At 71.5% G+C, this 54,870-nt stretch carries 55 protein-coding genes and 1 pseudogene (2 of these 56 running past the window's edge); 29 read left to right on the top strand and 27 right to left on the bottom strand.

All coding sequences use genetic code 11. The annotated features are described in order from the left end of the window. Positions 1–539 carry the 5' portion of a hypothetical protein gene (locus CFT82_RS11520; protein ID WP_143469499.1) on the bottom strand. The gene continues 766 nt to the left of window position 1, outside the view, so only the first 539 of its 1,305 coding nucleotides appear in the window; its start codon is at positions 537–539; its stop codon lies beyond the left edge, outside the window. Between the two features lie 236 nt (positions 540–775). Then, positions 776–2,416, bottom strand: a complete 1,641-nt coding sequence (locus tag CFT82_RS06125) for an SDR family NAD(P)-dependent oxidoreductase (RefSeq protein WP_407656023.1) — start codon at positions 2,414–2,416, stop codon at positions 776–778. A 31-nt stretch (positions 2,417–2,447) separates the two neighbouring features. Here CFT82_RS06125 and CFT82_RS06120 point away from each other — a divergent pair, with 31 nt between their 5' ends. From CFT82_RS06120 to CFT82_RS06110, 3 genes are read left to right on the top strand one after another with little or no spacing between them, the layout of a single operon-like run. Next, the gene (locus tag CFT82_RS06120) at positions 2,448–3,407 is read left to right on the top strand and encodes an alpha/beta hydrolase (protein WP_088818097.1); all 960 of its coding nucleotides are present in this window, start codon (positions 2,448–2,450) and stop codon (positions 3,405–3,407) included. Continuing rightward, on the top strand, positions 3,400–4,227 hold the full coding sequence (locus CFT82_RS06115) for a type I 3-dehydroquinate dehydratase (protein WP_088818096.1): 828 nt from the start codon (positions 3,400–3,402) through the stop codon (positions 4,225–4,227). Before CFT82_RS06120 ends, CFT82_RS06115 begins: the two co-directional genes overlap by 8 nt. Positions 4,228–4,264: 37 nt before the next feature. Then, on the top strand, positions 4,265–5,590 hold the full coding sequence (locus CFT82_RS06110; protein WP_088818095.1) for an alpha/beta hydrolase fold domain-containing protein: 1,326 nt from the start codon (positions 4,265–4,267) through the stop codon (positions 5,588–5,590). Positions 5,591–5,613: 23 nt separating this feature from the next. On the opposite strand, the gene CFT82_RS06105 is transcribed toward CFT82_RS06110, so the two are convergent. Further along, positions 5,614–6,195: a hypothetical protein gene (locus CFT82_RS06105; RefSeq protein WP_088818094.1), complete on the bottom strand. Its 582-nt coding sequence runs from the start codon at positions 6,193–6,195 to the stop codon at positions 5,614–5,616. 120 nt (positions 6,196–6,315) lie between these two features. Between CFT82_RS06105 and CFT82_RS06100 the strand changes: the two genes are divergently transcribed. Together CFT82_RS06100 and CFT82_RS11725 are read left to right on the top strand one after the other, a co-directional pair. Next, the gene (locus tag CFT82_RS06100) at positions 6,316–8,343 is read left to right on the top strand and encodes a BCCT family transporter (RefSeq protein ID WP_088818093.1); all 2,028 of its coding nucleotides are present in this window, start codon (positions 6,316–6,318) and stop codon (positions 8,341–8,343) included. Then, positions 8,340–8,495, top strand: a complete 156-nt coding sequence (locus tag CFT82_RS11725) for a hypothetical protein (RefSeq protein ID WP_159461873.1) — start codon at positions 8,340–8,342, stop codon at positions 8,493–8,495. Before CFT82_RS06100 ends, CFT82_RS11725 begins: the two co-directional genes overlap by 4 nt. 1 nt (position 8,496) lies before the next feature. Here the strand turns inward: CFT82_RS11725 and CFT82_RS06095 are convergent, their stop codons facing one another. From CFT82_RS06095 to CFT82_RS06065, 7 genes are all read right to left on the bottom strand, one after another. Next, positions 8,497–9,102, bottom strand: coding sequence for a response regulator transcription factor (locus CFT82_RS06095; protein WP_088818092.1), 606 nt, complete (start codon positions 9,100–9,102; stop codon positions 8,497–8,499). Continuing rightward, on the bottom strand, positions 9,099–10,217 hold the full coding sequence (locus CFT82_RS06090; protein ID WP_159461872.1) for a sensor histidine kinase: 1,119 nt from the start codon (positions 10,215–10,217) through the stop codon (positions 9,099–9,101). Before CFT82_RS06090 ends, CFT82_RS06095 begins: the two co-directional genes overlap by 4 nt. Next, positions 10,214–10,981, bottom strand: coding sequence for an ABC transporter permease (locus CFT82_RS06085; protein WP_088818090.1), 768 nt, complete (start codon positions 10,979–10,981; stop codon positions 10,214–10,216). Before CFT82_RS06085 ends, CFT82_RS06090 begins: the two co-directional genes overlap by 4 nt. 15 nt (positions 10,982–10,996) lie before the next feature. After that, positions 10,997–12,016 (bottom strand): ABC transporter ATP-binding protein, encoded by a 1,020-nt coding sequence (locus CFT82_RS06080; RefSeq protein WP_088818089.1) that lies wholly within the window; start codon positions 12,014–12,016, stop codon positions 10,997–10,999. 136 nt (positions 12,017–12,152) lie between these two features. Beyond that, on the bottom strand, positions 12,153–13,130 hold the full coding sequence (locus CFT82_RS06075) for a quinone oxidoreductase family protein (protein WP_088818088.1): 978 nt from the start codon (positions 13,128–13,130) through the stop codon (positions 12,153–12,155). A gap of 103 nt (positions 13,131–13,233) precedes the next feature. Then, positions 13,234–14,619 carry an NAD(P)H-binding protein gene (locus CFT82_RS06070; protein WP_088818087.1) on the bottom strand — a complete coding sequence of 462 codons (1,386 nt, stop codon included), beginning with the start codon at positions 14,617–14,619 and terminating at the stop codon, positions 13,234–13,236. A 39-nt stretch (positions 14,620–14,658) separates the two neighbouring features. After that, positions 14,659–15,393 (bottom strand): CPBP family intramembrane glutamic endopeptidase, encoded by a 735-nt coding sequence (locus tag CFT82_RS06065; RefSeq protein WP_012801616.1) that lies wholly within the window; start codon positions 15,391–15,393, stop codon positions 14,659–14,661. Between the two features lie 229 nt (positions 15,394–15,622). Here CFT82_RS06065 and CFT82_RS06060 point away from each other — a divergent pair, with 229 nt between their 5' ends. The 4 genes from CFT82_RS06060 (at position 15,623) to CFT82_RS06045 (ending at position 21,636) form a co-directional block, all read left to right on the top strand. Beyond that, a complete protein-coding gene (locus CFT82_RS06060; RefSeq protein ID WP_088818086.1) occupies positions 15,623–17,245 on the top strand; it encodes an alkaline phosphatase D family protein in 1,623 nt (540 codons plus the stop codon). 118 nt (positions 17,246–17,363) lie between these two features. After that, positions 17,364–18,914 (top strand): long-chain-fatty-acid--CoA ligase, encoded by a 1,551-nt coding sequence (locus tag CFT82_RS06055; RefSeq protein WP_088818085.1) that lies wholly within the window; start codon positions 17,364–17,366, stop codon positions 18,912–18,914. A 96-nt stretch (positions 18,915–19,010) separates the two neighbouring features. Beyond that, entirely contained in the window at positions 19,011–20,966 is a 1,956-nt protein-coding gene (gene acs / locus CFT82_RS06050) for an acetate--CoA ligase (protein ID WP_088818084.1), read from the top strand. A gap of 67 nt (positions 20,967–21,033) precedes the next feature. Further along, positions 21,034–21,636 carry a hypothetical protein gene (locus CFT82_RS06045; RefSeq protein WP_143469498.1) on the top strand — a complete coding sequence of 201 codons (603 nt, stop codon included), beginning with the start codon at positions 21,034–21,036 and terminating at the stop codon, positions 21,634–21,636. Between the two features lie 25 nt (positions 21,637–21,661). Here CFT82_RS06045 and CFT82_RS06040 read toward each other — a convergent pair whose 3' ends face one another. After that, positions 21,662–23,845, bottom strand: a complete 2,184-nt coding sequence (locus CFT82_RS06040) for an MMPL family transporter (RefSeq protein WP_088818082.1) — start codon at positions 23,843–23,845, stop codon at positions 21,662–21,664. A 67-nt stretch (positions 23,846–23,912) separates the two neighbouring features. Here CFT82_RS06040 and CFT82_RS06035 point away from each other — a divergent pair, with 67 nt between their 5' ends. From CFT82_RS06035 to CFT82_RS06015, 5 genes are all read left to right on the top strand, one after another. Next, positions 23,913–25,736: an AMP-dependent synthetase/ligase gene (locus CFT82_RS06035; RefSeq protein WP_088818363.1), complete on the top strand. Its 1,824-nt coding sequence runs from the start codon at positions 23,913–23,915 to the stop codon at positions 25,734–25,736. Between the two features lie 11 nt (positions 25,737–25,747). Next, positions 25,748–26,917, top strand: coding sequence for an App1 family protein (locus CFT82_RS06030; RefSeq protein ID WP_234994293.1), 1,170 nt, complete (start codon positions 25,748–25,750; stop codon positions 26,915–26,917). Beyond that, positions 26,910–27,854, top strand: a complete 945-nt coding sequence (locus CFT82_RS06025; protein WP_088818081.1) for a DNA-formamidopyrimidine glycosylase family protein — start codon at positions 26,910–26,912, stop codon at positions 27,852–27,854. The genes CFT82_RS06030 and CFT82_RS06025 overlap by 8 nt, the downstream gene beginning before the upstream one ends. A 196-nt stretch (positions 27,855–28,050) precedes the next feature. Next, positions 28,051–28,377 carry a rhodanese-like domain-containing protein gene (locus tag CFT82_RS06020; protein ID WP_088818361.1) on the top strand — a complete coding sequence of 109 codons (327 nt, stop codon included), beginning with the start codon at positions 28,051–28,053 and terminating at the stop codon, positions 28,375–28,377. Between the two features lie 63 nt (positions 28,378–28,440). After that, a complete protein-coding gene (locus CFT82_RS06015; RefSeq protein WP_088818080.1) occupies positions 28,441–29,724 on the top strand; it encodes an ATP-binding protein in 1,284 nt (427 codons plus the stop codon). A 433-nt stretch (positions 29,725–30,157) separates the two neighbouring features. Here CFT82_RS06015 and CFT82_RS06010 read toward each other — a convergent pair whose 3' ends face one another. Then, positions 30,158–31,414 carry an MFS transporter gene (locus CFT82_RS06010; RefSeq protein ID WP_012801628.1) on the bottom strand — a complete coding sequence of 419 codons (1,257 nt, stop codon included), beginning with the start codon at positions 31,412–31,414 and terminating at the stop codon, positions 30,158–30,160. A 102-nt stretch (positions 31,415–31,516) separates the two neighbouring features. On the opposite strand from CFT82_RS06010, the gene CFT82_RS06005 reads away from it, so the two are divergent. Beyond that, on the top strand, positions 31,517–32,371 hold the full coding sequence (locus CFT82_RS06005) for a LysR family transcriptional regulator (protein ID WP_012801629.1): 855 nt from the start codon (positions 31,517–31,519) through the stop codon (positions 32,369–32,371). Positions 32,372–32,618: 247 nt separating this feature from the next. On the opposite strand, the gene CFT82_RS06000 is transcribed toward CFT82_RS06005, so the two are convergent. Beyond that, entirely contained in the window at positions 32,619–33,113 is a 495-nt protein-coding gene (locus CFT82_RS06000) for a helix-turn-helix domain-containing protein (protein ID WP_088818079.1), read from the bottom strand. Positions 33,114–33,214: 101 nt separating this feature from the next. On the opposite strand from CFT82_RS06000, the gene CFT82_RS05995 reads away from it, so the two are divergent. Next, positions 33,215–33,946: a 3-keto-5-aminohexanoate cleavage protein gene (locus tag CFT82_RS05995; protein ID WP_088818078.1), complete on the top strand. Its 732-nt coding sequence runs from the start codon at positions 33,215–33,217 to the stop codon at positions 33,944–33,946. A gap of 65 nt (positions 33,947–34,011) precedes the next feature. Here the strand turns inward: CFT82_RS05995 and CFT82_RS05990 are convergent, their stop codons facing one another. Next, positions 34,012–34,581: a CGNR zinc finger domain-containing protein gene (locus tag CFT82_RS05990; protein ID WP_200815051.1), complete on the bottom strand. Its 570-nt coding sequence runs from the start codon at positions 34,579–34,581 to the stop codon at positions 34,012–34,014. 200 nt (positions 34,582–34,781) lie between these two features. Here CFT82_RS05990 and CFT82_RS05985 point away from each other — a divergent pair, with 200 nt between their 5' ends. Beyond that, complete coding sequence (locus CFT82_RS05985; RefSeq protein ID WP_088818076.1) at positions 34,782–35,138, top strand: VOC family protein; 357 nt, start codon at positions 34,782–34,784, stop codon at positions 35,136–35,138. A 93-nt stretch (positions 35,139–35,231) separates the two neighbouring features. On the opposite strand, the gene CFT82_RS05980 is transcribed toward CFT82_RS05985, so the two are convergent. Next, entirely contained in the window at positions 35,232–35,636 is a 405-nt protein-coding gene (locus tag CFT82_RS05980) for a VOC family protein (RefSeq protein WP_088818360.1), read from the bottom strand. A 4-nt stretch (positions 35,637–35,640) separates the two neighbouring features. Next, complete coding sequence (locus tag CFT82_RS05975) at positions 35,641–36,447, bottom strand: helix-turn-helix domain-containing protein (RefSeq protein WP_088818075.1); 807 nt, start codon at positions 36,445–36,447, stop codon at positions 35,641–35,643. 70 nt (positions 36,448–36,517) lie between these two features. Between CFT82_RS05975 and CFT82_RS05970 the strand changes: the two genes are divergently transcribed. Further along, positions 36,518–36,877, top strand: coding sequence for a nuclear transport factor 2 family protein (locus CFT82_RS05970; RefSeq protein ID WP_088818074.1), 360 nt, complete (start codon positions 36,518–36,520; stop codon positions 36,875–36,877). Positions 36,878–37,024: 147 nt separating this feature from the next. Here the strand turns inward: CFT82_RS05970 and CFT82_RS05965 are convergent, their stop codons facing one another. The 3 genes from CFT82_RS05965 to CFT82_RS05955 all read right to left on the bottom strand — a co-directional run bounded on the left by CFT82_RS05965 (position 37,025) and on the right by CFT82_RS05955 (position 39,455). Beyond that, positions 37,025–38,833 carry an ATP-binding protein gene (locus CFT82_RS05965; protein WP_088818073.1) on the bottom strand — a complete coding sequence of 603 codons (1,809 nt, stop codon included), beginning with the start codon at positions 38,831–38,833 and terminating at the stop codon, positions 37,025–37,027. Between the two features lie 105 nt (positions 38,834–38,938). Then, positions 38,939–39,196 carry a Txe/YoeB family addiction module toxin gene (locus CFT82_RS05960; RefSeq protein ID WP_088818072.1) on the bottom strand — a complete coding sequence of 86 codons (258 nt, stop codon included), beginning with the start codon at positions 39,194–39,196 and terminating at the stop codon, positions 38,939–38,941. Between the two features lies 1 nt (position 39,197). Further along, positions 39,198–39,455 (bottom strand): type II toxin-antitoxin system Phd/YefM family antitoxin, encoded by a 258-nt coding sequence (locus tag CFT82_RS05955; RefSeq protein WP_088818071.1) that lies wholly within the window; start codon positions 39,453–39,455, stop codon positions 39,198–39,200. 64 nt (positions 39,456–39,519) lie between these two features. Between CFT82_RS05955 and CFT82_RS05950 the strand changes: the two genes are divergently transcribed. After that, positions 39,520–39,951, top strand: a complete 432-nt coding sequence (locus tag CFT82_RS05950) for a GNAT family N-acetyltransferase (RefSeq protein ID WP_088818070.1) — start codon at positions 39,520–39,522, stop codon at positions 39,949–39,951. A gap of 187 nt (positions 39,952–40,138) precedes the next feature. Here the strand turns inward: CFT82_RS05950 and CFT82_RS05945 are convergent, their stop codons facing one another. The 4 genes and pseudogenes from CFT82_RS05945 to CFT82_RS12335 form a co-directional block, all read right to left on the bottom strand. After that, the gene (locus CFT82_RS05945; RefSeq protein ID WP_012801632.1) at positions 40,139–40,699 is read right to left on the bottom strand and encodes a GNAT family N-acetyltransferase; all 561 of its coding nucleotides are present in this window, start codon (positions 40,697–40,699) and stop codon (positions 40,139–40,141) included. Positions 40,700–40,709: 10 nt separating this feature from the next. Further along, complete coding sequence (locus tag CFT82_RS05940; protein WP_088818069.1) at positions 40,710–41,687, bottom strand: alpha/beta fold hydrolase; 978 nt, start codon at positions 41,685–41,687, stop codon at positions 40,710–40,712. A 234-nt stretch (positions 41,688–41,921) separates the two neighbouring features. Next, positions 41,922–42,770 (bottom strand): MFS transporter, encoded by an 849-nt coding sequence (locus tag CFT82_RS12045; protein WP_268807416.1) that lies wholly within the window; start codon positions 42,768–42,770, stop codon positions 41,922–41,924. 98 nt (positions 42,771–42,868) lie between these two features. Further along, positions 42,869–42,994: pseudogene (locus tag CFT82_RS12335) on the bottom strand (MFS transporter); the annotation flags it as partial. A 148-nt stretch (positions 42,995–43,142) separates the two neighbouring features. Between CFT82_RS12335 and CFT82_RS05925 the strand changes: the two are divergent. Both CFT82_RS05925 and CFT82_RS11880 read left to right on the top strand, forming a co-directional pair. Beyond that, on the top strand, positions 43,143–43,490 hold the full coding sequence (locus CFT82_RS05925; protein ID WP_012801635.1) for an ArsR/SmtB family transcription factor: 348 nt from the start codon (positions 43,143–43,145) through the stop codon (positions 43,488–43,490). Positions 43,491–43,518: 28 nt separating this feature from the next. Further along, a complete protein-coding gene (locus CFT82_RS11880; RefSeq protein WP_200815050.1) occupies positions 43,519–44,361 on the top strand; it encodes a CPBP family intramembrane glutamic endopeptidase in 843 nt (280 codons plus the stop codon). Between the two features lie 88 nt (positions 44,362–44,449). Here the strand turns inward: CFT82_RS11880 and soxR are convergent, their stop codons facing one another. Beyond that, positions 44,450–44,947, bottom strand: a complete 498-nt coding sequence (gene soxR, locus CFT82_RS05915) for a redox-sensitive transcriptional activator SoxR (RefSeq protein WP_012801637.1) — start codon at positions 44,945–44,947, stop codon at positions 44,450–44,452. 232 nt (positions 44,948–45,179) lie between these two features. Here soxR and CFT82_RS05910 point away from each other — a divergent pair, with 232 nt between their 5' ends. The 3 genes from CFT82_RS05910 to CFT82_RS05900 all read left to right on the top strand — a co-directional run bounded on the left by CFT82_RS05910 (position 45,180) and on the right by CFT82_RS05900 (position 49,185). Next, positions 45,180–46,772 carry an ABC transporter transmembrane domain-containing protein gene (locus CFT82_RS05910; protein WP_088818066.1) on the top strand — a complete coding sequence of 531 codons (1,593 nt, stop codon included), beginning with the start codon at positions 45,180–45,182 and terminating at the stop codon, positions 46,770–46,772. Next, complete coding sequence (locus tag CFT82_RS05905) at positions 46,769–48,514, top strand: ABC transporter ATP-binding protein (protein ID WP_012801639.1); 1,746 nt, start codon at positions 46,769–46,771, stop codon at positions 48,512–48,514. Before CFT82_RS05910 ends, CFT82_RS05905 begins: the two co-directional genes overlap by 4 nt. A gap of 296 nt (positions 48,515–48,810) precedes the next feature. After that, positions 48,811–49,185, top strand: coding sequence for a VOC family protein (locus CFT82_RS05900; protein WP_088818064.1), 375 nt, complete (start codon positions 48,811–48,813; stop codon positions 49,183–49,185). Between the two features lie 22 nt (positions 49,186–49,207). On the opposite strand, the gene CFT82_RS05895 is transcribed toward CFT82_RS05900, so the two are convergent. Next, the gene (locus CFT82_RS05895; RefSeq protein WP_088818063.1) at positions 49,208–49,735 is read right to left on the bottom strand and encodes a TetR/AcrR family transcriptional regulator; all 528 of its coding nucleotides are present in this window, start codon (positions 49,733–49,735) and stop codon (positions 49,208–49,210) included. Between the two features lie 53 nt (positions 49,736–49,788). Here CFT82_RS05895 and CFT82_RS05890 point away from each other — a divergent pair, with 53 nt between their 5' ends. Together CFT82_RS05890 and CFT82_RS05885 are read left to right on the top strand one after the other, a co-directional pair. Continuing rightward, the gene (locus CFT82_RS05890) at positions 49,789–50,616 is read left to right on the top strand and encodes an SDR family NAD(P)-dependent oxidoreductase (RefSeq protein ID WP_088818062.1); all 828 of its coding nucleotides are present in this window, start codon (positions 49,789–49,791) and stop codon (positions 50,614–50,616) included. Positions 50,617–50,769: 153 nt separating this feature from the next. Further along, the gene (locus tag CFT82_RS05885; protein ID WP_088818061.1) at positions 50,770–51,807 is read left to right on the top strand and encodes an IS481 family transposase; all 1,038 of its coding nucleotides are present in this window, start codon (positions 50,770–50,772) and stop codon (positions 51,805–51,807) included. On the opposite strand, the gene CFT82_RS05880 is transcribed toward CFT82_RS05885, so the two are convergent. Continuing rightward, positions 51,741–52,442: an AbiV family abortive infection protein gene (locus tag CFT82_RS05880; RefSeq protein ID WP_088818060.1), complete on the bottom strand. Its 702-nt coding sequence runs from the start codon at positions 52,440–52,442 to the stop codon at positions 51,741–51,743. The two genes, CFT82_RS05885 and CFT82_RS05880, sit on opposite strands and share 67 nt — an antisense overlap. A gap of 103 nt (positions 52,443–52,545) precedes the next feature. Here CFT82_RS05880 and CFT82_RS12330 point away from each other — a divergent pair, with 103 nt between their 5' ends. The 3 genes from CFT82_RS12330 to CFT82_RS12325 all read left to right on the top strand — a co-directional run bounded on the left by CFT82_RS12330 (position 52,546) and on the right by CFT82_RS12325 (position 53,944). After that, a complete protein-coding gene (locus CFT82_RS12330) occupies positions 52,546–52,860 on the top strand; it encodes a MerR family transcriptional regulator (RefSeq protein ID WP_012801640.1) in 315 nt (104 codons plus the stop codon). A 107-nt stretch (positions 52,861–52,967) separates the two neighbouring features. Next, complete coding sequence (locus tag CFT82_RS05870) at positions 52,968–53,588, top strand: GNAT family N-acetyltransferase (protein ID WP_088818059.1); 621 nt, start codon at positions 52,968–52,970, stop codon at positions 53,586–53,588. Beyond that, on the top strand, positions 53,585–53,944 hold the full coding sequence (locus CFT82_RS12325; RefSeq protein WP_041291018.1) for a nuclear transport factor 2 family protein: 360 nt from the start codon (positions 53,585–53,587) through the stop codon (positions 53,942–53,944). Before CFT82_RS05870 ends, CFT82_RS12325 begins: the two co-directional genes overlap by 4 nt. A 228-nt stretch (positions 53,945–54,172) precedes the next feature. Here CFT82_RS12325 and CFT82_RS05860 read toward each other — a convergent pair whose 3' ends face one another. Then, positions 54,173–54,870: the 3' portion of an ArsR/SmtB family transcription factor gene (locus CFT82_RS05860; RefSeq protein ID WP_088818058.1), read on the bottom strand. The gene runs 316 nt beyond the window's last position; 698 of the gene's 1,014 nt are visible here — the last part of the coding sequence; its start codon lies beyond the right edge, outside the window; it ends in the stop codon at positions 54,173–54,175.

Genomic DNA, 54,870 nt, shown 5'->3' with positions numbered 1-54,870 from the left:
GTGCGGGTGACCTCACCGGTCTCCTCGTTCACAGAGGCATTCCCCTCACGAGGGTCACTCATGGGGACGGCGGTGAGTTCTTTCGTGGTCGCGTCCCATCGCATCGAGGTGACATGTGTGGACACGCCACCCTGGGGGTCCATAGCGATGACCGTCACATCGTGCACTCCGCTGGAGGTCGGGGTGGTGGTGATGTCGGCGGAGGAGACGGAGAAGCTTCCGTCCTTCTTCACCGGGATTCCTTCGACGCCCATCGGACGACTGGCCAGGGGTGTACCCGTGAAGGCCTCTGCCTGCCGGATCAGCTCTTCCTGGGTGGGAGAGATGTTCACCGTGACGGTGGCCTCCTGTGGAATCGAACCGTCAGCCGAGATCACGGACCCGGTGACAAAGGTGCCCTCCGCGCTCGTCTGTGCGTTCAAGTCGCTCGCCGTCTGAAGGATTGGTACCCCCGAGAGGGTGAGTGCTGCTGGAACTGCCAACATCCACTTTCTGGTGTTGCGCATGGTCGCTCCCTGCGACAAGTGCGAGGTCCCCATCGGCCCCCGCCGGTAGGAACAGCATCACGTGGGGGGATCCGCGCAACGGCGGTGGAGAACCGTCATCAGACCGTGACCTAGCACGGATGGCCCGTCTTGTGTCGAGGCGCCCGGCCCCGCAACTCGCAGTGGTCAGGTGTCCAAATTGACGCGACACGCGGGGAAAACCGGCAAGTCGCAGTGGTCAGGTGCCCAGTTTGCCAAGGGCGGGGCGGGATGGCGGCCGGCGGGGTCGCTCACCAGGGGTGGGGCTCGAAGTCCTTGAGGAAGACGCCGTACAGGTCCTCACCGGCCTCGCCGCGGACGATCGGGTCGTACACGCGGGCCGCGCCGTCCACCAGGTCCAGCGGGGCGTGCCAGCCCTCGGCGGCGATGCGGAGCTTCTCGGTGTGCGGCCGCTCGTCGGTGATCCACCCGGTGTCCACGGCGGTCATGAGGATGCCGTCGGTTTTGAGCATCTCCTCGGCACTCGTGCGCGTGAGCATGTTCAGCGCGGCCTTGGCCATGTTCGTGTGCGGGTGTCCGGCGCCCTTGTAGCGGCGGGAGAACTGTCCCTCCATCGCCGAGACGTTCACGACGTACGCGCGCCGCGCCCCGCGCCGCACGGCCTCGGCGAGGGTCGGGCGCAGGTTGCTCACGAGCAGGAAGGGCGCCACCGAGTTGCACAGCTGGACCTCGAGCAGCTCCATCGGGTCCACCTCCTGCACCTTCTGCGTCCACGAGTTCTGGGTGGCGATGTCCGGCAGCAGCCCGCCGGCGTCCAGCGCGGTGCCGGTCTGGTGGGCCTCCAGGCTCGCCGAGCCGGCCTGCAGCGCAAGGCGCGTCAGGTCCGCCGCTGTGCGCTGGGCCAGCGGCACGTCGTCCCCGGCCAGGGCCGCGATGCTGGTGGCCCCGCTCTTCTCCCCGTCCGCCTCCGCCCCGGCGTGCGGCACCGCCCCGCCGAGCGAGCCGACGAGGGCCGCCGGGTGCGCCTCGCTGATCCGGTCGAAGCTGAGCATCCGCGGGCGCAGCGCGTCCCCGGTCAGCTCCTCCTGCTCGCCCTCCACGAGGTGCGAGTAGGCCCCCGGCGAGCGCCGCACCGTCTGGCAGGCGTTGTTGATGAGGATGTCCAGCGGCCCCCCGGCGGCCACGTCGCGGGCGAGGGCCACCACCTGGCTCGGGTCGCGCAGGTCGATGCCGACGATGGTCAGCCGGTCGATCCAGTCCGCGTGGTCCGGCTGGGCGGCGAAGCGGCGCGCGGCATCGCGGGGGAAGCGGGTGGTGATGGTGAGCTCGGCACCGTCGCGCAGCAGCATCAGGGCGATGTACATGCCGATCTTCGCCCGGCCACCGGTGAGCAGCGCCCGCTTGCCGCGCAGGTCGGTGTGCTGGTCGCGCCGGGCGTGGCTGTCACCGGCGCAGCGCGGGCAGAGCCAGTGGTAGAAGCTGTCGACGGCGGTGAACTTCTCGTGGCAGATGTAGCAGCCCCGGGGGATGTTCAGCTGCCCGATGACGTGCCCGGGGCCCGCCAGCCCGGTGGGTGTCTCCAGCAGGATGCCGGCCGTCTCGTCGTCGATCCGCTGCGGGCTGCCGGTGGCGGTGCGCTCCAGGAGGCGCTGGTCCGCATCGAGCAGGGGTTGGCGCTCGGCCCGGCGGGCCTCGGCGCGGCGCGCCTTGCGGACGGCCTTGTACATGCGCCCCGTGGCGCGCTTGACCGTCTCGATGTCCGGGTGCCCCTTGGGCAGCTCGTGCAGCGAGCTGAGCACACGCAGGGTGGTCTCCAGCTCGTCGGGGTCGAGGCCGGGGCCCGGGTCGGTGTCCGCGGCCTCCGGGGTGGAGGTCTCGCCGACCGCGTCGGGCGTCGGGTCGCCCTCGGGCTGCTCGTACGGTGCGGTCACGCGCGCAGGATAGGTGCGGCATGGTGGTCCCATGCACATCCGCCCCGCTCCCGCCGCTCTCACCGCGTGCGCCGTGGCGGTGGGCCTCGCCCTGGGTGGCTGCTCCGATCCCGGCCTCCCGGGCGGGGAGTCGTCCACGCATGAGGGGGCGCGTCCCGACCCGGCCGGTGGCTTCGGGGAGTGGATCGCCTACGGGGACGACCCCCGGCAGCGCGTCACCCTCTGGCCCGGCGAGCCCGGCGGGGGACTGCTCGTGGCGGTCCACGGCGGGGGCTGGGTGGCCGGCAGCGCCACCGGGTACGTCACCGAGGGCAACGCGATGCACGACCTGCTGGCCCGCGCGCACGAGGAGGGCTGGTGGGTGGCGGCTGCGGAGTACCGCTACACCGACGAGGCTCCCTGGCCCGCGACCGCCGAGGACGTCCACACCGCCGTGCGCACCGCCGGGCAGGAGGCCCGGGAGGCCGGGGCGGGGGAGACCGTCGTCCTGCTCGGGGAGTCCGCCGGCGGGCACCTGGTGGCCCTCGAGGGCGTCGAGCACCCCGACGAGGTGGACGCGGTGGTCTCCTTCTACGGCATGCACGACCTCACCACCCCCGTGCAGCAGCGGGCCGCGACGGGTTGCGAGCCGATGGAGGTCGGGGCGCCGCAGATCTTCGGCGGGGAGCCGGAGACCGAGGCCGAGCAGGAGCGGGCGCTCGCGGCCTCCCCGGCGCACCGCATCGGCCCCGGGGCGCCGGAGCTGCTCCTTCTGCACGGCACCGCCGACTGCGTCGTGCCCCACGCCCAGTCGGTGCAGCTGCAGGAGGCCGCCGAGCGCCACGACGTGCCGGTCGAGCTGGTCACCCTGGAGGGCCTCGGCCACGGCGGCGACGACTTCTGGCGCGACCCGGCAGTCACCGGGGCGGTGAGCGAGCTCCTCGCCGCCCACGCCGGGGAGCCGGAGGACGCGCCCTCCCCCGGCGGTGCCCCCGGGAGGGCCGATGACTGAGCTCCCCGGGGTCCGCCTCGGCGGTCGGGTCATGGGGCCCGGCCGGCCGGTGCTGGCCGTCCCGCTCCAGGCCGCCGGGCGCGACGAGCTGGTGGCCCGGGGCCGGGCCGCCGTGGAGTCCGGGGTGGTGGACCTCGTGGAGTGGCGGACCGACGCCCTGGTCCCCGAGCTCCTCGCCCCGGCGGTGCTGCGGGAGCTGGCCGACGCGCTCACCGCGACCCTGGCGGGTCTGCCCGTGCTGCTCACGCACCGCAGCGTCGCCCAGGGAGGTCGGGCGCCGGACGAGCCCACGGCGGCCAGGGCGCTCCGGCAGCAGGACGCCGCCACCCAGGAGCAGGTCGTCGCCGCCCTGGCGGGGCACCCCGGCATCGCGCTGGTGGACGTCGAGCTCGACTACCCGCGCCGGTCGGATCTCCTGGCCACCCTCCGGGCGGCCGGCACCCCGGTGCTCCTGAGCCATCACGACTGGACGGGTCAGCCGCCCCGGGCCGAACTCGTGGAGACCATCGGCGAGATGCGTTCCGCAGGCGGCGATGCGGTCAAGATCGCCGTGACTCCCACCACACGCCGTGAGGCGCTGACCCTGCTGGAGCTGCTCGAGGCTGAGACCGCCCAGCCCCTCCCGGAGGACCCCCGCGAGGGGCCCCGGATCCCGCTGGCCGTGCTGGGGATGGGGAGTCAGGGACGCATCACCCGCCTGGTCGGACCCGCCTTCGGGTCCTGCCTGACCTTCGGCCACCTGGGCCGGGCCTCGGCCCCCGGCCAGGTGGAGGCGGCCCAGCTGGCTGCCGTACTGTCCACGACGGTCGAGGCCACCTGACCCGCAGGGGCCCGCGTGCACAGGAGAGTGGTTGGGCATGGTCACGGGACGCCGGTGGATGGTGTGGGCCGCGATGGCAGGCATGGTGACCGGTGTGGCCGCCTGCGGCGAGGGCGCTGCGGACCCGGGTGACACCGGGGCCCAGCAGACCGCCAGCGCCGCGCCCGAGGAGGACTCGCCCGAGCCCTCCACCGAGGGGGCGGGCAGCCCGGAGGACGAGAGCCCCACGAGCGGGGACCCGGACGGTGCCGAGGACACGGGGCGCTCCGAGAGTGCCAGCGCGGAGCAGGGCTCCCCGGAGGCGTCATCCCCGGAGAGCGGTACGGGTGAGGAGGCTCAGCCCAGCACCGAGCCCAGCCAGCCGGTCGAGCCCACTCGTCCCAGCGAGGACCCTGCCCCGGCCACCGGTGGCGAGCCCGCCGGGACGGCCGAGGCGGGGAACCCCATCCCGAGCGTCGCCGAGCCCACCACCCCCGGCGAGGCGGCCCCGAGCGATGCCGCGACGACCACCGACGGGCCGACCACCGAGACCCCCGGGTCCACGCCCGCGGAGACCTCGGGCTCCGCGCCGCCGGAGGACGCCCCGGCCGCGTGGTCGGACTGGCGCCGCTACGGGTCGGCCGAGAAGCAGCGGTACAGCATCCTGCCCGGCGAGCCCGGTCGCGGTGTGGTCGTCGCCATCCACGGTGGCGGCTGGGTGGGCGGCGACGCCGAGATGTTCATGGACCCCAGCTCGCGCAAGAACACCCTCGTCCAGCGCCTCCACGACGAGGGCTGGTGGGTGGCCTCGCTGGAGTACCGGCGCGCCCACAAGGCCCCCTGGCCGGCCACCCCGGACGACGTCCACGCCGGCGTCGCCCACGCCGTGGCCACCGCCCGGGCGCAGGGAGCGGCGGACGGTGTGGTGCTCTTCGGGGACTCCGCCGGAGCCCACCTGGCCGTGCTGGAGGCCGTCACCCATCCCGGCACCGCGGACGCCGTGGTCGGGTACTTCGGCATCTACAACGCCGAGACCGCCCAGGAGCAGCGCGCCCCGATGGACTGCCCGGACGGCAAGGCGGCCGAGGACAACATCCTCATGCACGACGCGACCGACCCCGCCGTGGCCGGGCAGATCCGTGCCGCCTCACCGGTGAACCGCGTGAGCGCTGGCGCCCCGCCCGTGTACCTGCTCCACGGGGACGCGGACTGCACCGCCCCGTACCAGCAGTCCCTGGAGATGCGGGACGCCCTGCGGGCCGCCGGGGCGGAGGCCCGGACCGTCGTGGTGCCCGGCGCCGTGCACAGCCAGCCGGCCTTCTGGACCGACGAGCAGTTCGTCGGCCCCGTCGTGGACTTCATGCGGACCCGCGGCGGTCTCTGAGGGCGCCGCGGGTCCGCGACAGCTCACTGCGCGGCGGACATGCAGGCCTGGTCGAGCTCGCCGAGGGCCTTGGCCAGCTTCTTGTCGTCCCGGCCGCTGACGGACTCCACGGTCTTGGCGAACTTCTCCATCGCCGAGCGCGCCGGCTCCGGGGTGACCTTGATCAGGTCCTGCATCTTCTGTGCGTCGGCCTGCGGGTCGGAGAAGGCCTTCTGGTCCACCGTGGCGCTCATGAGATAGCCGCACGCCTCGGCCGGGTGCAGCTCACCCTCCACCTTCTGGTCGATGCCCTCCAGGTCGGAGAAGGTGCGGACGTCCAGGGCGGCCTCCGGGTCCAGACCCTCCGGGGCGCCCCCGGCGGACCCGGACTCGTCCGTGCCGGCCCCCGGGGCGGACGCGGCCGGGGACTCCTCGGTCGCGGCGCCCTCCTCCTCGGCGGAACCCGCCGCCTCCGAGGAGGCCGACGGGGCAGCCTCGGACTGCCCGCCCTCGGAGTCACCGCCGCCGCACGCGGTCAGGGCCAGGGCCGCCGCCGGGAGGACGGCCAGGCCCCGGATCCGGCGGGCCAGGGAGCGGGTGGTCGGGGTGCTCGTGGTGCTGTTCATGTCCCCTGCCTAGCACGCCGCCCCGGCCGTGGTCACGTGCGGACCCCGGCGGTCCCCGGGCTCGTCGGCGGGCCTGCCCGTACCGTGGTCGGGTCCCCCTGACCCCTCCAGGAGAGGCCCATGCCCCCCACCGAGCACGTTCCGCCCAGCCCCCGGGACCGCTTCCCCGGTGACCGCCACGAGCCGCGCGCCGGAGGGTCCTCGGTCGCCGGCGCGCAGCTCGACCCGGCCGATCGCCACCCCCGCAGCCGCCGCTTCCTGCAGGAGGTGACCTACCCCCACAGCATCCACCCCGCCCTGGTCCCCGGCGTCTCCGTGGAGGACCAGAAGGTGCGCTACGGGATCGACCGGATCGTCTTCGGGGTGGCCGCCGCCGCCATCCTCGCGTTCATCGCCTGGGGCGTGGCCGACTCCGCCCAGGTCACGAAGGTCACCACCGCGATGCTCACCTGGGTGATGACCAACCTCGGCTGGCTCTTCAACGGCCTGGCCATCGTGCTGCTCCTCTTCCTGCTCGGGGTGGCCGTCAGCCCTTACGGGCGCATCCCGCTCGGCCTGGACGGCGAGGAGCCCGAGTTCTCCACCGCCAGCTGGACGGCCATGCTCTTCGGCGCCGGCATCGGCATCGGGATCATCTTCTTCGGCCCCTACGAGCCGATGACCTACTTCCTCTCCCCGCGCCCCGGCTCGGCCGAGCCCGGGACCGCCGAGGCCGTCCCGAAGGCGATGGCGCAGGCCGCCCTCCACTGGGGGGTCAACGCGTGGGCCTTCTACGCGCTCGTCGGCCTCGCGGTCGCCTACGCCTCCTACCGGCGGGGACGCGTCCCGCTCATGAGCTCGATCTTCGCCCCGCTCATGCGCCGGACCCCGCACGAGACCGCGGCCGGCCGGGCCATCGACGTCCTGGCCATCATCGCCACCCTCTTCGGCACCGCGGCCTCGCTGGGCATCGGTGCCCTCCAGATCGCCCGGGGCGTGGAGATCGTCACCGGCTGGGGCGAGGGCGGGAACACCGCGGCCCTGGTCATCATCATGGTGCTGACCATCGGCACGATCGCCTCGGCCGTCTCCGGCCTGGCCAAGGGCATCCGCTGGCTGAGCAACATCAACCTCGTGCTGGCCCTCGTGCTCGCCGTCTTCTTCTTCGTCGTGGGCCCGACGGTCTTCCTGCTCAACATGATCCCGTCGGTCTTCGTCACCTACCTGGGGGAGATGCCCTCGATGCTCTCGGCGAGCATGGCCGACGGCCCGGCGATGCAGCAGTTCCTCAGCAGCTGGACCACCTTCTACTGGGCCTGGTGGGTGTCGTGGGCGCCCTTCGTCGGCATCTTCACCGCCAAGATCTCCCGGGGCCGCACGGTGCGCCAGTTCGTGCTCGGCGTGCTGCTCATCCCCGGCACCATCATCATCCTGGCCTTCACCATGCTCGGTGGCACGGCGATCTGGCACCAGCGGGACAGCCGGGCGATCGCCCCGGACGGCACCGCCGAGACGCTGCCCGCCCCGCAGGACATCTTCTTCACCGTCCTCGACCAGCTCCCCGGTGCACAGCTGGTGGCCCCGATCGTCATCGTGATGCTCGCGATCTTCTTCATCACGAGCTCCGACTCGGCCTCCCTGGTCAACTCCCAGCTCTCCCAGCGGGGCAACCCCGAGCCGAACCGGCTGGTGACGGTCTTCTGGGCGATCTGCATGGCCGGGATCGCCGTGGTGATCCTGCTCATCGGCGGGCAGAGCGCCCTGACCGGCCTGCAGAACCTGGTGACGGTCTCCGCCCTGCCCTTCGCCGTGGTCATGATCGGGATGACGATCGCGCTCCTGCGCGACTTCTCGACCGACCCGATGATGATCCGCCGCGAGTTCCGGGAGCAGGCGCTGGAGAACGCGGTCCGGCAGGGCGTCACGGAGTACGGCGACGACTTCAAGCTGGCCGTCGAGCCCGCGCACGGCGAGGCCGAGCAGTGGTCGGTGGGCAAGGACTTCGAGTCGACCGCGGACGAGTACACCGCCTGGTACGAGCGGACCGACGAGGACGGTCGGCCGGTGGCGTACGACTACGCCACCAACGAGTACGTGGAGGGGGTAGACGACACGGTCGGTCGGCCGACGGCGGACGGCCGCCCCACCGCCCAGTCTCATGCGCCATGACGCCTCGCATCCCCCGCCCGCAGCGTCTGGGACGGATGTGGGAGCGCGCCCAGGTGCGTCTGGAGATGGACCTGGCCAGCGGCGCCCGCCCCTACGGCATCGTCGCGGGGGACCACCCCGTCCCGGAGCTGCTGCGGCCCTTCCTGCCCTGAGCTACAACCAGCCGTTGTCGCGGGCCGTGGTGGCGGCCCCGGCGCTGGTGCGTGCCCCGGTCTTGCCGATGGCCGAGGAGAGGTGGTTGCGTACGGTGCCCGGGGAGAGGAACAGTGCCTCGGCGATCTCCGCCACCCCCTGGCCGTCGGCCGCCAGGCGTAGGACGTCCGTCTCGCGGGGGCTCAGCGGATTCGGGCCCGCCAGCGCGGACTCGGCGGCCAGGTCGGCATCGACCGTGCGCAGCCCGGCTGCGGTGCGTCGGACCGCCTCGAGGAGCTCGGCCGGCGGGCAGTCCTTCACCACGAACCCGCTCGCGCCGGCGTCCAGCGCGCGGCGCAGGTAGCCCGGCCGCCCGAAGGTGGTGACCACCAGCACGCGCGGCGGCGTGGGGGCGGTGAGCAGGTCCGGCAGGGCGTCGATGCCGCCCCCACCGGGCATCTCGATGTCGAGCAGCACCACGTCCACCGAGGTGTCGCGCACGAAGTCCACCGCCGCGGGCCCGCTGTCCACCTGCCCGACCACCTGCAGGTCGTCCTCCAGGTCGAGCAGGGCAGCCAGCGCCCCGCGCACGAGCGCCTGGTCGTCCACCACGAGGATCCGGGTCATGCTGCTGCTCCCGTCGGCAGGGTGACCATCAGACGGGTGCCCGGGGCGTTGTCCTCCCACACCACGGTGCCCCCGGCAGCGGCGGCGCGCTCACGGATGCCGTCGCTCCCCGATCCGGACGGCTCACCGGTCAGACCCTGCCCGTCGTCACACACCACCAGGCGGTCGGGCGCCAGGATGACGTCCACCCTCGAGGCCCGGGCGTGCCGGCTCACGTTCGTGACCGCCTCACGCAGGATCCACGCGGCGACGGGACGGTGGCGCGGGGGCACGTCCTGGGGGTCACCGTGCACGGTCAGGGTGACCTCGCCGCTCGAGGCCAGGTCCCGGGCACGCTCCACCTCATCGGCCAGGTCGGTGGACCGCAGGCCGACCACGGTCGACCGGGCCTCGCTGAGCGCCTGACGGGCCAGTGCGGCCACCTGCGAGATCTCGTCGCGGGCCCGGTCGTCGTCCCGTCCCACCAGGCGTTCGGCGAGGTCGGCCTTCAGCACGATCGCGGTGAGCGAGTGCCCCAGCACGTCGTGCACGTCCCGGGCCACCCGCTCGCGCTCGGCGGTGATGGCCAGGGCCGTCTCCACCTCACCCAGCTCGACACCGCGGTGGATCATCTGCCGGACCGCCAGCATGCCGCCGCCGACGGGGGCCGCGATGAGGGCGAACAGTGCAGCCGGCGGTTCGACCAGCGCCACCACCAGCGGGGTCAGCGCCGCCGCGGCGGTGGCCGCGTAGTGCGCCGGGCGGGGCAGCTCGAGCGCGGCGTGCGTGGCCACGTACGGCAGGAGGCCGCAGGCCCCGACGCCCAGCACGGGGACCGTGGCCACCATGAGCGCGAGCATCCCCGCGAGCACCCACCACGGGCGGCGCTCGCTGTAGCCCCACAGGTAGAGCGCGGCGAACGCGATGATGGCGGCGACTGTGACCCCTCGGGCCAGCGGTGCCGCATCGGCCTGCGCGGCGCCCAGCAGGGGGAAGGCCAGGAAGACCATGAAGACGATGGCGATGACGAGCGACCACCGGTAGTAGGGGTCGTCCCGTCGCGGGCCCGGGGCTGCGGGGTGTGTGGCGGGGCCGGACGACGCGGCCGGGGACCGCTCCGGCGCCGGGGCGCTCACTCGCGCCGCCCCGTGCGCCGCATCACCAGGGTGCACGCCACCGCCAGGACCAGGAACCATGCCCCCATGTTCGCCCATGCCTGCCAGACGGGGATGTTCACCCCGCTGCTGATCCACCCCTCGGTGATGGGGCGCTCGGCCGCGTTGACCACGCCGAACATCGGGGTGAACCGCGCCAGCGTGAGCAGCCAGCCGTCCAGCGGCATGAACACGTTGCCCAGGAAGGCCAGGATCACGATGCCGCCCGACGCAATGCCGATGGAGGCATCGGAGCGGATCAACAGCGCCAGCAGCAGGCCGTACAGTGCGAAGAGCGACGCGCCCAGCCAGCCGATGAGGCCGCACAGCAGCCAGTTGCCCAGCGGTGCCTCGGCGCCGGTCGCGGCCGCGATGGCCAGCACCAGGACCACGGGCACCAGTGCCACCACCAGGGCCGTGACGAGCTTCTGCAGGGCGAACCCGAGCGGGCTCAACGGGGTGAGCAGCAGCTGGCGGGTCCAGCCCTGCTGACGCTCCCAGGCCGTCAGGGCGCCGATGGAGGCACACGCCGTGCAGGCGCCGTAGACGGCCATGCGCACGGCCAGCATCGAGTTGCCGTCGCCGCCGGGCATCTCGGCGTCGATGGCGTTGCCGGCCGAGAAGATCAGGTACATGAACACCGGCAGGCCGATGGTGAAGATGACGTTGGAGACGTTCCGCAGGATCCGGACGGTGTCGATGCGGAGGTAGGTGGGGGAGAAGAGCGTCCCGGTGGGGGTCGACATGGTGGCTCCTGGGGTTCAGGCGGCGGTGGCAGCGGGCTCGGGGCGGGCGGGCGGGGTGGACTGGTCCGAGTCGGTGCCGCCGTGCGGGTCGGTCGCCTCCCGGGTGAGCTCGGCGAAGGCCTCGTCCAGGCCCAGCGGCACGATCTGCAGGCCCGTGGCCCGCCACTCGGTGAGGGCCAGCCGGGCGAAGCGGTCGGAGTCCGTCACCCGCATCTCCAGCCGGTCGGGGGTGGGGGTGCGGACGTCGACCACGTCGGGCTCGCCCGCCAGCTGCTGGGCGAGGCGTCCCGCATCGGGGGTGGTGCAGGTGAGCACCCGGCCGGGGACCCGCGAGCGGACGGCCTCGGTGGTGTCGTCGGCGATCACGCGGCCGCCGGCCATCAACACGGTCCGGGGTGCGTACTCCTCGGCCTCCGCGAGGTAGTGGGTGGCGAAGACGATGGTGCGTCCCGCCTGCGCCTCGGCGCTGACCACCTCCCAGAACTCCTGCCGGGCGGAGACGTCCATGCCGGCGGTGGGCTCGTCGAGCACCATCAGGTCGGGGTCGGGCAGCAGCGCCAGGGCGAAGCGCAGCCGCTGCTTCTCGCCCCCGCTGCAGCGGCTGACGCGCCGGGTGGCCAACGGGGTCAGACCGGCGCGGTCCATCACCGAGCCCACGCGGCGGCGGCCGCCGGGGTGCAGGCTGGCGACCGCGCGGACGGTCTCGGCCACGCGCAGGTCGTCGAGCAGCGCGCCGGACTGCAGCATCGCGCCCACCCGTCCGGCGGACACCGCGCGGGACGGGCGGTCGCCGCAGACCCGCACCTCGCCCGAGGCGGGGGCCTGCAGGCCCAGCGCCATGTCGAGGGTGACGGACTTGCCGGCGCCGTTGTGGCCCAGCAGGGCCACCACGTCGCCGCGGTGCACGGTCAGGTCGACGCCGCGCACCGCATCGACCCGGTGGGCGCCGCGGCCGAAGGACTTGTGGACCCCGCGCAGGTCGAGCACGGGCGCCGCGTCGGCGGCGGGGGGCAGGGAGTCGCTGGTTCGTTCCATGCCACCCACGGTGCCGGGGCGGCGAGGTGGGCGCCCAGGACCGGCATCACGTCGCCACCGTGACCGGAGTCACGGCCCGGGGCCACGACCCGGCGGGGGCGTGGTGCGGGCGGGGCGTGGTGCCGGCGGGTGTCGGTCAGGCCGAGGGGTCCAGCAGCTGCTTGCCGCTGGTGCGGCGGCTCTCCAGGTCACGGTGCGCCTGGGCGGCCTCGGCCAGCGGGTAGGTCTTGCCCACGGTGAGCCGCAGCTCGTCGGCGATGACCAGGTCGAAAACGGCTCGGGACCGCTCCAGCAGGGCCTCCCGGGTGGCGGTGTAGGTGCCCAGGGTGGGGCGCTGCAGGTAGCAGGACCCCTGCTTGTTGAGAACCTGCGGGTCGATCGCGTCGACCGGTCCGCTGGAGGCGCCGAAGAGGCAGCACAGACCGCGCGGGGCGAGACAGGCGATGGACGCCTCGATCGTGGCAGCGCCCACACCGTCGAAGGCCACCTTCACCCCTTGGCCGCCGGTGATCTCGCGGACGCGCTCGGTGACGTCCTCCCGGTCGTACCGGATGATGTGCGCCGCACCGGCCTCGGTGCCGGCGGCCGCCTTGTGGGCCGAGGAGCAGGTGCCGATCACCACCGCCCCCTGTGCCGCCAGCATCTGGGTGAGGAGCAGCCCCACGCCGCCAGCGGCGGCGTGGACCAGGACGGTGTCGCCCTCGCCGACCTCCCACACGTCGTGGGTCAGGAAGTGGGCGGTCATGCCCTGCACCAGCGCGGACACGGCCCCCTCGTCGCTGATGCCCTCGGGGATCGGCACGGCCTTCTCCGCCGGAACGACCGCGTGGGTGCGGTAGCCCTGGCCCGGCAGCAGGCAGTAGCCGACGCGATCCCCCACGGCCACCTCGGTGACCCCCTCGCCCACGGCGGCCACGGTGCCCACTCCCTCGTTGCCGGCCCCGACGGGCAGCTCGGTGGGGTAGAGGCCCTCCCGGTAGTAGGTGTCGATGAAGTTCACCCCCGCACGGGTCACCTCGACGACCACCTCACCCGGGCCGGGCTGGGGGTCGGGGGACTCACGGATCTCCAGGACCTCGGCCCCGCCGTGCTTCTCGAAGACGATGCTGCGCATGCGCCCAGCCTCGCATCACGGACCGCAGCGCGCACGCGGCAGGTGGCCGGGACGGTGCCTGGGGTGGGCGGGCCCAAGGGGGCAGCCACCCCGGGCCGGCGCCTCAGCGGACCCGTGCGCGCTCCACGATGCCCTGGTGCACCCTCGTGAACAGGGCGCGGTGGGCGGGGTAGGAGCCCCACCAGGAGGTCTCTCCAGCCAGCCCGTGGGGCACGAAGGTGACCTCCTGGGTCAGGAGGGACTGCCCCGCATCGTGGGGGGCGGGGGTGACCGCGAGGGTCAGCCGCGCCGTCCCGGGCAGGGCGCGGGTGGAACGGAGCCGTACCGAGCGGGTCGTGCCCTCTCGACCCGTCGACTCGAGGGCCCACGGGCCCAGCGCGCCCCGGGGGCCCAGCGAGCCGCTCGAGCCGATGGACTCCACCTCAGCCCACAGGTCGTCCGCCGGCGCGTCGACGATGCTGCGCCAGGTCTCGGTTCGCTGCTGGCGGCCCACCCACTCGGGGTCGCCCGGCAGCGCGTCGGCGGGCTCCTCGCCCTCGGCTGCGGGGTCCACCGCATCGGCCCGGACCAGGGCGCGTGCCACGGCGTCGTCGAACGGGGTGTGGCCGCCGGCCGGGGCGCCGGTGAACTCCTCCAGCGCGCGGCCGTCCTTGACCACCACCTCGTGCACCAGCGAGCCGACCAGCGGCTTGGCCACGCCGGCGGGCACCGGCGTCACCAAGCCCACCCAGTGGCTGGCGAGCCAGGGGGTCATCACCGGCGCCAGGGCGATGCGGCGGCGTCGCAGGCCGGCCACCTGGCCGTAGCGCACCAGCATGTCGCGGAAGCGGAGCACCTCGTCGCCGCCCACGTCGAAGGCGCGGTTCACCCCGGCGGGCAAGGAGGCGGCCCCGACCAGGTAGTGCAGCACGTCGGCCACGGCGATGGGCTGGATGCGGTTGTCCAACCAGCGCGGGGCGAGCATCACCGGGAGCCGGTCGGTGAGGTGGCGCAGCATCTCGAAGCTGGCTGACCCGGCGCCGACGATCACCGCGGCCTGCAGGACGGCGGCAGGGGTGTCGGCCGCGAGGAACACGTCACCGACGGCCTTGCGGCTGTACAGGTGGGTGGACAGCGGCTCGTTGTGCGGATGCATGCCGCCCAGGTAGACGATGCGGCCGACCCCGGCGGCGTCGCAGGCGGCGGCGAAGGTCTGGGCCATGGCGCGCTCGCGCTCCACGAAGTCGCCCTCGCCGTCCATCGAGTGCAGCAGGTAGTAGGCGACCTCCACCCCCTCCAGGGCGCTGGCGAGGTCGTCGAGGGAGTTCGCGTCCCCGGCGTGGACGTCTACGTCATCGGCCCAGGAACGGCCCTCGAGCTTCTCCGGTGAGCGCGCCAGGACCCGCACCGTCCACCCTGCCTCCAGCAGCGCCGGGACCAAGCGCGAGCCGATGTAGCCGGTGGCGCCCGTGACAAGGGCCTGTCCTGGGGTGGTCCCGGAGGTGGTCATGCCCCCAGCGTAGGCGCGCGCTGGCCCACCCGCGCCCCCTCAGGCTGCCCGGTCCATCACAGCGGGGAGGACCAACAGCATGCCCAGCGACCAGGTGCAGTGGATGAGCACCGGCGCCAGGATGCCGCCGGTCACGCGACGCTGCAGGCCCACCACCCACCCCAGCACGGCGGCGGCCAGGACCAGCCCGAGGGAGCCGGTGGCGATGGTCGTCAGCGTGTAGACCACCGTGGTGACCAGCACCGGCCGCCACGGGGTGGCCGAGTACATGGCGCCGCGGAAGAACAACTCCTCGGCGACCCCGTTGACCAGGGCGAGGGCGACCACCAGCGGCAGGATGCCCAGGCGCGCGTGGTCGAGCACCGCATCGACGCTGGCCGACAGGACCGGGATGCGGGCGGCCACCAGGGCACCGACCATGAACAGGGCGATCACGCCCAGGGCCACGAGGACGGGCTGCAGGACGGGCCGGACGTAGCGGTCGCCGGACCGGGTGTGGGCCCAGCCCAGGTGCAGCGGGCCGGAGGCGAACGAGCCCGCCGTCCACGTGATGGCCAGCGCGGTGGCCGCTCCGTAGAACGAGGCCGATCCCGGCTCGGAGCGCAGCGACCACGCAAGGAAGACGGTACCCACCAGCAGGGTCAGGGCCACCACGACCTGCCGTCGCCGCAGCTGGCGGGGGTCGGCCCGGTGGTCCCGCGGGACCTGGCGCACGAACTGCGCGGAGCCGAACCGGGAGAGCTCCTGCAGCAACGGGGCGAAGGGGGTGCGCATCACCAGAGCGTAGGCGCCGTGGGGCTCGAGTGCGCCAAAACTGTTGTGCGAGCATGGTTGACTCGTCGGCGGCCTGTGAGGAGCCGGCCCCGGCACCCGCCGGGGCGTCTGCTCCCGCGTTGAACAGATGGGGTGAGTCCCCCACTTGGGTGAGTCCTGAGCCAAAGTTCAGCCGCCGTTCATCGGCAGAACACCGGCGCACCACCCGGGTGCGCCACCCTCATCGTCCATGACCCCCCCGAACTCCCTGCCCCCCACCACATCCAGCGCCCTGCCCGTCGACTCCTCGTGGCCCGAGCAGCCGACCGCGCCGCGCACCGCACCCGGCCCCGCGCCCTCCCGCCGCCTGGTCCTGGCCACCGGCGCCGCCACGCTCGGCGCCACGGCCCTGGCCACCGGCCACGCCACCGCCGCCGACGCCTACCCGTTCACCCTCGGCGTCGCCTCCGGTGACCCGACTCCCGACGGCGTGGTGCTCTGGACGCGCCTGGCCACCGACCCCGTGGCCCCCGACGGCCTCGGCGGGCTCGGCCAGACCACCTCCACCGTCGAGTGGGAGCTGGCCACCGACGAGTCCTTCCGTCGCATCGTGCGCCGGGGCACCGTCACCACCGACGCCTCGGTCGGCCACAGCGTCCACGTCGAGCTCTCCGGCCTGAGGCCCTCGGCCCGCTACGCCTACCGCTTCCGCACCGGCGGCCACGTCTCCCCGGTGGGCCGCACCCGCACCGCGCCCGCCGCCACCGCCCTGGAGTCGGCCCGCATCGGTGTGGTCTCCTGCGCCCAGTGGGAGCACGGCTGGTTCACCGCCTACCGTCACCTGGCCGCCGAGCAGCCCGACCTCGTCCTCCACCTGGGCGACTACATCTACGAGCACGGCCCGCTGGGCTACCCGGTCTCCTCGGGGCGTGCCCGGAAGATGGTCGGTGGCGAGATCTACACGCTGGCCGACTACCGCCGTCGCCACGCCCTGTACAAGACCGATGCCGACCTGCAGGCCCTGCACGCCGCCGCCCCGTGGCTCGTGGTCTTCGACGACCACGAGGTCGACAACGACTGGGCCGGGCTGTACCACGAGGTCTTCGGGAAGACCGCCTCCTTCGCCCGCCGTCGGGCCGCCGGCTTCCAGGCCTACTGGGAGAACATGCCGCTGCGCCGCAGCTCGGTGCCCACCGCCGAGGGGATCCGTCTGCACCGCCGCATCACCTGGGGGCGCACGGCCAACCTGCACCTGCTGGACACCCGCCAGTACCGCTCGGACCAGACCGGGTGGGTGGGCCCGGTGCCCGCCACCTACGACGTGCGCCGCACGATGCTGGGCGCCGAGCAGGAGGCCTGGCTCGACGCCGGTCTCCGCGCCTCCGAGGCCCAGTGGGACATCCTCGGCCAGCAGGTGATGGTGGCCCAGTACGACATGATGGCCGGCCCCGGATTCATGACGAACCAGGACGCCTGGGACGGGTACGTCGCGGCCAAGGACCGGCTGCTCACCAGCCTCGAGGGCTCCAGGGTGGCCAACCCGGTGGTGCTCACGGGTGACGTCCACGAGTCCTTCGCCAACGACCTGTGGCGCACCACCGACTCGGGGCGCACCACCATCGCCTCGGAGCTCGTGACCACCTCGGTCACCTCCGGCGGCGACGGAAAGGACTCGCAGTTCACCCGGGACGCGGAGAACCCGCACATCCGCTACCACGAGACCACCCGCGGCTACCTGCGGATCGACCTCTCGCCCACCCAGTTGACGGCCGCCTTCCGCGCCGTCGACACGGTGAGCAGCCGGGGCGGGGCGGTGCGCACCGACGCCACCTTCGCCCTCGAGGCCGGCCGCCGCGGACTGCAGGCGGTCTGAGCCACCCACCCACGGCACCGGCCCGCCGCCCCGGACAGGGGGTGGCGGGCCGGGTCGCTGCCGAATCGTGACCACCGACCCCTCGCGTCGCGGGGCGCCCCGGTGGTGGGATGGGCCCATGAACATCGCCACCTTTCTCACCGACACCGCCGAGAAGCACGCGCAGGGGGTGGCCCTCATCCAGGACGACACCCGCCTCACCTACGCCGAGCTGCGGGACGCCACGGCTGCCGTCGCCGGGTACCTGCGGGACAAGGGCCTGGGGGAGGGCGACCGGATCTGCTTGATGCTGCCCAACGTCATCCCGTTCGTGCCCTTCTACCACGCCGCCCTGTCGCTGGGGGCCGTCGTGGTCCCCATGAACCCGTTGCTCCGCGACCGCGAGATCACCCACTACCTCAAGGACTCGGGGGCCACCCACATCGTGGCCCTGGGGGGTGAGGCCGGCGCCGCGCTGGGCGGTGACGTGGGCGGGGTGGCCGAGCGCCACCGGGTGACCGCGCACCTCATCGACCCCGCCCAGGGCCTGACCCCCTTCCTGGGTCAGCCGGTCACCGAGGTGGCTGACAAGGCCCCCGGGGACACCGCGGTGATCCTCTACACCTCCGGCACCACCGGCAGCCCCAAGGGTGCGGAGCTGACGCACGAGAACCTGCGCACCAACGTGCTCGCCACGCAGGAGACGCTGGTCCACCTGGAGCCGGGCGAGGTGGTGATGGGCTGCCTGCCGCTGTTCCACGTGTTCGGCATGACCTGTGCGCTCAACACCAGCGTGGTCGCCGGGGCCACGCTCACGCTGCTGCCGCGCTTCGAGGCCGGCAAGGCGCTGGAGATGATCGAGCGCGATGCGGTGAACGTCTTCGAGGGCGTGCCCACCATGTACGGCGGCCTCATCGCCGCCGCGAAGGCCCGCGAGGCCGAGGGCAGGCCGCCGGTGGACACCTCCACCCTGCGCCGCTGTATCTCGGGCGGGTCGTCCCTGCCGATGGATACCCTCCGCGCCTTCGAGCAGACCTTCGGCGCCGACATCCTGGAGGGCTACGGCCTGTCGGAGACCTCCCCGGTGGCCTGCTTCAACCACCCGGGCCGCACCCGCGCCGGTAGCATCGGCCACCCCATCCGCGGGGTGGAGATGGCGATCCTCGACCCGGTGACCGGCCAGCCGGTGGAGCCCGGCGAGGTGGGCGAGGTCGTGATCCGCGGCGAGAACATCATGAAGGGCTACTGGGACAACCCCGAGGCCACCGAGCGGGCGATCCGCGACGGCTGGTTCCACTCCGGCGACCTGGGCCGGGTGGACCCCGACGGCTTCTTCTTCATCGTCGATCGCGTGAAGGACCTCATCATCCGCGGGGGCACCAACGTGTACCCGCGGGAGGTGGAGGAGGTCCTGTACGAGCACCCGAAGGTGCTGGAGGCCGCGGTGGTGGGCTCGGTGCACCCGGAGCTCGGCGAGGAGGTGACCGCCTACGTCGTCGCCCAGCCCGGGGAGCTCGACGAGGCCGCCCTGTCCGATGCGGAGTCGCCCGCCGCGCGGGCGCTGGCCGACGAGATCCGCGCCCACGCCAAGGAGCAGCTGGCCGCCTACAAGTACCCGCGCCACATCCACTTCCTGGCCGAGCTGCCGAAGGGGCCCACCGGCAAGATCCTGAAGCGCGAGCTGGGCTGAGAAACCGACAGGCCCGCCGCTAGGAAGTACCGTGGCGGGCGGATCGTCCACCGAACAGATCGCGGTCGGCCTCGGCCGGACCGTTGGGAGGAAGACATGGCACAGGACACGCAGCACGCCCCGGAGCCCGCCGCGAGCTACCCGCCCCCGGCGGAGTTCGCCACCGCGGCCAACGGCACGGCCGACCTGTACCAGGAGGCCGCCCAGGACCGGGAGTCCTTCTGGGCCGAGCAGGCCCGCAGGCTGCCCTGGCACACGGACTTCGAGGAGGTCCTCGACTGGTCCGAGGCCCCCTTCGCCCGCTGGTTCGCCGACGGCGAGCTCAACGCCTCGTACGTCTGCCTCGACCAGCACGTCGAGGCCGGGCGGGGCGAGGAGGTGGCGATCCACTGGGTCGGGGAGCCCGAGGGCGACCGGCTCGACCTCACCTGGAACGACCTGCTGGACCGCACCCGGCGGGCGGCGAACGTGCTGCTCGAGCTCGGCGTGCGCGCCGGCGACCGGGTGGCCATCTACCTGCCGATGATCCCCGAGGCGGTGGTGGCGATGCTGGCCTGCGCCCGCATCGGGGCCACGCACTCGGTGGTCTTCGGCGGCTTCGCGCCTAGCGCGCTGCGCACCCGCATCGACGACGCCGAGGCGAAGGTGGTCATCACCGCCGACGGTGGCTACCGGAAGGGGAAGGCCTCCGCGCTCAAGCCGAACGTGGACGCAGCCCTGGAGGACGGCGGGTCCCCGGTCAGCAAGGTGCTCGTGGTCCGTCGCACCGGCCAGGAGGTCGACTGGGTCGAGGGTCGCGACCTGTGGTGGCACGAGCAGCTCGCCGAGGCCTCTCGCGAGCACGAGGCCGAGCCGATGCCGGCCGAGCAGCCCCTCTTCATCCTCTACACCTCCGGCACCACGGGGAAGCCGAAGGGCATCTTCCACACCACCGGTGGGTACCTCACCCAGGCGGCGTACACGGCCCGCACCGTGCTCGACCTCAAGCCCGGCCAGGACGTCCACTGGTGCACCGCCGACGTCGGCTGGGTGACCGGGCACACGTACATCGTCTACGGCCCGATGGCCCTCGGCGTCACCCAGGTGCTCTACGAGGGCACCCCGGACACACCCCACAAGGGCCGCTGGTGGGAGATCGTCGAGCAGTTCGGCGTGACCGTGCTGTACACCGCGCCGACGGCCATCCGCGCCGCCATGAAGTGGGGCGACGACATCCCGGCCGGGTACGACCTGTCCTCGATCCGCCTGCTGGGCAGCGTCGGGGAGCCGATCAACCCGGAGGCCTGGACCTGGTACCGGAACCACATCGGCGCGGGCACCGCCCCGGTGGTGGACACCTGGTGGCAGACCGAGACCGGCGCGATGATGATCGCCCCGCTGCCGGGGGTCACCGAGCTGGTGCCCGGGTCGGCCCAGGTGCCGGTGCCCGGCATCGAGGTGGACGTGGTGGACGACGCCGGCCGGTCGGTCGCTGACGGGGAGGGTGGCTACCTGGTGGTCCGCGAGCCGTGGCCGGCGATGCTGCGCGGCGTGTGGGGCGACCCGCAGCGCTTCCGCGACACCTACTGGTCGCGCTTCGAGGGCATGTACTTCGCCGGTGACGGCGCGAAGCGGGACGAGGACGGCAACGTCTGGGTGTTGGGCCGGGTGGACGACGTCATGAACGTCTCCGGCCACCGGCTGAGCACCGCGGAGATCGAGTCCGCCCTCGTCGGCCACGACGCGGTGGCCGAGGCGGCCGTCGTCGGGGCGAGCGACCCGGGCACCGGGCAGGCCGTGGTGGCCTACGTGATCCTGCGCGGCGAGGTGGCGCAGGAGCGCGCCGACCGGGGCGCCGAGGACGCCGAGCTGGTGGAGGAGCTCCGCCAGCACGTCAGCCGGGAGATCGGCCCGATCGCCCGCCCGCGGGACATCACGATCGTGCCGGAGCTGCCGAAGACCCGCTCGGGCAAGATCATGCGCCGCCTCCTGCGCGACGTCGCGGAGGGCAACGAGGTGGGCGACGTCTCGACCCTCGCCGACCCGACGGTGATGGACCACATCCGTCGCTGATCAGGGTGGGGTGGACGGCCGGGTGCCCGATGGTGCCCGGCCGTCGCTCTGGGATGATCGTGGGGTGATGGGCGAGGTGATCGGTCAGCGACGCGGGCGCAGGGGGACGCTCGCGGCGCTCGCGCTGCTCCTGCCCGTGCTCGCGGCCTGCGGTGGGGAGCCCGAGGGGACGCGCTCGACCGAGCCGCCGCCCCTGGTGGAGAGCCCGAGCCCCTCCGAGTCCGCGTCCACGAGCTCCGAGGAGGGGCTGACGGCCCTGGAGCGGCGGGGGCGGGTGGCCTTCCTCATGCCCTCGCAGAACGTGGCCTGCCTCATCGAGGAGCTGGGCATCATGTGCGACATCCGGAACACGGCCTACCAGCACACGATCGCGGCCGCCCGGAACTGTCCGGAGCCCACCGTGGAGCTCTACGAGGAGGAGCCGGTCTGGACCTGCTCGCGCTCCTCCCGCTTCGTGGACGCCCAGGTGCGGAACGAGGGCGGCTGGGTGCGCACGGCCGGGGGGACGACCGAGAGGATCAACGGGATCGACCACGCGGTGCTGGACTACGGGGAGTCGCTGGAGCTCTTCGGCCACCGGTGCGAGAGCAAGGAGACCGGTGTGGAGTGCCGCCGGCTCGAGGACGGCCGCCGCTTCCGGCTGGCCACCCACGACTTCGAGCTGCACTGAGGCCGGGGCGGCCCGGCGGGGCGGCTCAGCGCGGGCTGTCCCGGCGGGCGAGCCGGTGGGGCCACCAGACCCGGTCGCCGAGCAGCTCGAACACCGCCGGCACCACCACGGTGCGCACCAGGAAGGTGTCGACGAGGATGCCCAGCCCCACGACGATGCCCACCTGGGTGAGGGTGATGAGGGGCAGCACCCCGAGCACCACGAAGACGGCGGCCAGCACGATGCCGGCGCTGGTGATGACCCCGCCGGTGGCCGAGACGGCCCGCACCATGGCGCTGCCCGTCTCCCGGTGCCGCCCGGCGAGGAGCTCCTCCCGGGCCCGCACCACGAGGAAGATCGTGTAGTCGATGCCGAGGGCCACGAGGAAGAGCACGGAGTAGAGCGGCACGGAGCTATCCAGGGCGGGGAAGCCGAAGACGTGCTCGCTGAGCAGCGCCCCGGCCCCGAGCGCGGCCAGCGAGCCGACGACGCTGATCGCCACGAGGAGCAGGGGAGCCACCAGGGAGCGCAGGACGACGACCAGGACGGCGAGGACCATGAGGAGCATCAGCGGGGTGACCACGGCCATGTCCCGGAGCACCCCGGCCCGGAGGTCGACGGCCTCGGCCTCGCTGCCGCCGACGAGGGCAGCGCGGTCGACCTCGAGGGCCGACGTCCGCACCGCCTCGACGGCCTCCCGGGCCTCGGCGCTGGCCGGCTCGGTGGTCAGCGTGACCTGCAGGCGGTCCCAGGTCCGCCCGCCGGCCTCGCCACCACCGGTGGGCTGGACGGAGGACACCCCCTCGACCGCGCGCAGGGCCCGGGTGGCGCGCTCCGCGGTCGCCGACCGGCCGTCCCCGGCGCCGTCGGTGGGCAGCAGCACGGTGAGCGGGGTGGCGGCCCCGGCGGGGTAGTGCTCCTCGATGACGGCCAGACCCTCGACGGAGTCGGCCTCCAGCCGGAACTGGTCGGACTGGGCCAGCCCCACCCGGGCACCCAGCAGGCCGGTCGCCATGAGCCCCAGGACCGCCAGCGAGGCAGCGAGCACCGTGGCCGGTCGACGCTGGACAGCGACGGCGATCCGGTGCCACAGGCCGTGCTCGGTGGTGTCCCGGTCCCCGGGCCGCGGGACCAACGGCCAGAACAGGCCCCGGCCGCAGAGCGCCAGCAGGGCCGGCAGGAGGGTGAGGGCCAGCACGAGGGCCACCAGCAGACCGACGGCGGCGGAGGTGCCGAGGGCCCGGGTGGAGGGCTGCCCGGCCAGCAGGAGCAGGGCCAGCGTGAGCACCACGGTGAGGTTGCTCGCGAGGATGGCCGGCAGCGCCGCCCGCCAGGCCCGGCCGAGGGCCAGCCGGTGGTCGGCGGTCCGGCGCAGCTCGTCGCGGTAGCGGGAGACCAGGAGCAGCGCGTAGTTCGTGCCCGCGCCGAAGACCAGCACGCTGGTGATGCCGGCGGTGGAGCCGTCGAAGGGCACCCCCACGGCGCCCAGCACGGTCCCGGAGACGGTGGTGGCCAGCCGGTCGGCCAGCCCGACCACCACCAGCGGCACGATCCACAGCACCGGGGAGCGGTAGGTCAGCACGAGCAGCACCGCGACCACGGCGGCGGTGGCGAGGAGCAGCCGCAGGTTGGCGCCCTCGAAGGCGCCGGCGGTGTCGGCGGCGAAGCCGGCCGCGCCGGTCACGTGCGTGGTGGTGCCGGGCACGAGCCCCGGGGCGGCCTCGCGGAGGGCCTCGGCGACGCCGGGGGCGTCCCGGGTCAGGGCGTCGGCGGGCACCGGGACCACGAGCAGGGCGGCCCGACCGTCCTCGCTGGGGATCGGCCCCTGCACCGCCCGGGCGGCGGGACCGTCGGGGCGGGCGTCGGCGGGGAGGGCCTCCACGAGCAGGGGCGCCTGCTGGGCCAGGGCGCCGATCTCCTGCCGGTCGAGGCGTCCCTCCGTCTTCTCCACGACCACCACCGCGGGGGCGCTCTCGCCCCCGGGCAGCTCGGCGAGCAGCTCGTTCACCCGGGCGGACTCGGCCCGGTCCGGGAGGGTCTGCGGTGCGCCCGCGTCGTCGGCCCCCGGGAGCAGGGCCATCGCCCCGACCACCAGAAGCAGCGCGAGCAGGGCCACCAGCGGCGCGCCGACCCGACCCACGAGCCACCGGGCCGGACCCGGGGCGTCTGCCTCCGGTGCGCCGGGCTCCGGCAGGAGGTGGGGGGACGTGTCGTGGCGGGTCGCTGGCATGGGCGAATCCTGCCCCCGCGCCGATCAGCTGCTGCCGGTCGGTGACGTGCCCAGTAGTCTGACCCGCATGGCGCAGTCGACGATGACCACCTGGTGGCGGTCCGAGCCCCCGCAGCACCTCCCCGGCCTCCTGCACGGCACCGTGGCCGAGTTCCCCGACCGGATCCTGGTCAACCGCCGTCAGGGCAGCACTTGGGCGGGCATCACCTCCCGCCAGTTCCTCGAGAACGTCAACAGCGTGGCGCGGGGCCTGGTGGCGGCTGGGGTGGAGCCGGAGGACCGGGTGGCCCTCATGGCCAAGACCCGCTACGAGTGGGCGCTGCTCGACCTGGCGATCCTCTCCACCGGTGCCGTCTGCGTGCCCTTCTACGAGACCTCCTCGGCCTCGCAGGTGGCGTGGATGGTGGAGAACTCCAACGTCCGCTGGGCCGTCGTGGAGAACGAGCGGATGGCCGGCACCGTGCGCACCGGGGTGGAGTCCGCCGGTCGGGAGCTGCAGGGCCTGTGGGTCGTCGACGGCCAGGGTGGCGTGCCCGACCTGGACTCCCTCATCTCGGGGGGCGCCGAGACCGAGCAGGCGGAGATCGACCGCCGCTGCGAGGGGCTGGGGCGCGAGACGCTCGCCACGATCATCTACAGCTCCGGCACCACCGGCCGCCCCCGCGCGTGCATGCTGCCGCACCGGGCGTTCATCGACGAGCTGACCGCGGCCTACGAGGGCCTCCCCGAGCTCTTCGAGGGTGAGTCCTCCACCCTGCTCTTCCTGCCCCTGGCCCACGTCTTCGGGCGCATGGTGCACCTCGCCGTCATCGGCGCCGGGGTCCCGACGGGGTACTCCGACATCGGCCGGGTGGCCAAGGACCTGCCCACCTTCCAGCCGACCTTCGTGCTCGGCGTTCCGCGGGTCTTCGAGCGGATCTACGACGCCGCCCACCTGAAGGCCGCCAAGGCCGGCCGGGAGCGGATCTTCCACCGGGCCACCGAGACCGCCATCGCCTACTCCCGGGCCCTGGACACCGGGCGGGTGCCGCTCACCCTGCGGGCCCGCCACGCGCTCTTCGAGCGTCTCGTCTACTCCAAGGTGAAGGCGGCCTTCGGGGGGAGGCTGCGCTACGCGATCTCCGGCGGCTCCGCCCTCGGCGAGCGGCTGGGCCACTACTTCCGCGGCATGGGGGTGAACATCATCGAGGGCTGGGGGCTCACCGAGACCTCCGCGGCCGCCGCGGCGAACCGCGTCGGCATGCAGAAGGTCGGCACCGTCGGTATCCCCCTGCCCGGCATGGAGCTGCGTCTGGCCGAGGACGGGGAGATCCAGGTCCGCGGCGGGCACGTCTTCCAGGGTTACGAGAACGACCCCGAGAGCACCGCCGCGGTGCTCGACGAGGACGGGTGGTTCTCCACCGGTGATCTCGGGCGCATCGACGAGGACGGCTACCTCTCGATCATCGGCCGGGCCAAGGAGATCCTCGTGACGGCCGCCGGCAAGAACGTGGCCCCCGGCCCGCTGGAGGACGTGCTGCGCGGCCACCAGCTGGTCAGCCAGGCGATGGTCATCGGGGACGGCCAGCCGTCGATCATGGCGCTGATCACGCTCGACGAGGAGCAGCTGCCGGAGTGGCTCAAGCACCACGGGCGCGAGGTCGTCCCCGCCGCGGAGATGGTGGACGACGAGCAGGTGCGCGCCTCCATCCAGAAGGTGGTCGACGAGGCCAACGCGACTGTCAGCCAGGCCGAGGCGATCAAGAAGTTCCGCATCCTGCCGCGTGACTTCTCGCTCGAGGATGAGGAACTCACGGTGGCCATGAAGGTGCGCCGCCACGTGGTCATGAACCACTTCGCGGACGTCATCGACGAGATGTACGGCCGCAACAAGTCCACCTGGCGCGATTGACCCTCACCGTCGTGGCCCCCGCCTCCCCCTCCACCGGCCCGGTCCCGGCCCCCGTCCCGGGGCCGGTGGCCGAGCCCGCCTCGCCGCTCGACCCCGCCCCCGGGGACGGTGTGGAGCGGCCGCACACGGACACGCCGCACTACGCGGCCCGGTGGGAGAATGCGGTGCGGGGTCGGGTCTCCCGCTTCCTGCGCTCGCGGGGCTGGCGGCCCCACCCGCTGGCCTACTCCGGGTACGGCACGGTCGACGCGGCGCGCCTGTTCGCCCGGGTCGTGCTGCGCCCGCCGGGGACGGGCGTGGAGCCGGAGCCGACCACGCCGGTGACGATGCAGGAGATCCACGAATTCCTCGACCAGCGGGGCTGGCGGGCGTTCATCTCCACCCCTGACGCCGGGGTGCCGGTGAAGATCACCGTCGGGGGTGCGGTGACCATGGCGCGCGCGGACCGGGGCGGGTACGTGGAGCAGGTCATCACCGGCCACGGCCTGCAGCCGGGGACCCACACGGTGACCTTCGAGTGCCCGGGTGGGGCGACGGCGACGGCGGACGTCCACGTGGCGCACCCCGAGGCGACGGTGGGGCTGGTCAGCGACATCGACGACACGGCGATCTCCACCCACCTGCCCCGCCCCCTCATCGCGGCATGGAACACCTTCGTGCTCACCGAGCAGGCGCGCGACGTGGTGCCGGGCATGGCCGACGCCTACCGGGCGCTCCTGGCTGAGCACCCCGGGGCGCCGGTCTTCTACCTCTCCACCGGGGCGTGGAACACCCAGCCCTTCCTGCTGCGCTTCCTGCGCCGCCACGAGTTCCCCGAGGGCACCTTGCTGCTCACCGACTGGGGGCCGACGAACACCGGGTGGTTCCGTTCCGGGCGGGAGCACAAGCGTCGTCACCTGGCGCGGCTGGCCGAGGAGTTCCCGGGCGTGCGCTGGGTGCTGGTGGGGGACGACGGGCAGCACGACCCCGCCATCTACGACGAGTTCGCCTCCGAGCACCCGGACCGGGTGGCGGCGATCGCCATCCGGCAGCTCACCGCGCTGGAGCAGACGTTGAGCCGTGGTGTGCCGGTGGCGCTGGCCGAGCTGGTGCGGCGGCAGCTGGGGCGGGTGCCGGTGCTCACCGCGCAGGACGGTTTCGGGCTGTTGCCGGGTCTGCTCAAGGCGGTCCGGGGTGCCTGAGCTGCCGGAGGTCGAGGGGCTGGCCGCCGCGCTGCGGGAGCGGCTGGTGGGCCGGGCGGTGGCCGAGACCGCCTTGGCGAGCTTCAGCCTCCTCAAGACGGTGGGGGTGCCGCCGCAGGCCCTCCACGGTCGGCCGGTGGACGACGTGCGGCGGTACGGCAAGTACCTCTCCCTGGTGGTGGACGGCACGCACGTGGTGGTGCACCTCATGCGGGCCGGGTGGGTGGCCTGGCACGACGAGGCGCCGCGGACCCGGTTGCGTCCCGGCGGGAGGTCGCCGGTGGCGCTGCGGATGACCTTCGACGACGGGTCCGGGCTGGACCTCACCGAGGCCGGCACGCGCAAGGGGATGGCGGCGTGGATCGTGGACGACCCGGCGCAGGTGGAGGGGCTGACCGGGCTGGGGCCGGACGCCCTGGGTCTGGTGCCGCCGCTGGAGATGCCGCCGCTGGTGGGCGTGGACCGTGCGACCGGGGAGGTGCGTGTGGCGGTGTCGACCACCGCCGAGGAGCGGGCGGGCTTCTGGGCGGGGGTGCTGGCGGGGCGGCGGACGCGGCTCAAGGGGCTGCTGCGGGAGCAGGCGGTGGTCAGCGGGATCGGCAACGGATGGTCCGACGAGATCTGCCACACCGCACGGCTCAGTCCCTTCGCGCTGGGGGACTCGCTGGACGCCGGGCAGACCGGGCGGCTGGCCGAGGCGGTGCACGAGGTGCTGCTGGGGGCCACCGAGCGGGCCGTGGGGCGGGCGCCGGAGGAGCTGAAGGACGGCAAGCGGGAGGGGATGCGGGTGCACGGCCGGGCCGGTCAGGAGTGCCCGGTGTGCGGCGACGTGGTGCGCGAGGTGGTGTACGCGGACTCGTCGATGCAGTACTGCCCGGGCTGCCAGACCGGTGGGCAGGTGCTGGCCGACCGGAGCACGAGCCGCTTCGTGAAGTAGCCCCCGGCGCCGTCGAGCTGGCCATTTGTGGTCATCTCGACCGTCGAGATGACCACAAATGGCCAGCTCGCGAGGAGGGGGCTGGTGGGCGAGGGGGCTCGCGCGGCACTGATCAGTTGGCCACATGGGCGCGGTGGGCGGCGGCCGGGATGCGGACCGGTGCGCACCTGGCGGCGCGGGTGCGATGCTGGGAGCCATGAACACTCCGATCACTCCGCAGGACCTGCCCGACGACGCCCTGATGGTCGATGTCCGCGAGCCGGACGAGTTCGCCGCCGGCCACGCCCCCAACGCCGTGCACATCCCGCTCGGTGACGTCCCGGCCCGGGTCGCCGAGCTGCCCGAGACCGAGGACGGTTCCCCGCTGCCCATCATCTGCCGGTCCGGTGGTCGGTCCGGCCGTGCCGTGCAGTGGCTGGCCAACCAGGGCTACGACATCGTCAACGTCGACGGCGGCATGAAGGCCTGGTCCGCGGCCGGCAAGCAGATGGTGGCCGAGAGCGGCACCCCCGAGGTCCTCTGACGCTGCCTAGTTGCTTCTCGCGAAATCCTTAGACCATCCTCGAGAAGCGCATAGGCTGCGCTCGTGGATCCGATCCTGAACCCCTACGCCCCCGGCGCGGGCCAGCGCCCGCCGGAGCTCGCCGGTCGTGACGAGTACCTCCGCCAGTTCGACGTCGTCCTCGAGCGCATCCGCCGCGGTCGCCCGGACCGCTCCGTTCTCCTGACCGGCCTGCGCGGCGTCGGCAAGACGGTCCTCCTCAACGCCCTGCGCGGCCAGGCGGTACGGGCCAACTGGGGCACCGGCAAGCTCGAGGCGCGCCCCGACCAGTCGCTGCGCCGCCCGCTGGCCAGCGCCCTGCACACCGCCGTGCGCGAGCTCGGCCACCCGCAGCAGGAGGACGTCGACCACGTGCTCGGCGTCATCAAGGCCTTCGCCCAGCGCGACGCCCCCGCCAACGCCAAGCTCCGTGACCGCTGGAGCCCCGGCATCGACGTGCCGGCGGTCTCCGGGCGCGCCGACTCCGGCGACATCGAGATCGACCTCGTCGAGCTCCTCACCGACGTCGGTGGACTGGCGGCGGACGTCGGCAAGGGCGTGGGCATCTTCATCGACGAGATGCAGGACCTCGGGCCGGACGACGTCTCCGCGGTGTGCGCGGCCTTCCACGAGATCGGCCAGCAGGCGCTGCCGGTGCTCGTCGTGGGCGCCGGCCTGCCGCACCTGCCGGCGGTGCTCAGCGCCAGCAAGTCGTACTCCGAGCGGCTCTTCCGGTACCACCGGATCGACCGGCTGGAGCGGTCCGAGGCGGCCCGCGCCCTGCAGAACCCGGCCGCCGATGAGGGTGCCGAGTGGGAGGACGACGCGCTGGACGCGATGTACGCCGCGACCGGCGGCTACCCGTACTTCATCCAGGCCTACGGCAAGGAGGTCTGGGACCTGGCACCGCGCTCGCCGATCACCGCCGAGGACGTGAGGGTCGCCGCGCCGAGCGCGGAGGCCGAGCTGGCGGTGGGCTTCTTCGGGTCCCGCTACGAGCGGGCCACCCCGGGGGAGCGGGAGTACCTGCGGGCGATGGCCGAGGCAGCGATCACCGTGGCCGAGGAGGAGGTCGCCGCGGAGGCGGGCGGCGCCGGCTCGGGCGAGGAGGCCGTGGCCCCGGCGGAGTCGAAGGACCCGCTGACGCGGGCCGAGGAGGTCGAGGCGGTGCCGACCTCCGTGGTGGCCGAGGTGCTGGGCCGCAAGCCGCAGTCGCTCTCCCCGGCGCGCGACGCGCTCATGAAGAAGGGCCTGGTCTACGCACCGGAGCGCGGGAAGATCGCGTTCACCGTGCCCCACTTCGGGCGGTACCTGCGCAACAGTGCGTGAGGTGTCCGCGTACGGGTGATTTTGATCCTGAGACGCGTCCAGGCAAAGAGTTTGATCAAAGTGATCCACGGAGGACTCGGTTTGGGCGAAATTGATCCGGCTGGCGGCCGATTCTGATCCTTACGGGTGGTGTTTGAATCGCCCGGGTCTGGTGGAGGCTCTGATCCAACGGAAGGATGCAGAGCATGCCAGCACCAAGGAAGTACCCCGACGAGCTCCGTGAACCTGCTACGAGGATGACCCCCGAAGCCCGTCAAGACCCCGCTACGAGGTCTGGAGCAGTCCCGTCTTTCGCCATGTCGTGAAGCGGGCCGCAACATCATGCTGTGGGTCTCCCCCCACCCCTGGTGGTCCCGGCAGACGGCCATGCGGATCGCGTGTTCAGTGACCGTGGAGGCCAGGCAAGTGCTCCGTGGAGAAGAACGCGGAGAGGTCAGACCCGTGCCCCGCTGGATGCCGAGGGGGTGGAGGGCCGGCGTGGGTGAGTCCGGAGCGCCCAGAGAGCGCCGCCGACAGCGACGAGGACCTGCAGCGCACCGGTGAGCACCAGGGTGGTGCCGGCGCCAAGCCATCCGATGAGGGCGCCGCCAGCCAGGAGTCCCGCCGAGGTGCCCCCCGAATGGAAGACTGTCTGGGCGGTGAAGGCCGCGCGGCGCTCGTTGCCACGAGTCTGGTCGGTGATCACGCCGTTGAGGGCCGCAATCCCCCAGGGCATCGCGGCTCCGCCCACAGCGGCCAAGGCCACGATGCTGGTGAGGCTGGGTGCCACGAGTGGAAGGGCGATGAACACCGACCCGAGGATGGCCCAGGCGGTGAGCATCGTCGGCATCCGGGGGATCCGGTCGATGACCAGAGGAACCAGCATCGAGGCGATCACCGAGGCCGCTCCATACCCGCTCATGCCGGCGGCGATGAGGGCCCCGGGGCGGCCGTGATCCACCCCCAGGACGGCCAGTCCGAGGCTGAAGCCGAACCAGCACAGACCGCCGATCCCTGCCATGAGCACTCCCGCGGCGATCTGGGGGTGGGCTCTCAGTACCGTGCGCGCCGAGGTGGCGCGCTGCGGCGGTCCGCTCGGCGAGGCGTTGGCGGAGTCCTCCCCGGGAGTTGCCGGCGCGCCGGGGACGAGCGTGAAGGCCAGAGCTGCCGCCGCGATCACGACGGTCTCGCACCACAGCAGGGAAGAGGCCCCGAGCGCACTCACGCCCCACGCGCCCAAGGGAGGCGCGAAGACCATCGACACCCGGTGGGCCAGGTCCTGCCACGCGAGCCATTGGGCGGGTCCCGAGCGGCCTCCCTGTGCTAGGTGGGCATCGGCCAGGTCTGAGGCGAGGGAGCGCTGTGCTGGCCCGAGGAGTGCGCCGGCGGCACCGGAAATGAGGCCTGATGTGCACAAAGTTGCAGAGGTCACCTGTCCGTGCAGGGCAACCACCGGGACGACGGCGAGCCCCACGGCGTTCACGCCCATCACTGCCGCCAGGGGTCCCCCGCTGGTCAGGCGCTGGAGGATGCCGCGACCCCACCAGCCGACCGTCAGCAGCGGGAGCCCCGCCATGCCACCCACCAGTCCCGTGGCCCAAGCCTCTCCAGTCTCCTCGAGGGCGACGAGCGGCAAGGCGATGGCCGTCATGCGTGTGCCGATCCACGTGATGAAGGTGATGGCGGTCATGAGGAGGAGTCCGGTGCGCACGAGACGATCGTCCTGGTCGATCGTCGGCTCGGGTAGGTCCTGAATGGGGCCGCCAAGTCATACGCTTTGAGCATGAGGCCCCGGCTCACAGTGGATGACCTGATGCTCGTCGAGTCCGTGTCCCGGCACGGCTCGGTGGGCGCTGCTGCGCGCGAGCTGCTGACGACCCAGCCCTCGGCCTCTCGACGACTGGCCGCGCTGGAGCGGCGCCTGGGGGTCACGTTGTTCGAGCGGGACACCACCGGGGCTCGTGCGACGCCGGCGGGGCGGGAGTTGGCTCGACAGGCGGCTCGCCTGCTCTCGGAGCTGGAGGCCGTCCCCGCCCGAATCGCCGCGGCAGTGGAGGCCCCCAGCGTGAGCCTCGGCACGATCCAGGCGCTGGCACCCATGGTGTTCACTGCCGCTCAGATCGAGCTGGAGGGCATCAGGGTCCAGGCGGAGGTTGACCACGGACCGGTCCTGATCAGCGAGGTCGCGCAGGGGGTCCTGGACGCGGCGATCGTCACCATCGCCGATCAGTCCGTGCTCCCCCGGGGTGTCCGGGTCACGGAGCTCGGTGTCTCCCCGCTCGTCCTTGTGCTGCCGGCGGGGGCTGGGCCCCTACCGCGGGGGAGGAGGGGGCTGAAGGCGCGGGAGGTGGTCTACTCGTCCATCGACCTGGGCGCCGAGCGGCTCCACGCGGCGCTCTCCGAGGCCGGTGCGCGACCATGCCCGGGTCTCACTCTCGAGGCGACACTGCGGGTCGCCCGGCATCGTGGGATTCCCGCCGTGGTCCCCGAGTTCGCGGCCCGCTGGTGGGGTGCCGCCACGGATCAGGTACTGCCGTCCCCGGTGGCCGGAACCATCCGTTTGTCCCTCGTGGCCCGGTCCCCGGGCCCTCCCAGCCTGCTTGCTGCCCACCCGGCTCTGGCGGCACGAGTTCTCGGGGTGCCCGAGCGCCCTGCTGACGATGAGTAAGTCGCCCTCATGGTGTGGGGGCCCGAAGAGTACGCTCCTTGGCTCCACCGCCTTGAGCGCGTTTCACGGCAACGGGGTGAGCGATGGCCGGAAGCTCGTCCATTCGCGTCGCGAGGCTCGTGGTTGGGCCAGCCCGGCCGGCAGGAGCGCCCCACGCATGCCGCGTCCTGGGCGCGGCCGGCCATCAGCTCCGCCACGCGCAGGTCGAGGGGCTCGAGAAGCAGAGGCTGCGCGAGCTGTTGCCGGTTCACGCTGCTTCCGGGTGGGTTGCGCGGAAGGCCCGCAGCGCGGCGGTGCGCTCGGCGGGGCTCAGGACCCCGGCGAAGGGCGAGTTCTGACGCAGCTCGCAGGCGCGGGGGCTGGTGCTGCAGAGGATGGTCCGCACGGCATCGACGCCGCTGTCGAGGAGACGTTGCCAGTCGCGCAGGTAGGCGGCCGTCATACCGTCCTCGCGGTGTTGGGGGAGCCAGCGGTGGATGTTGTCGCGGGCCGTCTGGAGCACCTCGTCGGGTCGGGTGAGGAGGTGGCCGAGCATCGCCTGGTGCAGCCACAGGAGCTTGTGCTCCTCGCGGGTGAGGGTGCGGGCTGCGAGCAGCTCCTCGAGGTCCGACTGGCGGACGCGCCGGTGCGCGCCGATGCGGATGCTCGGCAGGTCGCCCCGGTCGCACAGGTCCACGACGTGCTGCCGCGAGACGCCAAGGATCTCGGCGACGCGTCCGGTCTTCAGCAGCGTGGTCTCCATGGGGCAAAGGTGGCGGAAACACCAAAAACGCAACGTGCTCACGGTGTGGCTGTGGATGGTGGTGCGGGCTTCCTGTCGGTGCGGCCTCCTACGGTGGCGACATGTTGTTCAAGGCCTGCCTCAACGGCGCCCGCGACGTCGACGAGCACCCGCGCCTGTCCGTGGACGTCCGTGTCATCGCTGCCGAGGCCCGCGCCGCGGTGGATGCCGGCGCCGGGGCCCTGCACGTGCACGCCAAGGACGCTGCGGGCCGCGACAGTCTGGCGGTCGACGACGTGGCGCGGGTGCTCGACGCGGTGCGCGCGGTCTGCCCGGAGGTGCCGGTCGGAGTGACGACCGGCGCGTGGGCCCTGCCGGACGTGAGCACCCGGGTGGCCGCCGTGGCCGCGTGGGCGGTGCGTCCGGACTTCGCCTCGGTGAACTGGCACGAGGAGGGCGCCGACGCCGTGGCGGGTGCCCTGCTGGACGCCGGCATCGGCGTGGAGGCGGGGGTGTGGAACCCCGAGGGACTCGAGCGGTGGGCGCGCTCGCCGCACCGGGATACGTGCCTGCGTGTGCTGATCGAGCTGCCGGACGTGCCCACCGATGATCTGGGATTCCACGTGGAACGCCTGGCCCGACCTCTGCTGGCCGGCGTGAGTGATGCGGCACCCCACCTGCCGGTGCTCCTCCACGGCGAGGAGGCCAGCACCTGGCCGGCGATCGACCTCGCACTGAGGGAGGGCCTCGACACCCGCGTCGGGCTGGAGGACACCCTGCGCGTGCCGGACGGGTCGCCGGCCGAGGGCAATGGCGAGCTGGTGCGTGAGGCTGCGCAGCGCATGCGGGAGTGACTGACCGGGCAGTCCGGTTGCCTGGTCGGTGGGGGCGGGTCCGCCGTGCGTTGGCCCCGGGGGCGTCACGTGCTCTTTGGTGCCGTGCGCCGGGCCTTCTGGCGGGCGTAGTAGGCGCGGGATCGGTTGCGGTCGCCGCAGTCACTCGTGACGCACCAGCGCCTGTTGCGGCGCGGTGAGGTGTCGAGATAGACCCACCCGCACGCGGCGTCCTCGCACTGGTGGAGGCGATCGAGGTCGTCCCGCCCCATCAGCTCGACCAACCCACGGGTGATCCGGTGGCGCGGGGTCGCCAGCGTCAGGTGGCTGTCCGTCCACTGCCAGGCGTCACCCACACGGACCAGCTCGGCGGTGGCCACCGCGTCGCGATACGCGTCCGCGAGGGTCCTGGCTCCCTCGTCGCTGGTTTCGAACAGGGCCGCATAGGTGCTCTCGCGCAGAGCGATGACGCGGTCCCGTTCAGCCGCGGCCGTCCGTGCGTCGCGAGCGGCCAGCTCACCGAGCCGGGCCTCTTCCGCGGAGTCCAGCAGGTCGGACTCACGGCACCAGGCGAGGACGAGCTCGTAGGAGGTGAGGTCCTCCTCGCGGTCTGGTCCGCCCAGGCGCCACTCGACCGTGTTGATCAGATCCAACATCCGATCCCCTGAGATGTGGCTGAACGCCGCCATCCCACCTCCTCATGTGTGATCGGAGTGTTGCATGTGAGACCTCGCACTGCTTCAATCTCACAGGTAATCGCCTCATCATCTGTGAGGGGAGTGTCGGTGGGTCTGCGCCTGTCGGCTCACCACACCCGACGAGCCCGCCGTCTGATCGATGAAATGGAGACCCGCCCATGTCGCTCCGCCTCTCCCACACCACCTGGGACGCCTTGGATCCGTACGCCGTCGCCGAGTTCTGGCGGCACCTGCTCGGGTGGGACATCCAGGAGCCCGCCTGCTACGAGCCCGGCTCCGACGAGTGCTACCTGGTCAGCCCCGACGGGTACACGGTCCTGTTCCTCAAGGTGCCGGACGCCAAGAAGGTGAAGAACCGCGCCCACATGGACCTGGTTCCCGAGAACTCCACCCGGGATGAGCAGGTCGCGCGCGCCCTCGAGCTCGGTGCCGAGCTCGTCGACGACCGACGCCATGACCTCGGCTGGGCGGTGCTGGCCGATCCCGAGAGCAACGAGTTCTGCATCCTGAAGTGATGCCCGGGCCCCGATGGCGGGTCTCCACCATATTGACGGTTCGGTGTGGTGCAGGAGCTGCAGTCTCTCAGCGCACGGGGCACCTGCGGCGCGTCACTCTCCTGTGTAGGAGCCGAACGACCAGTGGTTGCCCTCGGGGTCGGCGACGGTGGCCACCCGGCCGCCGTAGGGCTGGTCGGAGGGTTCCTCGATGCTGGTGCCACCGGCGGCCATCGCGTTGGCATGGGTCGCGTCCACGTCGGCGTCCTTGGGGACCACGAGGTAGCAACGAGCCTGCCCGGCCACGCTCGGTTGCGCGTGCGGGTTGTTCGGCCTCACTGAGCCGAGCATGACGCCGCCGCGCTCACGCCAGGCCAGCTGGGCGTGCTCGACGATGGCGGGGTCGGCCTCGTTGCGCACGACGAGGACCTCGGCGAAGCCCAGCGCGGACAGGAAGGCCAGCCCGCGGTCGGCATCGGCGTAGGTCAGGGAGTGGAACAGCAGCGGAGTGGTGGTCATGGCGTCAGTCTTGCGCGGGGGCGAGGACCAGGTCATGAAGGTTTGGGAACTCCTCGGTTGATGCCGTGGGGCTCCGCCCGGCGAAGTCCTTCCACTCTCGCGACAGGTGCGACTGGTCGGCGTAGCCGCAGGTGTGGGCGGCGTCGGCCAGCGTCATCCCGTTGCTCACGAGCGACCGGGCGCGCTCGAATCGGGCCAGCCGGCTGACCTCCTTCGGTGAGATCCCGAACTCGGCGCGCACCCGGTTGCTCAGGTGGCGCCGCGACCAGCCCACCTCGTCCGCCACCCGGGCCACCGGGACTCCGCGGCCCAGCAGGGCCCACGCGGCCACCACATCGGGCGCGGGTGACTGTCGTTCCAGCCGGGCCAGGAGCAGCCCCTCCAGGGCCGCCAGCCGGTCATTCCACGAGGCGCGGCTGACGATGGCCTCGTGCTCGGCGGCCGTCAGCCCCCGGGGCAGGTCGGTCATGTCGACGCTGTGCCCGGCCACGGCACCGATCGGCAGTCCGAAGAGGGCCCGGCAGCCCACGGATGTGACGGCCAGATGGATGCCCCGCTGGAGACCGTGCGTGTGGATGAGTGCCGGGCGCAGGTGGAGGCCCGAGAGGGAGCACCAGCGAGCCGTGGAGCGGTTTGGATCGTCGAGCCAGCCGAGGTCGAGTGGCTCGTCCACCGCGATGATCACTGTCGCAGCGGTGCTCGGTTCCCCGATGTGGACGGCATTGATCGGGAGCTTGACGTCGTAGGCCACCAGCGGCACGGCGAGGCAGTCGCGCAGGGCTGGGTGAAGCGGCCGTAGGGCACCGTCCATGCGTCGAGCCTAGCCATCCCGCTCCTCTGCGCTGGGGGCTGCCGCAGGTTGGGGGGGGGAGAATCCCACCATGACGGCTCAGGACCTCAATGATGTGCTCGAACTGGAGCGAGAGCTGCAGCGTCCTTCCGTGCGAGGTGATGCCCGTCGCCTGGCTGAGCTTTTCTCACCCGACTTCGTCGAGATCGGGGCCTCCGGAAGGCGATGGGACCGGGCGGCGATTCTGGACCTCCTTGCTCAGGAATCCTCCGATCCTGACGGTGCTCCCATCGAGATGAGCTACCTCGAGGCGAGAACTCTGGCCCCGGATCTGATCCAGGTCTTCTGGGACTCCGATCAGGCAGGGCGACGTGCCCGACATACCTCCTTGTGGCGTCGTGGTGGGCACGGCTGGCAGCAGGTCTCTCACCAGGGGACCTTGCTTCCCTGAGGGTCAGAGGGGTGGGGCGCTGATGTCGTCGAGAGACTTCTCTCGAGAGAGTCAGTTCCACTGATGCAGGCCGATCCCTAGGGTTGCGGCCGCCCTCTCGCTCGCGTCCTGTGTCCGAGCTCTGCCCTCGAGGAGATCGCTGGAGGATCAGTCGTCGCCATCGGGGTCAGGATCCTCGCGCCCAGCGAGGCGGTAGGCGCGGTTGCGGCTGCGTGGGGGCGCCGTGCCCTCCACCTTCCCCACGCGGATCAAGTCGTTGATCGCGTTGAGGGTGGCGCGATACCCCACCTCGACTGAATCTGTGAGCTGCTTCGCAGACATCTCACCGTTCTGCGCGAGCAGCCTGAGGATCTCCTGCTGGCGAGCATCCGCCCCCGGCTTCTGCGCATCCAGCTGGCCGCCCGTCCGCGGTGCGTTGTCGAAGGTCAGGTTCAGCGTCGGCTGAGGAGGACTCGGCTCCGTCATCGCCAGCCGATAGGTGGCATGGCGTCGATCGCCCACCTTCTCAGCGGCCCCCCGCCGTACGAGGTCGGTGAGTTCACGTGTGGCGTCCGCTGGGTGCAGGCCCCATCCCTGCAGGGTCTGGTTCCTCACGGGTGTGCCCTCGTGCAGGAGGGCGAGGGCCTGCACCTGTGCATCGGTCAACCCCTCGTGCCCCAGTGAACGGATCCACCCCAGGACCTCGTGGTTCAGCAGTGCGTGGTGCGGGACGGTCACCTCCACCTTCCGGAGGTCCACGGCGAAGGTCGGCGGTGCCATCCCGGCGGCACTCAGTGCTCGCATGATCGTCGGGATCCCGGAGCCGCGATTCTCGGCCACCATGAACTGGGAACCTGGCAGCCGTGTCTCCGAGAGCATCTTGGCCAGCAGGGCGTTGCGACTCGACGAGACATCCGGTGCCCCGAACTCCTGAGGGTCGACCGGCCCGTACACACCGCCCGGACTCCGGACGACAAGTCGATCGGGGAACAGCTCAACCTGCACCTGGGCCCCGACGGACTCGGGGGAGTAGTCACGATGCATCAGCGCGTTCGCGATGAGCTCGCGGACCACCTCGAGGGGATACTCGAAGCGCTCCGTCCTCTGGCCGTCGCGCATCACAGCGGCTCTGGCCATGTGACGGGTGATGGTGTTCATCGCCTCGGCAGCCATGACCGGGACGGGCCCGTCGATCTGCCGGTTGTCGAGGAATCGCTCACCTCTGGGGCTGAGTTCTCCCACCTCGGTGCCCGGGTGCACCACGACGGAGATGAAGAGCTGGGGCAGGAACTGTTGCGGGTGGTGGCCGAACGTGAGGAGGCCGGCAAGCGTCGGGGCGAGGGTGCCCCCGTGCTCCCGGAGAACACCGGTGCTGCGGAGGGCTTGGTCGTCCTCGAGAGCGGAGAAGGTCCTGGGGTTGGTGAGGCGCAGCCGTTCCAAGTAGGGGCGGATGAGATCGGGGTCCAGGTCGTCAGGTGTCGCTTCCGACACGATGCAGCGATCGTGCGTGGGCTGCGTCCTGTTCTCGACCAAACGGTTCACCTCGTACCCCGTGAGGCGCCGGTCGCCGTCACCACCTCGGGCGAAGGAGCCTCCGTACTGGCCGCGGGCGGCCACGTAGACGGGCTTGTCCTCCATCCGGGCCTCTGAGACGTCCATGCGCACCACCCGGCGGTCGCCATCCACGACGTCGATCTCCACCTCGGCACGGACTGGGGGCTGCATCTTGTCGGACGCCATCCCCGCCAGCGCATCCCGCAGGCCGTCGGCGTCGATGTCGACAGGTTGTGCCAGATCGTCCAGCCCCAGAAGAATCGTGCCCCCTCGCGCGTTGGCGAAGGCACTGATGGTCTCGGAGGTGCTCTTCGGAAGGCCCCCGGCGGCGGCCTTCAGTTCGACGGTGGACGGCTCGCCTCCCACTCGGCGTACGTGGTCGACGAGTTCTTGTGTGGAGAGGCTGCTGGGGTCCAAGGCCATGTCTGCATCATTGCATCACTGTCGAGCGACAGTGATGCAATGATGCAGACAGAGAGAATGGGGCGGGGTCGGCGGAGGGTAGGGGGTGCTGTCCAAGCTCCGCCCTCACCCGTAGTGGTATCGGCAGGCGGCGATGCGGATCTCGTCCGCGGTGACCTTGTAGACCAGTCGGTGCTCGTCGGTGATGCGGCGGAACCAGTACCCGGCGGGGTTGTGCTTCAGGGCCTCGGGCTTGCCGATGCCCTCGTTGCCGTTCCGGGCGACGTCCTTGAGCAGGGCGTTGACCCGCTGGAGCACCTTGCGGTCCCGGGCCTGCCACCAGAGGTAGTCCTCCCAGGCGTTCTCGTCCCAGACCAGGCGCACGTCAGTCGGTCTCGACCAGCTCGTGCTCGGTGCCGCCGCCGGCCTCGAGGCGGTCCATGGCGTCGAGCAGGCGGCGTGCGTTGGCCGGGGATCGCATGAGGTAGGCGGTCTCGCGGAGGGACTCGTACTCCTCCAGGGACACGATGACGACGGGCTCGTGCCCGGCGCGGGTGATGACGACCTCCTCGCGGTCGTCCACCACGTGGTCGAGCACCTCGGCGTATCGCCGGCGTGACTCGGTGTAGCTGAGCGTCTTCACGGCCCCTCCTTGTGCATGTACAGAAAAATGTACATGTGGGTGACCCGTGTGCCACGCTGGCCCGATGATGGTCGATGAGGTCCGCTACACCCGGGGCCAGGTCCCTGAGCGGGAGACTCTGCGGGGTCTCTATGGCGCGGTGGGGTGGAGTGCGTACACCGACGACCTGGATGGGTTGGTGCGCGGTGTCGAGGGATCAGCGGCAGTGGTCACCGCGTGGCGTGGCGAGGAGCTGGTGGGCCTGGCGCGGGTGATCTCGGACGGGCACACGATCGCGTACCTGCAGGACGTGCTGGTGCGTCCGGGGGTGCGGCGGCAGGGGGTGGCCTCGGAGCTGGTGCGGCGGGTGTTCGAGCCGTTCACGCACGTGCGGCAGCAGGTGCTGCTCACCGATGCCGAGGAGGGGCAGCGGGCGTTCTACTCCGCGTTGGGTTTCCGGGAGACCCGGGAGTTCCCGAACGGTGGTCTGCGGGCGTTCGTCCGGTTCACCCGGTGAGCCGGTCGAGGAGCCGGTGGTCGGTGCTCACACCCGCCCGGGGAGCGCCGCCGCGGAGCGAGTGCTCGCCATGGGTGGGTTCGAGCGCGTCGGGGAGGACGAGGGCGACGGCCGGCTGCGGAAGGTCTGGCGCTGGTTGCAGCGTCCCGTTCGTTGGATGAGCTATCCGGGGCGTGACGATCTCCCTTCACCAGCAGCGACCACGGAGGTCGACGGGCCCGCTGGGCCACGTCGTCCCTGCCCGCAGGGGCAGAACCAGCAGTGGCGGACCGGGTTCCTGGAAGGTTTCCCGCCCGTCCCGTCCGGTGTACCGCTCCGTGGCGCGAATGCGCTCCCATCCGCAGGCTCGGTAGAAGAGGACGACATCTTCTCGGCAGCCGAGGTATCCGAAGCTGATGTCCGCTTCCCGGCGCATCGCGTCCGCCGCGTGGGCCATGAGTCGGCGGCCGAGGCCGGTTCCGCGGACGCTGGGGTTGACCAGGACGCCGCCGGTGCCGGCCACGGTCACGGGTGCCCCGCCCACCTCGATCGTGCGTTGTTCCCACCCCACGTGGCCCAGGATCTGCTGTCCTCGGAGGGTGATGACGTGGACGTCGTGCCCGGCGTAGCCATAAGGCTGGGCCGGGTCCCATTCGCCGTGGCTGTCGAGGTACTCGGCGTTGAAGAGTTCTCGCAGGCCAGCCAAGTGTTCGGCGGTGAGCTCGTGATGGGTGACGGTGCGCAGTGTGGCGGCTGAAGTAGGCGTCATCCAGCGCATGCTAGAGCGGCCGTGAGTGCTGGGCGACGAGTGCCTCGTTCGCTGCCCGCCAGTGCTCGACCATCGTGGCGCCTCCGTGGCCGTCCCCTTCGTCGAGGATCAACTGCGATCCGGGCCACGCTCGATGGAGGCGCCACGGCGTGATGACGGGGCTGGAGATGTCGCGGCGACCGTGGATGAGCGTTGCCGGGATCCCCGCCAGCCGCTCGCCCTGGTCGAGGATCGGGGGCTGGACGAAGCCGTCGTGGGACCAGTAGTGGGCGGTCAACCGGAAGAACGCGATGCGGAACGCCTCGTCGTCCCACCGGGGGTCGCGGCGGAAACCACCGGCACCGATGGAGATGTGGGTGTCCTCCCACAGCGCCCACTCCCGGGAAGCTGCGTTGCGCACGCGGGGGTCGTCTGACTCCATGAGGTGGGCGTAGGCGTCGATGATGCGGCCCTGTCCACGTTGGTAGCCGATCCCTGCCTGTTCGGCGTGGGCAGCGAAACGGTCCCATGCCGCGGGGAAGACGGTGCCGACACCCTCGGTGATCCAGTCGACTTCGGAGCGGCTGGTCGTCGTGACGGCGAACAGGACGACGCCCAGCACCCTGTCCGGATGCGTGACGGCATAGGCAAGGGCGAGGGTCGATCCCCACGAGACGCCGTTGACGATCCACCGCTCGATCCCCAGATGCTCGCGCAGGACCTCCATGTCCGCGACCAGATGAGCTGTGTCGTTGTCCTGCAGCGAGGTCGAGGGGTCACTGGCGTGTGGTGTCGAGCGGCCGCACCCGCGCTGCTCGAACCCGATGACCCGAGTCCGTGAGAGATCGAACTGCCTTCGGTAGGCGCTGGTGCCGAGAGTCCCACCGGGGCCGCCGTGCACGTACACAGCCGGGACCCCCTGAGCTGTTCCCCACTCCTCCCAGTAGATGAGCTGACCACGGCCTACATCGAGCATCCCGGCATGAACAGGTTCTTCGGAGGCTGTCATGCCTCGATCCCAGCACATGCGAACACGCACTTCTGCCGCTCCTGGCCGTGGCGTCCAACCATGCCGGGCGTCAGCGGTCGGCAATGAGGGCCACCGTCTCCGCCGGTAGTGGCCGTTCGCTGAACAGGAGACAGGCTCCACCAGGCGCCGTTGTTGTGGATGGTGGTTCGCGCAGCCGGAGTCGTTCGGTTCGGGTGGTGCGCCAGTCGGTCATGCCGCCATCCGGCGCGGTCCTCACGCAGTCTCTCGCCGTGCGGACAGCAACCATGCGCCGGCCACCAGGGTGCTTCCGGCCAAGGGGAGTGCTACGGCTCCGAGGTGGTAGATGAGAACCCCACCTAGGGCTGCCCCAACGCCCGCCCCTCCGTAGAGACCGCTGATGCCCAGAGCGGCTGACAGCAACGCGCTGCTCGGGTCCACGCCGATGATGCTGGCCTGCATGGCGGGCCCCAGAGCCCAGGCGAAGAGCGACCACGCTGCCACGAGGAGCAGGAAGGGGACGCCGAAACCTCCACCGACCACGAGGTAGAGACCGATGGCCAGCAGTGCGATGGCGTGACCGCCGACGATGAGGAGACGGCCCGCCCTGGGTCCGCGGGCGTCGACCAGTGCTCCGCCGCCGAAGACGGCGGCGATGCCGACGATTCCGACCATCAGGAGGGTCCAGGTGACGGCGCTCGTGCTCGATCCGAGGTGCCCCTCGACGGTGGCGCCGAGGAAGTTGTAGAAGGTGAGTCCGCCGGCGCCGCAGAGGAACATCGCCAGCACGAGCGACAGGACCTGCCAATTGCGGACGGGGCGCAGCCGAGCCCTCAGTGGTGTCGGGTCGTTGCCCGGCACGCGGGGCGTCATGAGTGCGGAGAGGGCCGTCACCACCACGCTCACGAGGGCGATGAGCAGGAAGGTGGAGCGCCAGCCCCACGTGTGGCCGGCCCAGGAGCCGAGTGGCACACCGGTGAAGAGGGCGACCGTGAGTCCAGCTGTGGCCACAGCCAGGTAGCGGCCCTCGCTGCCGGCTGGCGCGCGGGTCCCCGCGATGGCCATGGCGGTGGGGGAGACGGCGGCTGCGGCGAGGCCGGCCACGATCCGCAGCAGGACGGCGAGGGCGATGCGTCGACCCTGGCCATCAGGGCGTTGGCCACCGCGAACAGCAGCAGGCCCCCGACCAGTACGTGCTTCTTGTCCAGGCGGTCGGTGAGGGCGGCGATCAGTGGCGACCCGATGCAGAAGGCCAGACCGAACGCGGTGACCAGTAGCCCGGCCGTCCCGGCGGTCACCCCGAGGTCGGAGGCCACGTCGGGAAGGATCCCGGCAATGACGAACTCGTCTGTTCCCAGGGCCAGCGTCGCGGTGAATAGCAGGAGGAGCCAGGCGGGTGGGTGCTGACGCGCGCGACATGACCCGTCTTCGATGTTTGACGAACATCGAAGAAGTTAGCACGGGTACAGTGCTGCCATGGCGCGTGCAACCCATCCCGACATCGAGTCGGTGCAGCTGACGGACGTTCTGCACGCACTGGCCGACCCCATCCGGCTGGGCCTGGTGCAGTTGCTCAGTGACGATGAGGAACGGGCCTGGGGGCAGCTCGACGCGCCGGTGGCGCCCAGCACGCTGAGTCATCACCTCAAGGTGCTGCGGTCGGCAGGGATCACCCAGACGCGCATGGAGGGCACGCGGTGCTTCGTCCGCCTGCGGCGAGACGACCTCGAGGAGCGCTGCCCCGGTCTGCTGGATGCGACGGTGGCGGTCGCGTCCAGCCCGGGGTCGGGGCTGACGCCCATCGGGATCAAGCAGGAGTCGTGACGGTCAGTATGAACGGGGGCGCGGCAGTGTGAGCCAGACACCCACCGGATCGCGGACCGGACGCGGGGTGGCGGCGTTCGTTGCTGCCGGGTGCCTGGTGGCCGCCGTCGTGGTGGGTGGGCACCCGGTCGTGGGCCCGATGGTGGCTGTGGTCGCGCTCGTTGTGGTGGCCCACGGGGCGCGCCGGCAGGGCGGTACGGTGACGGGTGCGGGGAGCGTGGCGGCACTGGCGCTCTGTCTCGTGGCCGCGGTCTGGACGCTGCGGGGCGCGGGCGCAGCGCTCGAGGGGGTGGGTGTCCCCGGTGCCGCTGGGATCGCCCTGTGGCCGGTTCCCCTGGTCCTGGCCGTCGGCCTGTACGTCGTGCTGAGCCGGTGGCGAGCCCTCCATCTGGTGACGGACTGGTTCCGTGCCGGGACCGTGAACCGGACCGGGGCGTGGTTGACGGTCGCGATCGTGCCCGTGTCCGCCCTGGCGCTGGTGATCTGGTCGTGGGCTGCCGCCGAGGACGGTGCCGGGCAGAACGCCTACCGCCAGCTCGCGGAGAACCAGGGCGTGCCCGTGCTCGTCCTCGGGGCGCTGGCGTTCTCGGCCGTGAATGCCGCCGCCGAGGAGTCCGCCTACAACGGGGTCGCGCAGCGGGCGCTCGGACTGGACCTGCGGGGGCCCGTGGCCGTCGTGCTCTCCGCCGCGATGTTCGGTGCGTCCCACTGGTACGGGTTCCCCAACGGGTGGTGGGGCGTGTGCCTCGCCGGGGTCTACGGCCTGGTGCTCAGCGTCCTGCGGCAGGTCTCACGTGGGCTCCTGCTGCCGTGGGTGGCCCACGTGCTCGCCGACCTCACGATCGTGGCCGTCCTGATGACCCTGTGGTGACCCAGCACGGCGCGTGAAGCGGTTGCGTTGCCCCGGTCGGTTGGACACGCGGTTCATGCTCGACGTGGTGCCCGATGGCCTCGGAGCGTCACCGTTGCCTCGTGTCGTCCTCGCAGCCGGCATCTTCACCGGCGCTTTCCGTCCTGTGGTGCAGCAGGTTCCTCGCCCCGGGACCTTGGGTGCCAAGCGTGTCCTCGGGGTTGACCAGGGTGCAACGGTCGACGGACAAGCACCCGCAGCCGATGCAGTCTGTCGCGGCGTCGCGCAGTGCGACGAGTTGGTCGATGCGAGCTTGCAGGTCCTGGTGCCACGCCGCGGAGACCCGCTGCCAGTCCCTCGTCGTCGGAGGGTGATCGTCAGGCAGCTCGGCCAGCGCCTCAGCGATGCGCGCGAGCGGTAGCCCCATACGTTGCCCTGCGCGGATGAAGGCCACACGTCGCAAGGTCCGGCGAGGGTATCGGCGCTGGTTGCCTGCGGTGCGTCTCGAGGCGATCAGGCCGAGGCTCTCGTAGTAGCGGAGCGTGGGGGGCGACACGCCAGCACGACGGGCCAACTGGCCAATCGTGATGTCGTGGCTCTCGTGCACATCGCTGAGCGTGCCCCCTCTGTGTCTTGACTTCAAGTGGACTTGAGCATGCAGTGTCTTCGGCCATGAGCACAGAGACCTCCCGCGGGGGTGACCCCAGGTTCTGCTGGTGGGCCGCGGGCAAGACCGTTAACAACGTGGCCGGCTTCCTTTGGTGGTTGGCGCATGACCGTGCCTGCGATCGCACGACAGGGCCGAGGCGACGTCCTGCGCCAGCGAGAGGAGGGTGGCGGTGAGCGGTGGTGACAGGTCCACCGGTCGTCTCTGCAAGGTCTTCTCGGGCCCTGTGCGCTGGCGGCTGGTTGCGGCGGTCTGTGCCCTGGCGGTGGCCAGCGTCGTGCACATGGTCCTGCCGTGGTTCCTCGGGCGGATCGTCGACGAGGGTCTGCTGGCCGGCGACCGTGGCGCGCTGATCGGGTGGTCCGTGGGCCTGTTCGGGGTCTCTCTGCTGAACCCCTTGTTCTATGTCATGGGGTATCGGCAGATGGGTTTGGCGGAAGCCGAGGTCGAGCGCCGCCTGGCCGAGGAGCTGGCGTCTGCTCTGACTGTCAGCCGGCGGCCGGGGAGGGTGAGCCGTGCCCCGGGGGACGTCGTCACCCTGCTGTCCACCGACGGCCGGGACGTGGCTGCCCTGTGTTCCACCGTCGGCCATGGGGTGATGAATGTCGTGGCGTTCACGCTGGGCACCGTCATGGTGTGGCGGATCGACCCGGTGCTGGGGGGAGTCCTCCTCGTCGGGGTCGTGGCTGCCACGGGGATCGCGGGCCCGCTCCTGGGGCGGCTGACGGGGCATCAGCAGGGGTACCGCAGCGAGCTGGCCGAGCTGGGACGGCAGGCGAACGACTTGGTCAGCGGGCTGCGAGTCCTGCGCGGCATCGGGGGTGAGGGACAGTTCCTGGCCCGCTACACCGCACAGTCCAAGAGCCTGCGTGGGGCGGCCCATCGGATGACGGTCTCCGGCACGTGGGTCCAGGCCCTGCAGCAGGCGGTCCCCCTGGCGTATCTGGCGGTCATCACCTGGGTGGGAGCCCGCTTGGCGGTGGCCGGTTCGATCTCGGTCGGAGACCTGAGTGCGGCCTTCGGCTACGCCACCGGCCTGCTCATGTACTCGGGGTCCCTGTTGGGCAACGCCCAACAGCTGGTGGCAGCACGGGTGGGGGCTTCGCGCCTTGCCCACGCGCTGGCACCTCGAACCCCGGACGGGCCGGAGGCCCCCGCCGGACACGACAGGTCGTCGGCCGTGGATGTCGTGCTCGCAGATCTGCCGGTGTCACAGGGCATGCTGACGGTCGTCGTCACGGATCACCCGGCCGGGGTCTCCGGCATCTTCCACCACATCGCCCGGAGCCCGTATGAGGCGAGTCGTCTCCTCGCCGGTCACGGTGATGTCGCACCCCTGAGGGTGCTCGTGGTGGACGACGGGGACCACCTCTTCGCCGGGTCGCTGCGGGACGTCGTGAACACACCCGACGACACTGCCGCACAGCGCGCCCTCAGCGTGGCTTGTGCTGAGGACGTGGTCGTACGCGGGGGCGCGGGTCTGGACGGATGGGTGGCCGAGGGGGGACGCAACCTGTCGGGAGGGCAGCGTCAGCGTCTCGCCCTCGCCCGGGCGGTGGCGGCGGATCCGGACGTGCTGCTGGCCGTCGATCCGACGGTGGCGCTGGATGCCGTCACCGAGGCGGAGGTGGCACGACGACTGGCCCGGTGCCGACGGGGCAGGACCACCGTCGTGGTCAGCCCGTCGACGGTGTGGCGCAGGCACGCGGATCGCGTGGTCGAGTGGGGACCGCTGCCCGCGACCAAGAGGGGGGAGGCCCGGTGAACGTCCTCCGTGACTCCCTGCTGCCCGTCGCCTCGCCTCGCACCGTCCGACGAGCCGGCGCAGCCGTTCTGGGGCGGGAAAGGTGCACGGTCCTCCTCATCTGCGTGCTGTACCTGTCCGCGGCAGCCGCCGGAGTCGCCCTCCCGGTGGGGTTGGGGAAGGTGGTGGACGGCGTCCGGGAGGGCTGGACGACACAACAGGTGGACACCACCTGCGCTGCCCTCCTGGGATGCGTTGCGCTCCAGCTGCTGCTGACACGCGCCGGCCGGTGGACCGCCCACCGCTTCGGTGACCGTGCATCGGCCGCGATACGTGAGCAGGCGATGGCCAGGGTGCTGCGGCTACCGATGAGAACCATCGAGCGGGCGGGGACAGGCGATCTGGCCACCCGCGTCACCGGGGACGTCGACGTCGTCGCCACGATGTTCCGTACGACGGGTCCCGAGATGGCGGCGGCCGCGCTCGAGGTGGGTGTCGTGGTGGGAGCGGCGTTCCTGGTCGACCCCTTGCTGGCACTCCTGCTGGCCGTCGTGCTGCCCCCGCTGGTGGTGGCCGGGCGCACCTACACCCGTCGAGCCCGCCCTGTGCTGATGTCCGAGCGGGCGGCTCTGGGCGACCTGTCCACATCCCTGACGGCCACCGCAGTCGGACGGCGGACGGTCGAGGCGCACGGCCTCGGGGCGAACCGTGCTGCCCAGGGCCGTGACCTGGCCGGACGCCGACGGGCGATGCAGCACCAGGTCCTGAACCTGCGGTGCTGGTTCCTGCCCACGCTCGACCTCGCGTACACCCTGCCAGTGTTCGCCATCCTGTGCGGTGGGGGCCTGATGGCCCTTGCCGGGGGCGTCAGCACAGGCTCGGTCGTGGCGTGCACGATGCTGGCCTACCGCCTCTCCGGCCCCCTCGACCGCATCATGTACTCCCTGACCGAGCTCGAGGAGTCTATGGCGGCCCTGTCTAGAGTCGAGGGCCTGGGCCTCCTCCGCCCGGACCCCCGGACCCGACGACCCCGTGGCAGCGGAGTCGAGCTGCAGGACGTGGTCTTTAGCTACGACGACCACCAACAGGTCCTTCGCGGCCTGAGCCTTGCTGTCGCTCCGGGAGAGCACCTGGCTGTCGTCGGTCCGTCGGGAGCCGGGAAGTCCACGGTGGCCTGGCTCGTCGCCGGGATCGAGCGTCCGCGGTCCGGCCACGTGCTCGTCGGAGGGGCGCCCACCGCGGAGATCGACGCAGAGGTCATGCGGCGCACCGTGATGCTGCTGAGCCAGGAGCAGCACGTCTTCGCCGCCACGGTGAGGGACAACCTCACACTGGCACGGCGCGGCGCTGACGACGCCACGCTGCTGGATGCCCTGCACCGGGTGGGTGGCGCCTGGGTCGCAGACCTGCCCGACGGTCTCGACACGCTCGTGGGCGAGGGAAACCACGTCCTGTCGACCTCGCAGAGCCAGCAGATTGCCCTCGCACGCGTGCTGCTGGCCGACCCGGCCGTGGTCATCCTGGACGAGGCCACCGCCGGATCCGGCCCCCGCAGATCCGGGCATGAAGAGGTGAGCGTGGCGTCGGTACTGGCGGGGCGGACACGCATCACCATCACGCACCAGCTTGCCGCTGCCCTGACAGCCGATCGGGTCGCCGTCATCGAGGAGGGCCGTATCTCCGAGGTCGGACCTCCAGCGGAGCTTCTCGCGCGCGAGGGCAGCCTCTCGCGCCTGTGGCAGATGGCTGGCGGGATCGTCTAGTTGTACTGACCGGAGACGTTGATTGAGGCTCCGCCACCTTCGGGGGTACTATTGAAGTAGCGTCGCGTGCCGGTGGCAGTCTGTGCCAGGCATGGAGGCGCCGAACCTCTGGGAGGCCGACGGTGTTATCGCCGCACCCAGCGTCGCCGCGTGACTGATCGCGAGCGTCCAGTCCAGAACACGTCAGCAGATGGCCAGCGCTTCGCCGGTCACTACCGCCGACTTCTCGCACCCCTAGGCCCATGTGTCCTCACATGGGCCACTCTTGCATGCCCAAAAATCGATAGGAGACATCCATGACTGCCCGGTTCAACCACATCATCATCCCGGCCCATGACGCCGAAGAATCCGCCAAGTTCTACCGAGAGCTGCTGGAGGCCAAGTCAGCCCCCGCCTGGGGACCCTTCGCCCACGTACTGCTCGACGACGGCGTGCTGTTGCAGTTCGTTCGTCCGCCCACCACCTTCAGTGAACTGCACTTTGCCTTCCTAGTCGACGACGAGCACTTCGCTCGCACTTTGGCGTCACTTATCAGCACCGAAACCGACTACTGGGCAGACCCCCAGCGAACGCTTCGCGCCCAGATCCGCAGCGAGGAAGATGCCCGCGCTCTCTACGTCCTTGACCCATTCGGCCACCTTGTCGAACTTCTTACCCGCCCATACGTCTAGCTGTACTGACCGGACACGTTGATCAATCGGGCCGGTGAAGGCGTCGAACGGATTCGACGTGGTCTGCCAGCTCGCCGTCGGTGAGAGGGGGCAGTCGGAGGAACCATCGGTACAGGAGGGGAGCCAGCAGAAGCTCTGTGGCTCGCTCGGGTTTGTCGAGTCCGTCGGCAGCAACCACCCGCGCGAACTGCTGCTGCTGGCGCTGAAGAAGGGCGGTGTGGAACTGACGTGCGATCACCTCGTCGCTCTGGACTGCGGCGGCCAGCATCCGTAGCAGCGAGGCTCGCGGTTCTGACGCGAGTTCGGCGCTGGTCGCCTTCAGCGCCTCGAAGAGCTCGGGGTAGCTGCCCGCGGGTTCGGGCACAGCAGATTCCGTCGCCAGGGCGTCGAACAGGAGTGCATGGATCGATGGCCATGTGCGGTAGAGCGTTTGCTTGCCGACGCCGGCTTCGGCCGCGACTCCTTCCATGGTGAGTGCGTTAGGGCCGCCGCGTTCCGCGAGGCGCAGGACGGCGGAAAGAACGCGAGCGGCGGTGGCAGGGCGGGCCATGCCACCAGTATAGAAACGAGACGCACCGTCTCGTAACGTGCTTGAATGGGCCCATGACAACACCGAAGACCTGGTTCATCACCGGTGCGAGCAGCGGCCTCGGCCTTGCGTTGACCCGACGGGTGCTGGCTGTGGGTGATCGCGTCGTTGCAACGAGCCGGCGGGGAGTGCTCCCTTTGCAGCACCCGTCTCTGAGCGTGGTGCGGCTCAACCCGGCCGACCGGGATGAGTGCCGGCGGGCCATCCTGAAAGGTCACGAGACCGCGGGCTGTCTCGACGTCTTGGTGAACAACGCGGGCTATGGCCTCGTCGGTGCCACTGAGGAAGTCAGCGAGGAGGAAGCGAGGGCCATCTTCGACGTCGACCTTCTCGGCCCCTTGTGGCTCACGCAGGCTGCTCTTCCGCTGATGCGCGCCCAGGGCAGTGGTCACATCGTTCAGATCTCGTCGACCGGCGGAGTCGGTGCCATGCCCCTGCTCGGGCTCTACAACGCCGCGAAGTGGGGTCTCGAGGGGTTTACCGAATCCTTGGCGGGCGAGGTGAGCTCGATGGGTGTGCGAGTCACCCTCGTTGAGGTCGGCGCCATGGACACCCAGTGGGCGACCTCGGGGATGCAGTTCAGTGCACCAATTCCCGCGTATGACGAGCTGCGCGAACGACTCTTTGGAACCGCCGTCGTGCCATGGCCAAGCGAGCCTGGGGCCACGGGCGGCGGGTCGTCGCCGGAGGCCATCGCCGAGGGAATCCTTGCCCACGTCACAGCACCAGAAGGGCCCCTGCGGCTGGTCCTCGGCGAGGGAGCCGCCGACCAGATCCGCATGGCCCTCGATCAACGCCAGCAGGACTATGCAGGTCAGCCGGGATTCCAGGTCGACCACTGACCGGCGTCGAACAGTCGGCTGCGTTCATCGACTGGGCGGAGTCGTTCAGGCCGGCCCTCAGCGGCGGACCGCTCCACGTTCGCAGTCGCGTCATGAATTGCCCGGAAGGCAGGGCACTTCGGGTGGCCTGCCTTCCCGCTCTGAGGAGGACTTATCAGCCACGCCAACGCGGCTCTGACACCACGTCACCGCCTGAAGGTCGCCCGCCTCGTCGTGGACGACGGGTGGCCGATCAGCGAGGTCGCCGCCCGCTTCCAGGTGTCTTGGCCGACCGTGAAGCGGTGGGTCGACCGGTACCTGGCCGGCGAGTCCATGCAGGACCGGTCGTCACGCCCAAGATCGTCGCCGCACAAGACCGCTAAGACGGTGTCAAAGCGGTGCGTGAGTCTTCGAATGCGACTGCGGGAAGGGCCCGTTCAGCTCGCTTCCCGACTCGACATCGCACCGTCCACCGTGCATCGCATCCTCACCACGGCGCGCCTGAACCGGTTGTCCTACGTGGACCGCGCCACCGGTGAGCCCGTCCGCCGATACGAGCACCCACACCCCGGGTCGCTGGTGCACGTCGACGTGAAGAAGGTCGGGAACATCCCTGACGGTGGCGGCTGGCGCTACGTCGGCCGCCGCCAGGGCGAGAAGAACCGCGCCGTCACCCCAGGCAAGCCACGCAATCAGTACGGCGGCCCCAAGCTTGGGTACGCCTTCGTGCACACCGTCATTGACGACCACTCACGCGTCGCGTACACAGAGGTCCATGATGACGAGACGGCCGTCACCGCCGTCGCCGTCCTTCGCCGAGCGGTGCAGTGGTTCGCCGGCCATGGCGTCACCATCGAGCGGGTGCTGTCGGACAACGGTGGGGCGTACCGCTCGCACCTGTGGCGCGACACCTGCGATGCCCTGTCGATCACGCCGAAACGGACCCGCCCGTACCGCCCGCAGACCAATGGGAAGGTGGAGCGCTTCCACCGGACGATGGCCGACGGGTGGGCCTACGCCCGCTGCTATACCAGCGAGCAAGAACGCCGCGACGCGCTCGAGCCGTGGCTGGGGCACTACAACGAAGTACGGCCGCATACCGCGTGCGGTAACCAGCCGCCACTCACCAAACTCAGAGCGGCTGGCTACTCTTCGGTGGCTTCGACGCCCACGCCGGGCGGCTCCTCGGTGAAGAACTCGGGGTCGGAGTAGGGAAGGATCGTCCAGTGGAGATCCTCCGCCGAGTCGATCCGGCTAGGAACGGAGGCGTCTTGTTGGCGGGTGTGGTCCTGGATCAGGTGCATCTGAACTACCTTGGCCGCTCGACGCATCTGCTCCACGATCCCCCCGGCGGGTATGTCCAGCGGCGAGGAGATCCGGTCGGCTGCACGGTCGACGTAGAAGCCAGCCTGCTTGTCGAGGTTCCGCTGCCGCGCCAACCCATGGAACGTCTCCAAGTCCGGCAACTGGTAGTACTCGATCCGACGGTCTGGGTCCCAAAATCCACCCAAGCCTGACGCGAACTGCTCCGCCACCTGCAGCTTTTCTGCGTGTGGTGCGCGGGTGGTGCGTAGGGCGTCGGGAACCTGAACCAGGCCAGGTTCGCGAGGTTGCACTCCGTAGAGGCCCAAGGGTGCACTCCACTCCCACTCGGCGGCCTCGTAAAGCCAGCGTGCCTTCGCCACTTCCTCCATCGCGAGCACCAGGAGCGCCTGAGCCCGGCCGGCACTGCCCCGGTCCGCCAGGGCGTGGGCATCCTCCACAAGCGCCACCGCGTTCGCCATCAGGGACTTCCACCATCGGCGCGCGAAGTCTGCGCCGACCTCTTCAACCTGCGGCTCGCCCATGCAGCGAGTATCTCGCGTCACCGGCCGATCCTTGATCAACGTGTCCGGTCAGTACATCTAGTCGCCACCGAGCGGGCCGAACCGCGCCCCGTATGGACCTCGGGTGTGGGAGCGTGAGTCGCTGATCGCCCCTGGTCGCGACAAGTTCGGCTATCGCGTCTACCACGATGCCGACGTTCAGGCAGCGATCGTTGTGCAGACACTGCGGGGTGCGGGCTTGGGGATTCCGCGAGTCCGTGAGGTGATGGCGGGTGCGAAGAGGGGATCTGGCGTCCAGGACCTCATGCGTGCCCTCAACCAACGCGAGAACGAACTGCGAGTACAGAAGCGTCGGGCCGCGCGCGGGGTCAGTTCCGTGCATCGCTATCTCGAGATGAGTCAGCCCTCACCAGCCGGCAGTGGCTGTGGGTGCGACTAGTCGGTGGACAGGTGCGGTGCCGTGTCGGGGGGGGGGGGGGGGGGGGGGGGGGGGGGGGGGGGGGGGGGGGGGGGGGGGGGGGGGGGCACGCTGGCAGTCTGACCCTCATGACTCCTGATGAGCCGCCTGCCCTGCTGCGCCAGGTTGCCCTGCCGCGTGACCTGGGGGACGGACTGGTTCTCGAGCCGCTGGGTCCTGAGCACGCTGCGGACTTCGCGCGGCTCGTAGAGGCCAACCGAGAGCACCTGGGGCGGTGGATGACGTGGGTGTGGTCGCCGTTCGGCGAGGAGGCTGCTGCCGCCGAGGTCGCCCGGTTGAGTGCTTGGGAGGAAGGCGCACGGACGGTGGCTTTCGCTGTCGTCAGGGACGGGTGCATGGTCGGGTTCGCCCAGCTGTTCGGCATCGGGTGCTTCCATCTGGGCGCGGAGGTCAGCTACTGGGTGGACCGGGCGGAGGCCGGGCGGGGTGTTGCGACCGCCGTGGTGCGCGAGCTGTGTCGGCTCGGTTTCGATGACCTGGGGTTGCACCGCATCGAGCTGCGGTGCGCGGTCGAGAACGTGGCCTCCCAGCGGGTGGCGGAGAAGGCCGGTTTCCAGTGTGAGGGGTGCTGCGTGATGCGTGGCGAGTGCGGGACGTGTGGCAGTCGCTGGTGGTGTACTCGCGGTTGGCGGGGGACGCCACTCGGGTCCGTGGAGGGGTTGGGCAGGTTGGGGGAAATCCCACCATGACGGCTCAGGACCTCAACGATGTGCTCGAACTTGAGCGAGAACTGCAGTCCCCTTCCGCGAGAGGTGATGCCCATCGTCTGGCTGAGCTTCTCTCACCCGAGTTCGTCGAGATCGGGGCCTCCGGAAGGCGATGGGACCGGGCGGCGATTCTGGGCCTCCTCTCCCAGGAGCCCTCCGATTCTGACCGCCCCCTCATCGAGATGAGCAACCTCGAGGCGCGGACTCTGTCCCCGGGGCTGGTCCAGGTCTTCTGGGATTCTGACCAAGGGGGGCGACGTGCACGGCGCACATCCCTGTGGCGATCGGCGCCGGCCGGCTGGCAGCAGGTCTATCACCAGGGGACCTTGCTTCCCTGAGGGCTACAGCGGTGAGGTGCTGATGCCGTCGAGAGACTCCTCTCGAGAGAGTCAGTTCCACTGATGCAGCCCGATCCCCAGGGTCGCGGCCACCCTCTCGCTCGCGACCTGTGCCCTCGACTCTTCCCAGGCGGATGAGTTCGTTGATCGCGTTACGGGACGAGCCGCTGGGTCCTGAGCGCTGCGGACACCACCGCCGGTGGGCGAAGCCGCCCCCGCACCTCGCGGTCAACGCGGTGCGCGGACGAGGCGGTCACCCAGCGGAGTGCGCAGGTGCCAGACAGTGGTGCCTTCGCGATGCCGGTCAACCAGGCCGGCGGACGCGAGGACGTCGAGATGGTGATGGGCGGTCGACAGGGCAATGCCCAGGGCCTGAGCGACGTCACTGGTGGCAGCGGGGAAGTCCAGGTGGGCCAGGGCGCGGGCTCGTGTGCGACCGACCAGGCGGTCGAGGGCCTGAGTCGGCGGGGACGCCCAGTCACTGGTGGCGTTGCGAGCGGGGTAGAGAACCGTGGGTGGCCGCGCCGGGTCGGTGCTGGTCTGGACGTTGGGCCAGCCGAAGATCGTGGGGATCAGGATGAGCCCACGGCCGGGCCCGGTGTCGTCGGCATAGTGGGATGAGGTGCGCACGATGGCCTGCCCGGTCCACATGAGGGTGGGGTGCAGTCCGTTGATCATGGCCCCGAAGCCTGTGCTCGCGACGCTGGCTGCACGAGCATGGATGTCTGCCAGCAGAATCTGGCGCATGGCCGGCCAGAGCGGCGCGACTGCCTCCTGCCAGAGGGCATCGACGGCCTCGGCGAGAGCTGCCGCGGTGCCGTCCGGATCGTCGGCCAGGCGGCCGATCGTGGTGGGGTCTGCCCGGCCGTCCTGAGCGAGCTCGTCCAGCTGGGCAGTGATCTCGTCGGCAGAGGTGGCGCGGATCA

The sequence above is a fragment of the Kytococcus aerolatus genome (assembly GCF_900187395.1).
Lineage (GTDB): Bacteria > Actinomycetota > Actinomycetes > Actinomycetales > Dermatophilaceae > Kytococcus > Kytococcus aerolatus.
The sequence above is the reverse complement of the archived record's forward strand: the minus strand, read 5'-3'. Positions and strand labels throughout refer to the sequence as shown.

Excerpts from the sequence above, each read along its gene's own strand:
- CFT82_RS06120 (WP_088818097.1), top strand. The coding sequence starts at position 2,448 with ATGCACATCCGCCCCGCTCCCGCCGCTCTCACCGCGTGCGCCGTGGCG.
- CFT82_RS06115 (WP_088818096.1), top strand. The coding sequence starts at position 3,400 with ATGACTGAGCTCCCCGGGGTCCGCCTCGGCGGTCGGGTCATGGGGCCC.
- CFT82_RS06110 (WP_088818095.1), top strand. The coding sequence starts at position 4,265 with ATGGTCACGGGACGCCGGTGGATGGTGTGGGCCGCGATGGCAGGCATG.
- CFT82_RS06105 (WP_088818094.1), bottom strand. The coding sequence starts at position 6,195 with ATGAACAGCACCACGAGCACCCCGACCACCCGCTCCCTGGCCCGCCGG.
- CFT82_RS06100 (WP_088818093.1), top strand. The coding sequence starts at position 6,316 with ATGCCCCCCACCGAGCACGTTCCGCCCAGCCCCCGGGACCGCTTCCCC.
- CFT82_RS11725 (WP_159461873.1), top strand. The coding sequence starts at position 8,340 with ATGACGCCTCGCATCCCCCGCCCGCAGCGTCTGGGACGGATGTGGGAG.
- CFT82_RS06095 (WP_088818092.1), bottom strand. The coding sequence starts at position 9,102 with ATGACCCGGATCCTCGTGGTGGACGACCAGGCGCTCGTGCGCGGGGCG.
- CFT82_RS06085 (WP_088818090.1), bottom strand. The coding sequence starts at position 10,981 with ATGTCGACCCCCACCGGGACGCTCTTCTCCCCCACCTACCTCCGCATC.
- CFT82_RS06080 (WP_088818089.1), bottom strand. The coding sequence starts at position 12,016 with ATGGAACGAACCAGCGACTCCCTGCCCCCCGCCGCCGACGCGGCGCCC.
- CFT82_RS06075 (WP_088818088.1), bottom strand. The coding sequence starts at position 13,130 with ATGCGCAGCATCGTCTTCGAGAAGCACGGCGGGGCCGAGGTCCTGGAG.
- CFT82_RS06070 (WP_088818087.1), bottom strand. The coding sequence starts at position 14,619 with ATGACCACCTCCGGGACCACCCCAGGACAGGCCCTTGTCACGGGCGCC.
- CFT82_RS06065 (WP_012801616.1), bottom strand. The coding sequence starts at position 15,393 with ATGCGCACCCCCTTCGCCCCGTTGCTGCAGGAGCTCTCCCGGTTCGGC.
- CFT82_RS06060 (WP_088818086.1), top strand. The coding sequence starts at position 15,623 with ATGACCCCCCCGAACTCCCTGCCCCCCACCACATCCAGCGCCCTGCCC.
- CFT82_RS06055 (WP_088818085.1), top strand. The coding sequence starts at position 17,364 with ATGAACATCGCCACCTTTCTCACCGACACCGCCGAGAAGCACGCGCAG.
- acs (WP_088818084.1), top strand. The coding sequence starts at position 19,011 with ATGGCACAGGACACGCAGCACGCCCCGGAGCCCGCCGCGAGCTACCCG.
- CFT82_RS06045 (WP_143469498.1), top strand. The coding sequence starts at position 21,034 with ATGGGCGAGGTGATCGGTCAGCGACGCGGGCGCAGGGGGACGCTCGCG.
- CFT82_RS06040 (WP_088818082.1), bottom strand. The coding sequence starts at position 23,845 with ATGCCAGCGACCCGCCACGACACGTCCCCCCACCTCCTGCCGGAGCCC.
- CFT82_RS06035 (WP_088818363.1), top strand. The coding sequence starts at position 23,913 with ATGGCGCAGTCGACGATGACCACCTGGTGGCGGTCCGAGCCCCCGCAG.
- CFT82_RS06020 (WP_088818361.1), top strand. The coding sequence starts at position 28,051 with ATGAACACTCCGATCACTCCGCAGGACCTGCCCGACGACGCCCTGATG.
- CFT82_RS06005 (WP_012801629.1), top strand. The coding sequence starts at position 31,517 with ATGCTCGTCGAGTCCGTGTCCCGGCACGGCTCGGTGGGCGCTGCTGCG.
- CFT82_RS06000 (WP_088818079.1), bottom strand. The coding sequence starts at position 33,113 with ATGGAGACCACGCTGCTGAAGACCGGACGCGTCGCCGAGATCCTTGGC.
- CFT82_RS05995 (WP_088818078.1), top strand. The coding sequence starts at position 33,215 with ATGTTGTTCAAGGCCTGCCTCAACGGCGCCCGCGACGTCGACGAGCAC.
- CFT82_RS05990 (WP_200815051.1), bottom strand. The coding sequence starts at position 34,581 with ATGTTGGATCTGATCAACACGGTCGAGTGGCGCCTGGGCGGACCAGAC.
- CFT82_RS05985 (WP_088818076.1), top strand. The coding sequence starts at position 34,782 with ATGTCGCTCCGCCTCTCCCACACCACCTGGGACGCCTTGGATCCGTAC.
- CFT82_RS05980 (WP_088818360.1), bottom strand. The coding sequence starts at position 35,636 with ATGACCACCACTCCGCTGCTGTTCCACTCCCTGACCTACGCCGATGCC.
- CFT82_RS05975 (WP_088818075.1), bottom strand. The coding sequence starts at position 36,447 with ATGGACGGTGCCCTACGGCCGCTTCACCCAGCCCTGCGCGACTGCCTC.
- CFT82_RS05970 (WP_088818074.1), top strand. The coding sequence starts at position 36,518 with ATGACGGCTCAGGACCTCAATGATGTGCTCGAACTGGAGCGAGAGCTG.
- CFT82_RS05965 (WP_088818073.1), bottom strand. The coding sequence starts at position 38,833 with ATGGCCTTGGACCCCAGCAGCCTCTCCACACAAGAACTCGTCGACCAC.
- CFT82_RS05950 (WP_088818070.1), top strand. The coding sequence starts at position 39,520 with ATGATGGTCGATGAGGTCCGCTACACCCGGGGCCAGGTCCCTGAGCGG.
- CFT82_RS05945 (WP_012801632.1), bottom strand. The coding sequence starts at position 40,699 with ATGACGCCTACTTCAGCCGCCACACTGCGCACCGTCACCCATCACGAG.
- CFT82_RS05940 (WP_088818069.1), bottom strand. The coding sequence starts at position 41,687 with ATGACAGCCTCCGAAGAACCTGTTCATGCCGGGATGCTCGATGTAGGC.
- CFT82_RS05925 (WP_012801635.1), top strand. The coding sequence starts at position 43,143 with ATGGCGCGTGCAACCCATCCCGACATCGAGTCGGTGCAGCTGACGGAC.
- CFT82_RS05900 (WP_088818064.1), top strand. The coding sequence starts at position 48,811 with ATGACTGCCCGGTTCAACCACATCATCATCCCGGCCCATGACGCCGAA.
- CFT82_RS05895 (WP_088818063.1), bottom strand. The coding sequence starts at position 49,735 with ATGGCCCGCCCTGCCACCGCCGCTCGCGTTCTTTCCGCCGTCCTGCGC.
- CFT82_RS05890 (WP_088818062.1), top strand. The coding sequence starts at position 49,789 with ATGACAACACCGAAGACCTGGTTCATCACCGGTGCGAGCAGCGGCCTC.
- CFT82_RS05880 (WP_088818060.1), bottom strand. The coding sequence starts at position 52,442 with ATGGGCGAGCCGCAGGTTGAAGAGGTCGGCGCAGACTTCGCGCGCCGA.
- CFT82_RS05870 (WP_088818059.1), top strand. The coding sequence starts at position 52,968 with ATGACTCCTGATGAGCCGCCTGCCCTGCTGCGCCAGGTTGCCCTGCCG.
- CFT82_RS12325 (WP_041291018.1), top strand. The coding sequence starts at position 53,585 with ATGACGGCTCAGGACCTCAACGATGTGCTCGAACTTGAGCGAGAACTG.